This window comes from Erythrobacter sp. 'gip.4 top 5' (assembly GCF_056495765.1).
This window is the reverse complement of record NZ_CP200270.1, coordinates 2,967,357-3,023,508: the sequence shown is the minus strand read 5'-3', so window position 1 is coordinate 3,023,508 and position 56,152 is coordinate 2,967,357. Positions and strand designations below refer to the sequence as shown.

Below are 56,152 nucleotides of genomic sequence, written 5' to 3'. Positions count from 1 at the left end.
TGCAAACAGGCTGATCGAACCGATAAACTGCAGCGCCAGAACAGCAATCAGGATCGGCCAATTGGCGGCGTAGGCCGCGCTCATCTGATCAAGCATTGCCTGCATCACCAATTGCGGATCGGCGTCAGCAGGCGCGCTGGGCTGCGCCGGATTGGCCAATTCCGGTACAAACAGCGCGCTGGCCATCGCGGGAAGAAAGAAAAACAATCCGGCAATCGCGCTGATGGTATCGCGGTTTGTACCAATCAGCCCGGTCGCTTGGACCCACGCTTGACCCATATCGAATTTATGCTTTGCCATCGTTGCCTGTCCGATCCCTTGGGTAGCTGAGGCGCCTGCTCCACAATCGCCTCTTGATATCACCGCTCAATGCCTTCACCGCTGCGCCATGGCAAGCACTGCTCCGGCCTCTGGCCTTCCACACCCGATAGAGTGGCGGCGGGAGCGCGCGCCGGTGGGATACGCTGCCGCGCTCGCCGCGATGGAAGCGCGCAACGCGGCGGTTCATACGGGCGATGCAGCGGAACTGGTGTGGCTGCTTGAACACCCGCCGGTCTACACCGCAGGCACCAGCGCCGATCCGACCGAACTGGTCGACCCGCGTTTCGAAGTGGTCGAAGCCGGGCGAGGCGGGCGCTACACCTACCATGGGCCGGGCCAAAGGGTGGGCTATCTGGTTCTGGACCTGGCCAAGCGCGGCAAGGACGTGCGCTGTTTCGTCCATGCAATCGAAGGCTGGGTGATTGCCACTCTGGCAGGCTTTGGTGTGACAAGCTGGCGGGCAGAAGGCCGGGTTGGCATCTGGACCAGAGACATTGACGGGCGTGAAGCCAAGATCGGTGCGATCGGCGTGCGGGTGCGGCGATGGGTGACGATGCACGGCTTTTCCGTGAACCTTGATCCTAACCTGTCGCACTTTGGCGGGATCGTGCCTTGCGGCATTGCCGAATACGGCGTGACCAGTCTTGCTCGGCTGGGCCTTACTGTATCGTCCGCCGAATGGGACGAAGCCTTGATCGCGGGCAGCGATGATTTCCTTGACGCCCTGGACGCCGCCGCCAAAAGAGCGTGCCGATGACCCGCGCCTTTATTCTTGCCCTGTGCCTGATTGTCGCAGGCTGCTCCGACGATCCGACTTCCAGTACCGAGGAGGGCGCCGCCGCCTCGGGTGAGGTACTGCCTGGATCAATCAGCGACGCAATGATCCCGCTCGATCAATTGGAATCGCAAGCCCCGCTCGCGCCGCGCCAATCCGCGCCGGTGGGTGACATCGACGCCGAACAGCCTGATGTGACGACTGCGCCCGGGATCGACACCCCGGTTGCAAACGAAAGGGCCGGGGCAGCGTCCGCTGCCCCGGCCCCTGATGCCGAGGAATAGTCCCGCTTACTCGGCGGCTTCGGCCTGTTCCTGCTCCAGCGTCGGATAATCGACATACCCTTCGGGAATCGGGAAGTACCAGCTTTTGGGCACGTCCTTGTTCGGATTCCAATGCGCGCCGGCCGCGATCCGCTTTTCCAGATCGGGGTTGGAAATGTAGGGGCGGCCAAAGCTCACCGCATCGCACTTGCCCGCTTCGATGTCGGCCAAGGCTTCCTCGGCGGTGTAATCCGAATTGAGGATCAACGGGCCGGAGTAGATCTTGCGGATCAGCGGGCTTTGCTTGGGCACGTCGGTGCTGCCGAACGTGCCGTCCGGGCCGGGCTCACGCAGTTCGACGAAGGCGAGGCCGAGCTCTTCGCACACCTTGGCTGCTGCACCGAAGGTTGCTGCGGGATCGCTGTCATCGGTGCCTTGCGAATCGCCATTGGGTGACAGGCGAATACCGACGCGGTCCGCGCCCCACACGTCGATCAGCGCTTCGAGCACTTCGCGCATAAACCGGGTGCGGTTTTCCGGGTTGCCGCCATATTCGTCAGTTCGCAGGTTGGTCTTGTCGCGCAGGAACTGGTCGACAAGGTAGCCATTGGCGCCGTGCAACTGCACGCCGTCAAAGCCTGCGGCCTTGGCGTTCTCGGCGGCGCGGCGGTAATCGTGAACGGTGCGGCGGATGTCTTCCAGCGTCATGGCGCGCGCCTCGACATAGGGCTTCTTGCCTTCGGGCGTGTGCGCATCGCCCGGTGCAGTGGTAGCGCTGGCGGAAACGGGCGGCTGGCCATCAAGGAACACCGGATGGACGATCCGGCCCATGTGCCACAGCTGCATCACGATCAGCCCGCCTTCTTCATGCACGGCCTTGGTGATCGCCCGCCAGCCTTGAGCCTGTTCTTCGCTCCAGATGCCCGGTGCGCTCGGCCAGCCGAGGCCTTCGCGGCTGATGCCGGTGGCTTCGGTCAGGATCATGCCCGCGCCTGCGCGCTGCCGATAATAGGTCGCCATCATGTCGTTGGGCGTAAACATCGGGTCCGCCGCACGCCCGCGGGTCAGCGGGGCCATGTGGATGCGGTTCTTGGCGGTCATCGCGCCCATTTTGAGCGGCTGGAAAAGAGCTTCGTGCATATGTGGGTATTCCTTTGGAACCAGTTGCGATTGACTATCCAATTGGGCTTGCCGGGGCTAGGGCGCAAGCATGGAAAATGTTGGGGCCCGAGAAGAAAACGCCCAAGCAAATCGCGTCACACAAGCCCTAATGCCAGACCTTCGCCCGGCATCTTGGGTCCTGTTGGCGGCGTTGCTGGGGGGCAATATCGCGCTTGCGCTGGGGCCCTGGTTTGTGCGCGAGGCCGATACCGGTCCCGTGTCTGCGGGATTCTGGCGGCTGTTTCTGGCGCTGCCTTTTGTGGTCCTGCTCGCACGGGCTAACGGCCAGCGGCTTACCGGAATGGGCGCGAAGACGCTGGGGTTGGTGGCGCTGGGCGCTGTGACTTTCGCGCTTGATCTTGCCAGCTGGCACATCGGCATCGGCATGACGCGGCTGGGCAATGCCACCCTGTTCGGCAATGCCGGGTCGATCGTGCTGCTGTTCTGGGGCTTCATCGCGGCCCGCGTGTTGCCCAAGGGGTGGGAGTGGGCGGCAATTGTCTTTGCGCTTGCCGGCGCGGTGATCCTGATGGGGCGTAGCCTCGAAATCTCCAACGCCACGCTGATCGGCGATCTGTTCTGTCTGGCGGCGGGGCTGCTTTACGCGGTTTATCTGCTTACCCTGCAAGATGCGCGCGGCGCATTTGGTTCTTGGAGCCTGCTTGCGTGGGTCAGTCTGTTCGGTTGCCCGGTATTGCTGGGCATCGCGCTTGCGTTGGGTGAGCCGGTGTGGCCAACCAACTGGACGCCGGTCATCGGACTGTTCATTGTCAGCCAGCTGATCGGGCAGGGGCTGATGGTCTATTCACTTAAATACTTTCCGCCGCTGGTGGTGGGCCTTGCGCTGCTAACTCAGCCTGCTGTTGCATCGCTATACGGGTGGCTCGCGTTTGGTGAGGTGCTGTCCGCGCTGGATATTGCAGGTATGGTGCTGGTCGGCGCGGCGCTGGCGGTGAGCCGCGCGAAGGCTTAGATGGCCATTGCCACCACGCTGCGGTAGCGGGCTTCGACGACATCAAAGTCGGGGCCGGTGATCGCCTTTTGCGCCTGTTCGAACAGCAAATCAGCCTCCCGCATCAGTTCACGGCGGCGGGTTTCGTCGTCAAGAACCCGAGCGGTGTTGGCGATGCTTTCCAACGCCACACTAGCGGCCAGCGGACTTGTCGCCACGCCGCTGCGCATCGAACCAAAGCCGCGTCGGACATAATGGCTGAACGAAGTGTCACGCCGGATCACGCGAGCCTCACCCTCGTCTGCATGATCGGGCTGTTTGTGCACCAGGCAGCGATGCCCCAGCTCCGCCGTCGCCGCGCCCAGCCAGTGCAGCGCAGTGATTGCGGTGAAGGGATCATTGATACCTGGCGACAAGGCCCGCAGGCCGATCTCGACCAGTTCGTCGATCAAAAAGCGCAAATCCTGATCCGAGGTGCGCATCCCGCCTAGCGCAAAGGCCGAACGGATCTTGTCCTGATCGGGTGGTGCGCCGTCTGCCCCATCGGCCGACTGCCAATGCGCCAGCACCATGCCGGGGTGCAGGAAATCCCCGGTGCGACAAACCAGGCTGATCCGGCCACCGTCTGCGCGTGCCACCTCCTCCAATTGGTCGAAGGTGATCGATTGGACGTAACCGGCGACATGCGCGGTGATCGGTTCACCTGAAAAGGGCTGGTCGCTTACCGCCGTACTATCTTTATCAGGATAGATCGCATCAATATCGTGGATCAGGCGCCTGCCGATATTTTCCAACACCGTATTGATCCGGATCGATGCCGGAATGTGGTGCAGGAAATAGACCAGAGTGCCGACAGCCACCACGATCAGGATATACGATACGAAGAGCGAGAAATTGGGCACAAAGGACGTCAGCTCAATGGAATCGCCCGTGGCATCGGTAGTCACGGCGCCTTCATGGCGGATGGTGCGCAGCACGTTGATGCAAAACACGAAGGTGCCGATAAACACGGCAAGGCTAAGTTTGTTGCCGCGATCTTCCATGAAGTTGTTGAGCAAGCGCGGGCCGTAGGTGCCGCTGGCGTAGGCGACTGCGGCAATCGTGATCGAAAACACCGTCGAGGCTACGCCGAGCATGGCGCCTGCAACCAGCCCGAGGATGTCGGAGGCGCTGTCGGGTCCGGACAGTTCGATGATGCCGAGTTCGCCCAGCCAGGCGGTGTTGCTGTTGCGGTCTAGCGACAGCGTCGCGCTCGACAAGATGAATGCGCCAATCGCGAAAAGGGCCGGGTAGAACCAATAGCTGCCTTTGATGGCAAGCCACAAAACCCTGATGCGCGCCGTCATCTGATCGCCCCGTTCACGTTTCTGCGCAGCACCAACGTTTGCACGCTGCCGGTTGGCGTTATCACACCGCCAGATGATGTCTCAAGATTTCGGGTAGCGCGGTCAGTCGCCGCTGAAGTGGACCTTGCCCAGGTCGCCCAAGCCGACCGTCCCGCTCGCCATCTCCAGCATCCGGTCAAGGCTGCGCTTGGCGCGCAGGCGCATGCCTTCCTCGATTTCGATCTGCGGGGTCAGGTCGCGCAAGGCCACGTACAGCTTTTCCATCGTGTTCAGCGCCATGTAGGGACAGATGTTGCACGAACAGTTCCCGTCTGCGCCCGGCGCGCCGATGAAAGTCTTGTTGGTCAGCGCCTTTTCCATCTGGTGGATGATGTGCGGTTCGGTTGCCACGATCAGTGTGTCGCCTTCAAACTCGGCCGCGAACTTCAGGATGCCGCTGGTTGAGCCGACGTAATCGGCATGGTCGATGATTGTGGGCGGGCATTCGGGGTGCGCGGCCACCGGCGCGGTGGGATGCTTTTCCTTGAGCTTCAGAAGTTCGGTCTCGGAAAAGGCCTCGTGGACGATACACACGCCCGGCCACAGCAGCATTTCGCGGTTGAACTTGCGGCTAAGGTAACCGCCCAAGTGCCGATCCGGGCCGAAGATGATCTTCTGTTCGGGCGGTATCTGGGCAAGGATCGTCTCGGCGCTGGACGACGTGACGATCACGTCCGAAAGGGCTTTCACTTCGGTCGAGCAATTGATGTAGGTCAGTGCGATATGATCGGGGTGCGCTTCGCGAAACGCGCGGAATTTCTCCGGCGGGCAGGAATCTTCAAGCGAGCAACCAGCGTCCATATCGGGCAGGATCACTGTCTTTTGTGGCGACAGGATCTTGGCCGTGTCGGCCATGAACTTGACCCCGCAAAATGCGATCACGTCGGCATCGGTCGCTGCAGCTTTCCGCGACAATTCAAGGCTGTCACCCACGAAGTCGGCAATGTCCTGAATATCCGGCGTCTGGTAATAATGCGCCAGGATCACCGCGTTGCGTTCCTTACGCAGGCGATCGATCTCGGCGAGGAGATCGGTGCCGGTGGGGTTGCGGATCAGCAGGCTCATTGGTCAATTCCCGTTGTCTTGGTTGGGGCAGATATAGGGCGCGCCCTGCTTTTTTCGAGCGGATTCATTCTCCCGCAAAGCGAACCTCGATCCGCGCCGCATCATAGCCGATGACCTGCAAGGGCACGGCGAGATTCTGGCGCACAGCCTCGCGCGCGGCGGTGCGGGCAAGGCTGAGAACTTCCGGGTTTTTGGCAAAGGCAGTGGCCTTTTGCTCGGCAACCTGCGAGTTCTTTTCCGACAGCATCTGCTGCGATCCGCCGGTATTCAGCAGCCCCTCGGTGAACAGCCGTGCCTTGGCCTCATCGATATTGGGGCGCGAGGTCTGCAATTGCGGCAGCGTCACGGTAAGGGTCTGGCTCGCTTCGTCCCAGGCAAAATCATCGCGCTGCATGGCTGACAGGTCGAGCCGATAATCGATGCTGGCAGGCACGATCATCGCCTGGCGCACGCGCCGCACGGGCACCGTGGCGATGGTCTGTTCGTATTCACTTTCGGCGACGACCTCAAACCGGCTGGCGAAGACCACGAGGCTGTTTTGCTTTTCAAAGGCGAGCATGGCGCTGCCCACCGGATCGCCTTCCTCCTGATAATAGAATGCCCGCCACCCCAGCCATATCGACAGGGCTGCGAGCAGCGCGATCAGGATTATCAGCAAACGTTCGTTGCGCGCCGAAAGTGACCCGCCATCGGGCGCCACCGGCGGCAGCACCATGCCATGCGGCGCGGGCTGCGGAGGGACACTGGGGCGCAGCGCGGGGGGCTGGTTCAATTCGTCTGCCATGTCTCGGTCCCATGTGATCCGCTACGGCTGGCCAGTCCGCGCCGTTCCAGATCGAGCAAATGCGCGGTGACGCTCATTTCCGCAGCCCCGATCAGGCGCGGGTCGAGGCCTTTGTACATATCGGGGATGAACCCGCTGACGGGGCGCGGGCGTTCTGTCATCAACCGCATAATCTGAGCTTCGCGCTGGCGGCGATGGCCGATCATGCCGCGCACCAACTGGCGCGGCTTCTCGATCGCAGCCCCATGCGCAGAGTGATAGCGCACATCATCACGCGCCATCAGCTTTTCGAGGCTCGCCATGTAATCACCCATATCGCCATCGGGCGGGATGACGACGCTGGTGGACCACCCCATCACGTGATCCCCGGTGAACAGCGCGCCGCTTTCCTCCAGCGCAAAGCACAGGTGGTTCGACGTATGCCCCGGCGTGGCGACGGCCGTAAGCGTCCAGCCGGTGCCGCGCATTGCCTCGCCATCGGCCAGCACGCGATCTGGCGCATAGGTCGGATCAAAGGCCTCGTCCGAACGTGGCCCGGCGACTTGCAGCACCAGCGGCGCACAGCCGACGATGGGTGCGCCCGTCTGCGCGGCCAATGGCGCAGCAGCAGGCGAATGGTCGCGGTGGGTGTGGGTGCACATGATGGCAACGATCTTTCGCCCCGCGACGGCGGCCATGATCGCGTCGATATGCGCCGCTTCGTTCGGACCGGGATCGATCACTGCGCAGTCCGGCCCGTCAGCCACGCCGACCACATAAGTCTGCGTGCCGGTGAAGGTGTAGGGCGAGGGGTTAGGGGCCAGCACGCGGCGCACCAGCGGCTCGACATCTTCGGCAAGACCTGTGGGCCAGGGCTGGGGAGGGATCGTGACCATGGCCTTGCATATGGCGGGCGCCATGGCAGATGTCACCCCGGAGAGAGGGTTACGCCATGGCCGACTACATTCTGGTGCTCGACGAAGGCACCACCTCCACCCGCGCAATGCTATTCGCATCCGATGGCGTGCTGGTGGCGAGCGCGCAAGACGCGCTGACGCAGTGTTATCCGCAATCCGGCTGGGTCGAGCATGATCCGCGCGAAATATGGAACAAGACGCTCGCCTGCGCGCAAGCGGTGCTACCCAAGGCGGGCGGGGCGGCGATGATTGCCGCAATCGGTATCACCAACCAGCGCGAAACCGTGGTGGCGTGGGACCGCGCAACCGGCGAGCCGCTGACCAACGCAATCGTCTGGCAGGATCGCCGCACCGAACCTTTCTGTTCCGAATTGCGCAGCGCGGGCCATGAAGCAGGGGTGCAGGAGCGTACGGGCCTTCTGCTCGATCCTTACTTCTCCGGCACCAAGATGCGCTGGATGCTCGACAACGTGCCTGACGTGAAGGCAGCGGCGGACAAGGGCACGCTTGCGTTCGGGACGGTCGAAAGCTGGCTTGTTTACAAATTGACCGGCGGTGCAGCGCATATCTCGGACGCCAGCAACGCCAGCCGGACGTTGTTGATGGGGCTGGAGGATGCGCAATTCGACGAAGGGCTGTGCGATCTGTTCGGCGTACCGATTTCCGCGCTGCCGGGCGTAGTCGACATGGCAGGGCCGCTTGCCATGACCGATGCCGAATTGTTCGGGCGGAGCATTCCGATCACTGGGCTTGCGGGCGATCAGCAGGCGGCGACGATCGGGCAGGCGTGTCTGTCTCCGGGCCAGACAAAAGCGACCTACGGCACCGGGGCCTTTGTGCTGACCTGTCAGGGTCGCCGCATCCCGCGATCGACCAATCGCCTGCTCGGCACGGTGCTGACCCAGCTTGAAGGCCAGCGCACCTATGCCGTCGAAGGATCGGTGTTTGTGGCGGGCAGCCTTGTGCAATGGCTGCGGGATTCGCTCGGGATCGTGCAGGTGGCCGAGGAAACCGAAGCGCTGGCGCGCTCAATCCCGGATAGCGGCGGGGTGGTGATCGTGCCTGCGCTGTCAGGTCTCGGCGCGCCGCATTGGCGGGCCGAAGCGCGCGGGGTGATTGCGGGGCTGAGTTTCTCGAGTGGCAAGGCTGAATTGGCACGCGCAGCACTGGAGGCGATGGCGCACCAGACACATGACCTTTGCGCTGCCTTTACCGCCGACGGTGCGCCATGGCATAGATTGAGGATTGATGGCGGCATGGCGGCCAACGACTGGATGGCGCAGGATCTTGCCGATATGCTCGGCGTGACTGTGGAGCGTCCCAGAATTGTGGAGACGACCGCACTCGGCGCGGCGATGCTCGCAGCGTGCGGCGTGGGAATGTACCCCGATCTTGACGCCGCAACACAGGGGATGCGTGGCAGGCTTGTGACATTCGAACCGCAGATGGATGCTGACGTTCGCGATGCGCGGCTAGCATCGTGGCGTAAGGCCTTGGCGGCCACCTGATCTAGCCGAGGCGACCCAGTTCCCGCCCGAGCCGATCCTGAAATGCGCGTGCGGGCGAAGACATGTCGCAATGTTGGCGCCATGCCTCGTCAAGACGAGCGATCCGTTGATGCAGCTTTTCGGTGTCAGCGATCAACGCCTGCATTTCGGGTTCGAGCAGCGCTAGCTGCTTTTCGTCCGAGCCGCGATCAGGTGGCAGCGCGCCATGCAGGCGCACCTGATTTTCGCTGAGTTCTCCCTGAAACAGAGCGCGTTGGTTCAGCAGCCAAGCGAGCACATGCATCATCCGGGTGGTCGTCTTGAGCCCTTCGGTCGAGAGCGCCAAACGTGCAAAGGCATCTTCTCCCGCCAGCGGCTCGCGTGTCCCGGCGGCAAACACCGCACGCACATCGTCGGCAAGCACCAGTGCTTCGGTGTACAGCGCCTCAACAATCGGGCGGGACAAATTCGGAGGAGGGGTCATGTTGCGTCGCAGGTTACGCCCCGGCAGGCCGGTTCGCCATATGGCTATGGTTACTTTCCAAGCAATTTTTTGCTTTCGTCCCGACCGGACACACAAGGTGCCTTGCACTGACCACGCCGATCAGGTGGCCGGAATCAGGCGATGATATCTGGCAGCAGAGTATCCTCGATCATCGCGATCTGATCCCGCAGGCGCAGTTTGCGCTTTTTCAGACGGGCGATCTGGAGTTGATCGGCGGATGCGCTGCCCCGTGCCGCCTCGGTGAGCGCGGCAATCGCGGCGTCGAGATCGCGGTGCTCGGTCTTGAGCAACTCAAGATTTTTCCTGAGCTCGAGCTCGGTCATATTCGCCCCCGCTTCCTTTTCGCCAATCGCGTCCAACGCTGCAACCTGCGCCGTGCGCTACGCGTTCCTGCCGCGCTTGTGTAGATAGCAGATGGCAATTTCACCGCGCTTCAACGCAGATCCAGCGCTGCGGTTCGTCGTACGTGCAAGCAGATGCGACGATTTGCGGCTCGTAAGGGCTTTGCAACCGCCGTTGTGTGTGTTCTCAATGCAGGCAGCGGCCCGGTCGCTTCATGTGCCGAGTCGCCTTTTTCCGGGGGCGTACCCCCGCAAACAGGAGAACGCATAATGGCATCGACCGCAGTGTCTTCCCATCTCAATGCCCTGCAGAACAAGCACGCTGGCCTCGAAGCGCGGTTGCGCGATGAAATGACACGGCCAATCCCCGACACCGCGACGATTCAGGCTCTCAAAAAGCAGAAATTGCGTTTGAAGGAAGAGATCGCGTCCGCCTGAGAATTCAAGAAAGCGAGATCGCGCCCTTTCCGATGACCTGAACGGGCGGTGTGCTGCAAAGCCGGGTTTTGCATTTGGCGTGCGGAATGAATAGACCCGCAAGATTATGTCAGCCGCAGCCTCCGCCCGCCAGATTCTAACGCGCCTGACCGAGGTGATGGCGTCGCGCATGCACGCGCAAGGCAAGCTGGATCAAGTCGTTGAGATCATCGGCGAATGCCTGACGAGCGAGGTTTGCTCGATCTACCTGTTGCGCGAAGGCATGTTGGAGCTTTTCGCGACCCGCGGCCTCAATCAAAGTGCGGTTCACGTGACCCGTATGGCGATAGGCGAAGGCCTGACCGGCGCAATTGCACAAAAGGTCGAAACGCTGAATCTGGCCGAGGCCAAGGCGCACCCCGACTTCCAGTACCGGCCCGAAACTGGCGAAGAAAAATTTCACTCTTTTGCAGGCGTCCCAATTGTCTACCGCGAGCGTGCTGTGGGGATATTGTCGGTCCAGCATATCGAGCCGCGCCGCTATGAAGAGGTCGAGATCGAGGCGCTTCAGACCACCGCAATGGTACTAAGCGAATTGATTGCTAATGCCGAGCTGGTGGATGAGGAAGAAGCGCGAGGGCTAACGCAAGAGCAGACAGGCCCCATGACCCTCACCGGCCTCACGCTCGTCAAAGGGCTTGGCGCCGGCGCCGCCGTCTATCACCAGCCTCGAGTCGAAATCACACAGGTCATGGCCGAGGACACCGAGGCCGAACGGCAGCGCGTCTATCGCGCTTTTGACAAGATGCGTGAGCAGATCGATACGCTCGCCAGCCAAGCCGAATTCGGGGTCGGCGGTGAGCATGAGGAGGTGCTCGAAACCTACAAGATGTTTGCCTACGACGAAGGCTGGTCGCGGCGCATCAACGAAGCCATTGATAGTGGCCTGACCGCCGAAGCCGCGATCGAGCGAGTACAGCAGCACACCCGGATGCGAATGCGCGAGATCGACGATCCGTTGCTGGCCGACCGAATGCACGATCTGGAGGATTTAGCCAACCGGCTGATCAGGATCGTTGCGGGGCAGGTCGGCACAGCGGCCTCGCAAGGCCTCAGGCGGGACACGATCCTGATCGCGCGTAACTTGGGGCCAGCCGAATTGCTGGAATATGACAAGCGCCGGCTGAAGGGCGTGATACTGGAAGAAGGTTCATTGACCGCGCACGTCGTCATTGTTGCGAGGGCGATGAATGTGCCAGTGATCGGGCGCACCAAAAGTGTGCGCGCCACGATCCGCGAAGGCGACGAGATCCTGCTGGATGGGACCGCGGGCAGTGCCATCATCCGACCGCTGCCGCAGGTCGCGGACGCGTTCCAGGCGCGCTTCGCCAAGAGCCGCGAAAAGCAGGCTGCCTATGCCTCCTTGCGCGATGTCGAGCCCTTCACCCGCTGCGGCACGCGTATTCAGGTCATGATGAATGCCGGCCTGCGCGATGACATGAGCGCGCTTGCGATGACCGGCGCGGATGGTGTCGGGTTGTTCCGCACTGAATTCCAGTTTCTGGTTTCTGCCACCCTGCCACAGCGCGAACGCCAGACGCGGCTCTACCGTGACGTGCTTGAGGCCGCCGGCGACAAGCCGGTGATTTTTCGCACGGTTGATATCGGCGGGGACAAATCTGTGCCCTATCTCGCATCCGAAATCGCTGCGCAGGACGAAAACCCTGCAATGGGCTGGCGTGCGCTGCGGCTGGCGCTTGAGCGCGAGGGGCTGATGAAGGTGCAGGCGCGGTCCCTGATGGAAGCGGCGGGCGGACGGTCCTTGTATGTGATGTTCCCGATGGTCAGCGAACCTTGGGAGTTCGATGCGGCCAAGGCCGTGTTCGACGAACAGCTGATTTTCCTGCGCGCGCAAAAAAAGCTGCTGCCCGAACGCATTCATTTTGGCGCGATGTTGGAAGTGCCTGCGCTGGCCGAAGTGCTTGACATGCTGCTGCCGCGACTCAGCTTTTTGTCGATCGGCACCAACGACCTGACTCAATTCCTGTTTGCCGCTGATCGTGCCAATCCCAAGCTGGCCGAGCGATATGACTGGCTTAGCCCGTCGATCCTGCGATTCTTGCGCCGGGTGATGCAGAACAGTGTCGGCAGCGGGGTTGATATCGGTGTGTGCGGCGAGATGGGGGGCCGCCGGCTGGAGGCACTGGCCCTGATGGGCATCGGCTATCGCCGCCTTTCGATCACGCCGGCCGCGGTCGGCCCGATCAAGGAGTTGGTGCGCAAGATTGATCTGGCAGAGCTTACCGCGGCAATGACCGGATGGCTGGCTGTTCCAGAGCACAATCTGCGCGCTGAACTGTCGGCTTGGGCCGATGCTCGCGAGATCGAGTATGATTGATGCCAGCCTTGCGGAGAAACGTGCGCCGTGTGCGCCAGCGTGTTGCCGCGACGCTTGACACAAAGCTTGTCAGCGGGTGAGTCCCGTTCAAGGACAATTCACGCAATTTCACACATCAAAAGCCTCGTACAGAAGGGGCGGACTCGGGTCATGAACAGCGAAGACATCAACGGCGTCGATAACGCGCAGCACACACCTGTTTCCTTGGCGGGCGCAACCTTGCGTGCAGCGCGAGAGGAGCTTCGCTTCGAACTGGCCCATGTCGCCGCAGAGACACGCATTCCAGTGCGCCATCTCGAAGCCATCGAACACGGTGATTTCGAAAGCCTCCCAAGTCGCGCCTACGCGATCGGGTTTTCGCGCACGTTTGCCAAGGTGGTTGGCCTTGATCCGGCCGAGATTACCGATGCGGTGCGGGCCGAACTTGCTGACGGGTCGATGCGTCGCTCTGCACCGTCTTTGGCGATGGAGCCGGGCGATCCGGCGCGTCTTCCTTCTGCGGGCTTAGCCTGGGCGGCGGCGGCGGCGGTGCTGGTGCTTGGCGTGGGTACCTATGCCTTTTACAACGCCTATTTTGGCGCCGGGACAGAGCCGGGAGCCTTGAATGTGCCCGCACCTGTGGCCAGCAATGCGTCGGATGCAGCAGAGCCGGAGGCTGCGCCTTCCCCGGTCGTTAAGGGGCCGGTGGTGCTGACAGCACTGGAGGAGGGCATCTGGGTGCGGTTGTATGAAGACGGCGGAGAGCGCCTGTTTGAGCGCACGCTGGCGCTGGGCGAAACCGTGACAGTTCCTGCGACCGCAAGCGATCCGCGCATCAACACCGGACGTCCCGATGCGCTTTCGATAACGGTCGGCGGACAGCCTGTCGCCAAGATTTCGGATCGGGCCCAAACGATTTCGGGTGTACGTGTTTCAGCGTCCGCGCTGATAGCGCGGGCGGCAGCTTCGATCGATCAAACCGCCGCAGCGCCGCCCGAACCAGCTGCGAATGCGGCTACTGCCGGGCGCAGTTAACCTTTTTTCCGTTGATTAGGTCCTTTGCCCCACTCGACTTGGGTGCTGGCACAAGGCAGGAATTTGACACACGTTCACGTGGCCGCATTACGATCTGCGGTCATAGTTTGGGAGCTACACGCGCCATGATCCCCGTTTTGCGAAATCCCGCCTTGAAAATGCGGCCGCTACGTCTGGCTGGTGCCATGTTGATGGGCGCAGGTGTCGCTACGCTGATTGTAGCGCCTGTCCCCGCAGCCGCGCAGGACAGTTCTTCAGAAGCGCGCATCCGCAAAGTCGAAGCAGAAATTCGGGCCTTGCAGCGCAAGGTGTTTCCCGGCGGCGACGGACGCTTCTTCGAACCGCAGATCGCGCCGGACACGGCCGCGCAGCCGGTTACCATCCAGCCGGGCGCGCCAGCGACGACCGCCGTCACCGACATCCTCGTCCGCCTCGACGCGCTTGAAACGCAGCTGCGCGCGCTGACTGCGCGGTCGGAAGAGCAGACGAATGCGCTCTCGCAGATGGATATGAGGCTGACAGCGCTGGAGACGGCAGCCAATGCGCCGCTGACCGCACCGTCGGCAAATTTGCTTCCGTCGCAATCCGCCGCAACGATGCCCGCGCCCAGCACCGCAACGCCAGTTGTGCGGCAGCCGGCCCAGAGCGCGCCTTCGCCCACACCTACACAATTCGTTGCGGCGCCGAGCGCAACGCGTCTCGCCGCAGTTCAGGCCATCGCCAAGCCGCAGACCGCCGATGCAGGGGATGACGAATATTCGTATGGTTTCCGCCTGTGGAACGCCGGGTTTTTCCCTGAAGCACGCCAGCAGCTCACGCGCTTTGTCGAACAATATCCCAACCATGCGCGCATCAGCTTTGGCCGCAACCTGCTGGGCCGCGCCTTTCTTGATGACAATATGCCCGACGAAGCGGCGCGTTGGTTTTTGAAGAACTACCAGGCCAACAAGGCAGGCGACCGCGCATCAGATAGTCTGTTGTATCTGGGGGCATCGATGATCGCACTGAAGGACACGCGCAAGGCTTGCATCGCGCTCGCGGAGTTTGCTGAAACCTATCCGCTGGTTGCCACCGGAAGGCTGGCCGACGAATATCGCGTCAATCTCGCCAAGGTGAGATGCAACTGACCCAAGACCCGGCTGCGCGCTTTGCCGCTGATCTGGCGGCTTTGTGGCCTGAAGATGCACGCGATGGGCTACTGGGTTTGGCGGTGTCCGGCGGGCCAGATAGTCTGGCGCTATTGCTGCTCGCCCATGATGCCATGCCGGGCAGCATCGCAGTGTGCAGCATTGATCATGGCCTGCGCGCCGAAGCGGCAGGCGAGGTTGCGCTAGTCGAACGGATCGCAGGCGAACGCGGTATTCCTTTTACGCCGCTGACTGTGACGGTCGCGCCCGGCAATGTGCAGGCGCGGGCGCGCGAGGCGCGCTATGCGGCACTGGCGCAATGGGCGCAGGACCACCAGTTGGGCGCAGTCGCGACCGCGCACCACGCCGATGATCAGGCTGAGACACTGCTGATGCGGCTTAACCGGGGCAGCGGGTTGGCCGGATTGGCTGGCGTTCGCGCCAGCACACGGATCGAAGGGAGCGAGGTCACGCTGCTGCGCCCGCTGCTGGGGTGGCGCAAGGCCGAACTGGCGGCGGCGGTGACTGCGTCCAGCATTACGCCGGCCGAAGATCCCGCCAACACCAACCCCGCCTTCGACCGTGCCCGGCTGCGCGGCGCTCTGGCCAAGGCTGACTGGCTCGATCCCGTCGCGCTGGCGACCAGCGCGGCACATCTGGCTGAGGCGTGGCAGGCGCTCGATTGGTATGCCGAGGTGGACTGGCATGAAATGGTGATGCGCGATCAAGCGGAGCCAGACGGGCCGATCTATACTTACTGCGCCAACGTTCCCCGGGTGATCGCGATCGAGACGATCCTTAGGATTATCGCCGCCTTGGGTGGTCACGCCAGCCGTGGCGAGGCCGGACGGATGTGGGACCGGCTATGGGCGGGCAAAAACGCTTCCTTGGGCGGCGTCTTGGCGCAAGCTGGGGTTGAGCGGGTTGAGAAAGTCGGGGTGATGATGCGGGTCTGGCGCTTTCGCCCGGAGCCGGCGCGGGGATCGCTCAACTAGCCTGCGATCACAACACCTTGTCGCCAACGCCGATCATCTTGCCCCGCGTGATGATTACCCTATCCCCGCGCTTGGCGGCGGCGAATAGCTTGGCAGCGAAATCATCGGGCACGCCGATACAGCCATGGCTTGCATAGCCGTTCATCACGGGCGAACCATGGATTGCAATCCCGTCCCAGGTCAGCCGCAGCGTGTGGGGCATGGGAGCGTTGTTATACTTCTCGGAGACATTGTCCTTCTCCTTCGTCAGAATCGGGAAGTTGCCGAGCGGGGTGGGGTGGGCCTGTGTGCCCAGCAGCGCCACGGCTGTCCCGATTTCGTGACCATCGCGAAAGGCGCTGATCACGCGCGCTTCGAGATCCACCGTGATCACCAGCTTGCCTGCTTTGGGCGCGGCGCTTTCGTCCCAAAACCAGTCACCATAACGGATGGCACCTTCGACCGGCAGGATCGACCTGATGACGAAGGGATCATTGCTGGTCAGCGCCGCCGGGGTTGAGGCGGGAGTTGGTGCGGCGGCAGCCACTGGAAGCGGTTGAACCACCTCGCTTGCGATCATCCGCACTGCCGGGCCACGCGGAGCTGCGGGCTCGACATCCGTATCCAGCACGGGTGCGGGAGCCAGTTGGGGCGCATCCGCACTGACCAGGGGGGGCAGACCGGCATAGACTGCCACCGCATCGTCGCCGAAGGTCACTTCGGTGTCGGGATCGACCCGCTCAAATGCGCCGGTTGCTTCGGCTGCAACCGCCTCCGCCGCGTCGGCGGCGTTGGCTGCATTGGACTGCGCAGCCGCCGCATAGGGCAGGGTGTAAAGGGCAAGGCTAAGTGCAAGAGTGCGGATCATGAACGCCGTTATGCCGCGTTAGCCGAATTCTTGCCAGTGATTAACCATTGTGCGTCCCTAGGGGGGACGGCGATGGCGCGGGGATTAACGCGCAATCACACCGTACAGGTCATGCGCGTCGGCATCTTCGATGGTGGCTTTAACAATGTCTCCAGGCGCAAGCGTGTTGGGCACATTTCGCAGATAGACCGCACCGTCGATCTCCGGCGCGTCAGCCTGACTGCGTCCTGTTGCGCCGATATCGCCATCTTCGTCCGCTTCGCCGACCTCGTCGATGATGACCGGAAGCGTCCGGCCTACCTTGGCAGCAAGCTTGGCAGCACTGATGCGCTCGGTCACTTCCATGATCCGGGCGTAGCGTTCTTCCTTCAGGCCGTCCGGCACCTGATCGGGCAAGGCGTTGGCTGCCGCGCCTTCGACAGGTTCGAACCGGAACGCGCCGACGCGGTCGAGCTGGGCTTCCTCCAGCCAATCGAGCAGGTAACGGAAGTCCTCTTCCGTCTCGCCCGGAAAGCCGACTACGAAGGAACTGCGGATCGCGATATCGGGACAGATCGCACGCCATGATTTCAGCCGCTCGAGCACCTTGGCCTCGTTGGCGGGACGCTTCATCAGCTTCAGCACCTTGGGCGACGCGTGCTGGAACGGGATGTCGAGATAGGGGGTCAGCAGGCCATCGGCCATCAGCGGGATAACCTGATCGACATGAGGGTAGGGATAGACATAGTGTAGCCGCACCCACGGCGTCTGGCCACCTGGCGTGCGCAAGGCCCCCAATTCACGCGCCAGATCGGTCATGTGCGCGCGCACCTCGCGGCCCTTCCACACACGGCTCTCGTGGCGGATGTCCACGCCATAAGCGCTGGTATCCTGCGAGATAATAAGGAGTTCCTTCGTCCCCGCGGCCACCAGCTTTTCTGCTTCGCGCAAGCAAGCATCTATCCGGCGACTGGCGAGTTTGCCGCGCAAATCCGGGATGATGCAGAAGGCGCAGGAATGGTTGCAGCCTTCGGAAATCTTGAGGTAGCTGTAATGGCGCGGAGTGAGTTTGATATCGGCCAGATCGCCCATTTGCGGGATCAGGTCGATGAACGGGCCCTGTGATGGCGGTGCATGGGTGTGCACCGCTTCGACCACCTGCTCGTATTGATGTGCGCCCGTCACGGCCAGCAGCTGCGGGTGCGCGGCGCGGATCGCGTCGGCTTCTTCGCCCATGCAGCCGGTCACGATCACGCGGCCGTTTTCGGCGATGGCTTCACCGATCGCGGCGAGGCTTTCTTCCTTGGCGCTGTCGAGGAAGCCGCAGGTGTTCACCAGCACGATGTCCGCGCCGGTATAATCCGCAGCAAAGGCATAGCCATCGGCGCGCAGGCGGGTAAGGATTCGTTCGGAGTCGACCAGCGCCTTGGGACAGCCGAGGCTGACCATGCCGATCTTCTTTTGATCGGGCAAAACGGTGGGAGCGGTGGGGGACGTCGTGTGCATATGCGGCGCGCCCCTACACGAAGGCGCGGCGATGCGCTAGCAGGACGCAAGCGGCGAGGAGAATGTGTCGATGAATGATTTTGCCCTGTGGCCAGTGCTTGCGGGCAGCCTGGCGTTTTTCGCCGTCGGTGCGCTGTGGTACGGCGTGATTTTCGCCATGCCATGGCAGAGAGCGGCCGGGCTTTCCAACACCCAGCTCAAAAGCGGGAACATGGCGCTGATCTTCGCGCTGACATTTGCCTTCGAGATGCTCATCGCCATGGTGCTGTGGCACCTCGTGGCCCGCACCGACCCGCCGCAATTTGTGGTGATGATGATGGCGATAGGATTTGCGATCGGCGTGATGATCCCGGCCATCGGGATCAACTACCTGCATCTTCGCAAGCCCCTTTCGCTGTTCCTGATCGATGCCGGACATTTTTTGGTCGGCATGGCGGCGATGGGCGGCGTGTTCGTGTGGTTCAGAAGCTGACGCCGCGCTCGTCTGGGGCGGTCGGGATGATTTCGACCAGTACGTCGCCGGGCTGGAGTGTCTGGCATTCTTCCTCCCAGAACCCGATGGCGCGTCCATTGCGATAGACCCGCAGGCCTTGGCCACCGGTGCTGAGTTGGCTGATCGACTTGCCGCATTCCGCTTCGGTGACAACCCGCTCCACCAGCTGCACCCGGCCGCCGACGCTGGCGAGGTCTGCGAGATAATCCGCAATATGCGCGCCCTTGACGCTGCCAGCCAAGAGCAGTCCGGTAAAGCGCACCGGATTGATGACATTGTTGGCGCCCGCCTGCCGGGCCAGAGTTTCGTTATCGTCCGCGCGCACCACCACACTGATCGGCACATCGGGCGCAAGGTGGCGCACCGTTAGCACGATCAGGATCGAGGTATCGTCGCGCCCGGCCGAAACGAGCACGCTTTGCGCCTGATCGATCCTGACGGCCTTCAGCGTTTCGTCGCGGGTGGCATCAGCGGCCATCACATTGACGCCCAGCTTCTCGGCATCGATTAGCCGCTCCTCGGACGGGTCGATCACCACGATACAATGCGGATCGACCCCGCGTTCGATCAATTCGCCCACGCTTTGTGAACCGGACACGCCGTAGCCGAGCACCACGACATGATCGGTCAGCCCTTCCTGAATGCGAGCCATGCGCCAATTCTCCCAGCTGCGTTTGAGGACAAAATCATAGGCCGCGCCCACGAAGATAAACAGAACCGCGATCCGTACCGGGGTCACAATCAAGGATTCCACCAGCCGCGCACGGTCCGTTACCGGGGCAATATCGCCAAAGCCGGTGGTGGTGACGCTGATCATGGTGAAATAGACCACGTCGAGAAAACTGATGTCGCCGTCGACATTGTCGACCAGCCCGTCGCGGTCCCACCAGTGGACTGCAATGACAAGGCCAAGGAGCATCAGCGCCACCCCCAGCCGGATGCCAAGATCGCCCCAAACCGGAATCTTCACCTGCCGCCGCAGCGGCTGGAACTGATCGGCCAGCAGCTTTTTGCGCTTGCGCGGGTTGCGTCCGGACGTCCGATTCAAGCCCGGAACCATCAATCGCCGAACCGCTCGGCCAGGATGCCGATGGTTGAATAGTGGGTGAGATCAAGCTGCAGCGGCGTTACCGCGACATAGCCATCCTCGATCGCTTCCAGATCGGTGCCATGGTCGAGGGTATGCTCGATCTGGTCGAGCCCGAACCAGAAATAGCGATACCCACGCGGGTCGCGCCCTTCGATCAGTGTTCCGCGCGAATAGTCGTGGAAGCCTTGCCGCACCACGCGAATGCCTTTTACCGCGTCAGGCGCAAGAGCGGGGAAGTTGACATTGATCAGTGTACGGTCGGCCAGCGGCGCGTCGATCAGCTTTGCCAGCACCTTTGGTCCCCATTCCAGCGCCGCGCCGAAAGGCACTTCGTCGCCCATGCCTTCGCGGGCATAGACCTGGCTGAAGGCGATCGAGCGGATGCCCGCCAACGCGCCCTCGATCGCGGCGGAGACTGTGCCGGAATAGGTGATGTCATCGGCTAGGTTCGCCCCGCGGTTGACGCCGGACAGGATCAGGTCGGGCGCGTCGGGCATGACGGTGCGCAGCGCCATCATCACCGAATCGGTCGGCGTTCCGGTGACGGCAAAGCGCCGCTCGCCATAGGTGTTGAGCCGCACGGGCCGCGTCAGCGTAAGCGAGTGGCCCGCGCCCGACTGCTCCTCGGACGGCGCGCAGATCCAGATATCATCGGAGAACTGGCGGGCGATATCTTCCAGAACCTTGAGGCCTGGGGCGTGGATGCCGTCGTCATTGGTGAGGAGGATTCGCATCAGTCCATCCCCCCCTTTCGTTCATGCTGAGCTTGTCGAAGCACTGTATTTCCTTTGTCTCTTGAGAGGATGAAGAAAGTGCAGCCCTTCGATAAGCTCAGGGCGAACGGAGGCTATTGCGGCGTGATGACTTCAAGCCCGGCCATATAGGGCCGAAGCGCCTCGGGCACGGTGACACTGCCATCGGCGTTCTGATAATTCTCGATTACCGCGACCAACGTGCGCCCCACCGCAAGGCCGGAGCCGTTGAGAGTGTGGACGAACTCGGTGCGCTTTTCGCCTGTAACCCGGTAGCGGGTGTTCATGCGCCGCGCCTGAAAGTCGCCGGTGTTCGAACACGAACTGATCTCGCGGTAAGCGCCTTGGCCAGGCAGCCAGACTTCCAGGTCATAGGTCTTGCGCGCCCCAAAGCCCATGTCGCCAGTGCACAGCAGCAGCTTGCGATAGGGCAGGGCGAGGCGTTCGAGGATGGTTTCGGCGGCGCGGACCATGCGGTCGTGCTCGGCTTCGGAGTCTTCAGACCGCACGATGCTGACCAGCTCGCATTTTTCGAACTGGTGCTGCCGGATGAACCCCCGCGTGTCGCGCCCCGCCGCGCCGGCTTCCGAGCGGAAGCACAAGGTGAGCGCAGTAAGGCGCATGGGGAGCGCGGCTTCGTCGAGCAATTCGCCCATGATGCTGGCGGTGAGGCTGACTTCGCTGGTGGGAATGAGCCAGCGGTCGTCGGTGGTGCGAAAGCTATCTTCAGCGAATTTGGGCAGCTTGTCCGTGCCGTACATCGCCTCGTCTTTGACAAGAACGGGCGGATTACACTCCGCATAGCCATGCTCGCCCGTCTGTACATCCAGCATAAACTGGCCGAGCGCCCTGTGCAGGCGAGCCATCCCGCCGCGCAGGAAAGTGAAGCGCGCACCGGAGAGCCGCGTGCCGGTCTCGAAATCCATGCCCAGCGCAGGGGCGATGTCGGCGTGTTCCTTGGGCGCGAGGTCAAAGTCCCGCAGCGTGCCCCAGCGCGCCACTTCGACGTTGTCCTCCTCGCCCGCGCCGTCGGGCACATCGTCAGCGGGAAGGTTGGGGATGATTTCGAGCATGGCCTTCAACTGGCCAGCCAATTCGTCGGCACGGGCCTCCAGCGCGGGCATTTCGTCTTTCAGTGCCGCGACTTCGGCCTTCAGCGCCTCGGCGGCGGCCTTGTCGCCCTTGCCCATCGCCGCGCCGATCAGCTTGCTGGCTTCGTTGCGGCGGCTTTGCGCGACCTGCACTTGCGTGGTGACAGCGCGGCGCTCTTCGTCGAGCGCGATCAGAGCGGCAGCCTGCTGCGGCAGCCCGCGCCGGGCCAGGCCAGCATCAAACGCCGCGGCATTTTCTCGGATAAAGCGGATATCGTGCATGGGGCCGAGCCTATGCCCGCTCACTCGGCGCAAGGGAAGGGGGAGAAAGGGGCGGCGGCACTATGGGAAAGGCCGCCGCCCCTTGGGAGTGCCAAGCGTCAGAAATTGACCTGTGCAGTCACGAACACGCGGCGCGGATCGCCGTAGAAGCCGGTCAGCGTGCCTTCGCGGCCCAGCGTCGGCACAAACGGAGTCCCCGGCGGGAAGCCGCCTGCGACGAAGTTGTAGCCTGCGACGATATATTCCTTGTCGAACAGGTTCTTGCCGTGGACCCCGATCGAGAACAGTCCGCTGTCCACGGTGTAGACGATGCTGGCGTCGACCAGCACAAAGCCATCCTGATCGAGGAACGGGTTGGGCACTTCAAACTGGCTCGCATCTGACCGCAGTGAGGCGAGGCCGATGAAATCCATCATGCCGCCGCCCACGGGCAGGCCCATGTTGAAGCCCATGTGCGCCGTGATATCGGGCGTGTTCTGAAACACGCGGCTGTCCGCCACGTCGCGCCCGAAATTGTCAATGAAGGTGTTAAACTTGGCATCCAGTACGCCCAGCGACCAGTTGACGCTGAAGCGGCTGCCTGCGCCCGCGAAGTCCGTGCCGACCAGCGCGTTGCCTTCAAACTCGATGCCGTTGACGTCGGCTGATGCGGCGTTGGAGGTGATGCCGATGAAGGCATCATTGGTGCCATCGCCATTGCTGTCGAACCCGACCGATCCGGGAATCTGGACGTTGTCATACTGGCCCAGGAACCCTGCAAGGCTGATGTTCAGGCGATTGTCCAGCAGCGAGGCCTTCCAGCCCAGTTCGAAGCTGTCGACCGTTTCGGGCTCGAAGCTCATGAAATCGAACACTTCGTCGGCGGTGCAGGTTCCGCCGGTGGGGTTGCGGCACGCGGTGGTCAGTCCGCGGGGGTCAAACCCGCCGCCCTTGAACCCCTGCGAATAGGTGAAATACAGGTTGTGGTCGCGGTTGGGCTGCCAGCTGATCGAGGCGCGGGGATTGAAATCCTTGAAGGTCGCGCTGCCGTTGAAATTGCTGGTCACGGCCAGTGGAACGCCAGCCCCGCCAAAAATGTCGGAATAGCCGCCGATGAAGGTGGTGCGCAGCACACGGCTGGTCCGCTTGTCGTTGGTGTAACGCCCACCGACAGAAACAGCGATGGTATCGGTAAGATCATAAGTGAAGTCCCCGAAGACCGACCATGTCTTGGTGTTGACGTCTCCCAGCGTCTGGGCGTTCAGCCCCGCCACTGTAGTGAACAATGCCACGTCGAAGGCCGTGAAGGCGTTGGCATCAAGGTAATAGAAGCCGAATACGCCCGAAAGTCGGTCGCCTTCGTAAAGCAGCTGAAATTCCTGGCTGAGCTGATCGTTTTCGTAGATCGCGGGAACGTCGAGATCGACGGCCGGAAGGCTGTCAAAATCGATTGGCGAGGTTGACGCATCCTCGCGGTAGCCGGTGATCGACTTGAAGGTCAGCGTGTCCGAAAGCTCGATGGCGACATTCAAGGCGCCGCCATAGGCTTCGACCTCCTGATCGACGATATTGAGCCCTGCGCGGGTGTCGAACACATTGTCGAGCACCGGGGCGCCGCTGACGAGGCTGGTGATGAAGCGGTGGCCCTGGCGCGCTTCGGAATCGTCCTTCACGTAATCGCCCGACAGACGGACAAACACCGGACCATTGTCAAATTCGATGGTGCCGCGCGCGGCCCATACGTCCTTGTTGTAGTTCTCAGTGCCTAGCGTCAGATTATCGCCAAAACCGCCGCGTGAAAGCCGCGCGCCGCTGGCGCCGATCTTGAGGTTGTCAGTGATCGGAGTGGATGCGGTGACGATCAGATCGGCCTGATCGTAGGAGCCATAGGTGCCGCGGATCTTGACGCTGGTTTCGTCCGGCAGCTCGGCCGTCACATACTTGATCGCGCCGCCAATCGTGTTGCGGCCATAAAGCGTGCCCTGCGGCCCGCGCAGCACTTCGATCCGCTCGACATCATAGACATCGAGCACGGCGGCTTGCGGACGGTTGAGATAGACATCGTCAACATACAGCCCGACGCCCGCTTCAAAGCCTGCGACCGGATCCTGTTGGCCAACGCCGCGGATAAAGGCGGAGAGGGTGGTGTTGGTGCCACGGCTGACTTCGAGCGTGATGTTGGGAATCTGCTGCGCAATCTGCGTGAGATCCTGGATGCCCTGCTTGACCAAAGCCTCGCCCGAAAGAGCGGTGACCGAAAGCGGCACGTCAATCAGGCGTTCCTCGCGGCGGCGGGCCGTGACGAAGATGACGTTCTCGTCGGCTTGGGCGGTAGCAGCGGCCTCGTCGGCTGCGTCTGGGGCGCTGTCCTGCGCGGCCAACGGTGTAGCAAAGGTGGCGAGTCCAGCGCATCCGGCAAGCAGCACGGCGCGCGTGCAAAGCGAAGTGTTCATCGGGTATCCCTCTCCTGTTTTTATGAACGGGATAATATTGAAAGTTGAACCACCTTTCAAGTTCAGTCTTGTATGGCTATCATGAGCCGCCTACCGAAAGCGTGGAGGGAGTAGCAGATGGGCAACACTCGAGGGAGTGCCACGCAACGCGCAGAAGCGGCCTGCGGTGAGACGAAGGTGCCGCGCACCGAGCGGGGACGGCGCACGTTGCGCAAGCTGCTCGACGCGGCGGCCGAGGAGTTTGGTGAAAAGGGATTTCACGAAGCTTCGGTCAGCTCGATCACGCGGCGCGCTGGCGTGGCGCTGGGCAGCTTTTACACCTATTTCGACAGCAAGGACGCGTTGTTCCGCGCGCTGGTCGCAGACATGAGCGAAAAGGTGCGCACCAGCGCACGATCAGCGCTGACTGACGGGATGAGCGCACTCGAAATTGAGCGAGCGGCGCTAACAGCCTTCCTGCGCTTCGCGGCTGAACACAAAGAAGTCTACCGGATCATCGACGAGGCAGAATTCGTCGATCCGGCCAGCTACCGCACGCATTACGAAACCATCGCTGCACGAATCGCGGACCGCCTGCGCGCTGGGGCTGCGCAAGGCGAGTTTCGCGAGGGCTTGGGCGAGATCGAAGCTTGGGCCCTGATGGGTATGAATGTGTTCGTGGGGCTGCGTTACGCGGTGTGGGGCGGCGAGGAGGTGGCGCCGGAAGACTTGGCGGCCGGGATCAATCGTTTGCTTGCCGAGGGGGTAATGAAGCGCTGAAGGGCGAGCAAGAGATGGCTTATCCATGCGATTATGAATTGCGAACGATTATTATTTGCAATCCTTATTGACTCTCATTCGCAATAAGCACATCAGGCTGGCGTTCCATACGATCACCAGCAGGAAGCGCCACGCGTGTACGTCATCACCCAACTTACCCTTTCCACTGCCGCTCTCGCTTTGCTCGCCTTTCCGGCCGCAGCGGCGAGTTTATCCGCCGAATCCGAGATTGAGGCCCAGCAGCAGACCAGCCGGATAACCGTCACTGCGACCCGTACCCCGGTGTTGCAGGAGGAGGCCCCGGCGACAGTCACGGTCATTACAGATCAGGAAATTGCCGATCAGCTCGCTACGGATATCAAGGACCTGGTTCGATTCGAGCCGGGCGTTTCGGTCCGTCGCGCTCCGGCCCGCTTTGGTGCAGCCATCGGGGCGACAGGACGTGCCCGCAACGAAGGTTTCACTGTGCGTGGTATCGGCGGCAACCGTGTCCTGGTGCAGGTCGACGGCATCCGCGCGCCCCAAGGTTTCAGCTTTGGCCCGCAAGACGCGGGGCGAGGTGGTTTTGCCGATGTGAGCCTGGTAAAGCAGGTCGAAATCCTGCGTGGCCCCGCCTCGGCACTTTATGGATCGGACGGGCTGGCAGGCGCGATCAGCTTTGTGACCGCCGATCCGGTCGATTTGATCGCAGGCGCCGGCCTTGGTGGCTTCGTCACTTCCCAGTATTCGAGCGACGACAACGAATTCGCCCAGACCGCGACCCTTGCCGGGCAGACCGGCAACGTGTCAGCGATGCTGGCCTACACTCGGCGCGACTTCAACGAACTTGATAATCAAGGGACGATCGAAGGCTCCGGTCCCGCCCGCACCGCGCCCAATCCACAGGACGGGCACAGCGATGCGGTGCTCGGCAAGCTGGTATGGGATAACGGGCTGCACCGCATCCGGCTGACCGGAGAATACCTCGATAGTGCAGTCGAAACCGAAGTTCTCACGGGGGTGGGCCCGGCTTTCACCTTTGGTCCGAACCCGGTCTGGACCGTTGACGGTCTGAACGCACGCGACACCACTAAACGCGTGCGTGCCTCGGTTGACTGGACGTATGACGGCGCAGCCGAGGACGCGATCGAATATGCCTTTCTTTCAGCCTATTGGCAGAACACCGAAGATCGCCAATTCGCGTTTGAGGAGCGCACCACGCTCACTGCGACCCCTGCGCCCGATCGCGAGCGGCTCAACACCTTTGAAAACCGTGTCTACGGGCTGGCGGGCGAGGCGCGTTCGGGCTTTGACCTTGGCGCGATGCGTCACCGGATTGCCATCGGCGGTGATGTCAGCTGGACCCGCCAGGAAGGTCTGCGCGGCGGCACCGTGCCCGGACGCGGAGAGAGCTTTCCGACCAGCGCCTTTCCGGCAACCGACTTTACCTTGGGCGGACTGTTTGTGGCCGACGAGATTGCCTTGCTGGACGGCGCGCTGACGCTGTTTCCGGCGCTCAGGTTCGATTTCTACGACCTCAACCCGACCGATGATCCGCTGCTGCCGACCTTCACTGCTTCGGGCCAGAGCGACAGCCGCCTTTCTCCCAAATTGGGGGTTACCGTGAAACTTGCGCCGGACGTGATCCTGTTCGGAAATTACGCCCAGGGCTTCCTTGCACCCACGCCGAGCCAGGTGAACAACTTTTTCGAATTCATCGCAGGCGGCTACACCTCGATCCCCAACCCCGATTTGCGTCCCGAGACGAGCGAAAGCTGGGAAGTGGGCGCGCGTTATGTGACCGATGTATTTTCGCTTCAGCTCACCGGCTTTAAGGGCGATTACGACAGCTTCATCAGCCAGCAAGTAGTGGGCGGCAGCTTCACGCCGCAGGACCCGGCGATTTTCCAATTCGTCAATTTTGATGCGGTGGAAATCGAAGGACTGGAAGCCCGCGGCGAGGTGAAGCTGGACAGCGGCTGGAACGCCCGGATCGCGATGGCCTATGCCGATGGAGATGTTATCGCACCGGATGGCGGCCGGACGCCGCTCGACACGATCGACCCTTTCAACATGGTTGCAGGTGTCGGCTACCGCGCGCCTTCAGGGCGGTTTGGGGGCGAACTGATCCTGACTCACAATGCCCGCAAGGGCGCAGACGAGCTGGAGCGTGCAGCTGATGGCAGCGATCTTTTGGTGCGGCCTGCGTCTTCAACCATCCTCGATCTGACGGCGTTTGCCGCCGTGACCGAGCAGCTGAAGCTGCGCGCCGGTCTCTTCAATCTGACCGACGAAACCTATGCCCTGTGGTCCGACGTGCGCGGCCTCAGCGTCAATGATGCCGGCATCGCTGATGCCTTCACCCGCCCCGGCCGCAACCTCAGCGTCTCGGCCAGCTACCGTTTCTAAACCCATGGAGGACACCATGAACCGACTACCCAAGACTTTGACACGCACCCTGTTCGCTTCCGGCTTCGCTGCTCTGGCGCTGGCTGCCGCGCCTGCCCCCGCGCTGGCCGATGGCCCGATTGTCCAGACCGCCGAAGTGGCCAAAGCGGCCTTTGAGGAGGACCGCCAGACCATCCTTGCGATGGCCGGCGATTTCAAAGTCACCTTCGACATGCAGGAATCGACCCCCTGGATGGCAGGCTACACCCCGCTCGATCGCAAGATTTCCGGTGGATACGAAAGCGTGCGCGTGATCGAGGATACCGGCACCCGCATCGTGCTCCAACATCTGCTTGTGACGGGCGACGACGCGAACCCCTATGTCGTCAAACATTGGCGGCAGGATTGGGAATATCAGCCGGAAAAGATCCTCGCCTTCACGGGCGGTGACAGCTGGGAACTGACCGCCGTGCCCGAAAAGATGCGCGCCGGGCGCTGGTCGCAGACCGTCTATCAGGTCGATGACAGCCCGCGCTATGCAGGGTGGGGCGAGTGGGAGACGACACAGGGGATCCGCCGTTGGCGCTCGAACTGGACCGCGCGGCCGCTGGCCCGCCGCGATGCGATCCGCAATCCGGTTTATGATCATTACATGGGCATCAATCGCCACCAGTTGACGCCGACGGGCTGGATCCACTGGCAGGACAACACCAAGATGATCGCGCCCAAGGACGGGGCCGGCGATGCGCAACCCGTCGTGCAGGAATATGTGCTCAACACCTACGAGCGTTTCAATGGCTACAACGTAGCGGCCGCCGAAACCTATTGGGACAAGACCAAGGGTTACTGGGACGCCGTAAGGGCCAAGTGGGATGCGGTTGCCGAAGCGAACGGCGGCATCCGCATTGCACAGGAACCGAGCGCGGGAACGACCATCGCCAGCGAGCTCATGCTGCTTGCCGATGCGATCAAAGACGGCAAACAAACCCCTGAATCCGCCCGTGACACAGCGCTGGCGCTAATTGCGGACACCACCTCGGGCAAGGGCGGCTAGACAGCGCCGTTTGCTATGCCGGCGGGGAGCCATGTCCCACTCCCCGCCGGCCCTCCCCGCCGGCTGCCTTGTGGGGCGCAGGCCCGGACGCTAGAGCGGGACTCATGATCCTTGTCATCAATGCCCTCGACGATGCCGAGCACTTGGCGGCTATCCGCGAACGGATCGCGCTGCTCGACTGGCGCGACGGGCGCGAGACAGCTGGCAAGGTCGCGCGCGAGGTCAAGCGTAACGAACAGGCCGCGATGGACAGTGTCGCAGGGCGGGCGTTGCAGGACGAGCTGTTTCGTGTGGTTAGCGACAATGACGTGCTGACCGCCGCTGCACAGCCGCGCCGTTTTTCGCCGGTCATCATCAGCCGGACGGGCGTGGACGGCAAGTATGGCGCGCATGTCGATAATGCGCTGATGGGGCGCGGCAACCGGCGGCTGCGCACCGATCTGTCGTTCACGCTCTTCCTGACCCCGCCGAGCGAATACGAGGGCGGCGAATTGGTGATCCATGCGGCGGGCATGACGCAGGCGTTGAAAGAGGAGGCAGGATACCTGGTGCTCTACCCTTCGGGCAGTATTCACGAGGTCAAGCCGGTCACGCGCGGCACCCGCACCGTATGTGTGGGCTGGATCGAAAGCACGGTGGCCGATCAGGCCCAGCGCGAGATGCTGTTCGATCTGGAAAACCTGCGCACGGCGCTACGCCAGACCTTGCCCAGCCAATCAGCCGAGTTGCTCACGCTCGACAAGACCATCGCCAACCTTTTGCGGATGTGGGCGCGATCCTGAGGCTTTGCGGACAGCGGGCTTTTTGGCCTTCACGGTGAAGTAGAGGATCAGGCTTACGCCGATCACGCTCGGCCCGGCCCAGATTGCGGGGTTGAACACCTGTTCGGGCACCATCCGGATCAGCCCGACCGATAGAAACGCGGTGTAGGCTGAAATTCCCATGCCTATCAATGCACGAAAATGCTCGCCCACGTAGGTTCCCTTGGGCGGATCATTCTTGCGCCAGATGTAGCGTTGCTGGATCAACATGGCGACAATTCCGATGAACGCGACCAGCATCATCAGCGGGTGACCGACCATGCCGCCGTAAAACCCGCACCATGCCCCCGAGATCACCACGGCTGCGATCAAGGCCTGATGGCGCGCGCGCCGCAGCTTTTGCCGGGCGCGGGAATGACGCACCACCGCCAGCCCGTAGTCGACAAAACCGATGGTCAGGATGCCCAGATACAGCATCATCCATCCGAACAGCCCATCGAACAGGGCGCGATCCGTGACCTCGGGGTGCCGCAGTTCTGACCCGTAAAGCGAAAGCAACGCCATGGCGATTGCCAGCGCGCCCGCCCCCAGAAAGCCGTAACAGGTCGCTTTACCCCACTTGCGGTGATTGGCTGCGCCCTTGCGGGTCACGATCGGCCCCCAGAACGCCGCCAGCCCCACCGCACCGGTGACGACATGCACAACAACAAGGGCTTCAAACAGCGCCATGCCCGTCAGGATGACACAAACGTGCCTTCGGGCCTAGTGCCTGTCACCGCACCCGCGACGGTGCGATCAGCACGGCGTTTGCGATCATCAGGTCCAGCCCTTCGAGATAGGCGCGGGCCGAGGGGTCATGCGCGAAGCCAATCACCAGCCCGCGTCCCTGCGGCTGCGCCATCAGGTAGGGCTTGTACGCAAGTTGGCGCCGGTTCTCGTCCCAGACATAGCCACTGGCGATGAGGTTGCCCGGCGCGGCGAAGCGCAGCACGTTGATCCCTTTCGCCCGGTCGAGCGGGGTAAAGATCTGCGTGCCCGTTGCCAGCACCACGGCGCCGTTATCATAGCCCGCGGAAAGGAAATGATCGGGCTCACCCACCACATTAAGCAGCGCGCCTGGCAGCGTGTCGGGCAGGGCGGCCTGGTCCTTGATCGTGTCGCGGTATTCGGCGTCGCTGGTGATCGCCAGCCCTTCGGCCAGGTCGCCCGTTTGTTCGTCCGTTTCGGCAGGCTCACGGCCCAGCGCGGCTTCGCGCTTCACCGCCAGCAGGGGATTGTCGCCCCCGCTGAAGGTCTCAAGGCTTTCGCCAATCGCCACCAGCACCCCGCCGCGCTGGACGAAGCTGCGCATGGCGCGCAGGCCAGCGTCACCCAGAACGGCTACTGGATTGCCCTCTGGCACCAGCACGACATCATAATCGGACAGGTCGGCGCGGCCCAGCCGGCTGGTGCGGATCGGCGTCACTGGGAGGCCGAGGCGCTGTTCGAGAACATAGCGCAAGGCCCCGGCGCTCAATTGCGAGACGCCATCGTCCCACGCCACGGCGACCCGCGGCAACGTCAGCCGCACAAAATGCTCACTGCCAAGATTCGGCCCATTGTCCACCCAGCCGCTATCCAAAGCGACTGTATGCGCGCCGACCTCACGCGCGAGCGCGGCCAGTCGAGCCATTTTCTCCGGCGTGTTTGAACCCGCCGGGAACACCACTGTGCCGCGCGGGAAATCGCGTCCGCCGGTGGTGAAGGCCCGGTCTGTCGCCCGCCCGTCGATGCCATCACGCAGCGCCAGCGCAACAAGGCGGGCCTGCCCGCTATCGCTCCACGGCACGGCGATGGCAAAGTCGCCGGAGCCTTCGACCTTGGCTGTGATCGGCGCATCGGCGCTCATCGCGTCGCCGCTGACAGCGCTGTTGCAAAGCGCGACTTCGACACCCGCCATCGGGCCGACTGACCAGGCGGTGACATCGTAAAGCTCGTGCGGCAGATCGACCGACCGGCGGCGCTCCTGCTCGGCGAGGAAATCGGGCGGCAGCGGCGTGTCGCGGTCAAGCAGGCTGCGCACCAGCCGCGCGGCGGGCTGGGCCTGCGGAACAGCGAGGTAGCCTGCCGGATAGGACTTGCCGCACACGCTCGCGCTGCCTTCGCGCCGCAACACGGTAATGCCTTGATGAGCCAGCCGCCGTCCGAGCCGCTCGGCATTCCAGCGGCGCTTCGCCAGGTCGATCACATAAGTTGCGCGCCCGGCGCTGCCGCTGGCATTGCCGCTGCGATAGGCGGCATAATCGCTCAGGAACCGTGCCGGATTGTCCGCCACGGCTGCGGCAGTGGCGAGGCTGGCGGTGAAGTGGTTTTCGATCCCGTCGGCATAGGTCAACTTGGTCCCGTCACGCCGTTCGAAGACAAGGCCGCGCGCCGAGCCCTGTTCGTAGGTGCTGCCGATCGCGCCCTGATGCGCGTTCCAGGTGTCGCCGTAACCGGGGTAAAACAGGTCGTAGACCTCGCGAGTGAAATAGGGCTCACCACGCGCATCGAAAGCGGCGGCGTTGTAACGCCCGATCAACTCGTAGGCGCGGATCTGTGCGGGCGAGAGGTTAGGATTGAAAGGCTGGGCGGCGGGGGAGAAAAAGTAGGTCTCGTCCCCGCCCATTTCATGCAGGTCGACCACCACGACCGGGTTCCACTGTCCGATGGCGGCGACCTTGCCGCGGGTCTCGGGCTGGGACAGCGTGAACCAGTCCCGGTTCAGGTCAAACATGTAGTGGTTGACCCGCCCGCTCGGCCAAGGCTCGTCATGCTCGGCCGCCTGACGGTCGGCGGCGGGCACGATGCCGGTCGACGCGAGAAAATTGTTCGCGAACCGCGCGCGCCCATCGGGGTTCTGCATCGGGTCGATCACCACGATGGTATTGGCCATGATCTTGGCCGCCCGCGGATCGCCATCGGCGGCGAGCAGGTGATAGGCGGTCATCAACGCCGCATCGGTCGAGGAAATCTCATTGCCGTGGACACCGTATGCCAGCCATGTCACCGGCAGGGCCGATCCGTTTCCTGCGCGCCCGGCAGCGATGTTCGCCATGTCGGCGCGGATCGCTTCGAGGCGGCTGATGTTGGCGGGCGCGGACAGGACCAGGTAATATAGCGGACGTCCCTCCCAACTGACTGCATATTGCACCAATCGCGCACGATCCGGCGCGGCGTCGGCCAGCGCCTTGAGATAGGCGTAGGTCTGATCGGGCGAGGTGATGCGTGTGCCCGGCGCGTGGCCGGCGGTCTGCGTGAGCGTGGGGATTGCGGCATCGAATTGGGCTTCGATGAAGGACTGCGCTGCGGCCGGCTGGCCCGCACCGATCAGAGCCGCCATCAGGACAAGGCACCGACCCCGAATATTCTTGTGCATCACAAACCTCGCTTGATCGCCCGAAAGCGTGAGCCATGAGCCTTGCCGCGAAGATCGCAGCCCGGTCAAGACAGGAGGGGCAAATGACGCAAAAGCCGTAATCAGCACGGTTGGCAGTCAGACCATTTCCGCAACCAGCGAAGGAAGGAAATGGTGGGCGCGACAGGGATTGAACCTGTGACCCCACCCGTGTGAAGGGTGTGCTCTACCGCTGAGCTACGCGCCCGTCTCGGGGGCCTTGCGGTCCGGACAGGGGGGCGCCTTTAATCGGGCCTTGCACGCTTGGCAAGCGTTGGCCGTGTATCGATGCGCGATTTCGCCACTGTCTAGCGCCCGGCAAGCCACGCAAGCAGCGCGAACATTCCATCGGGCCGTGTTGCGGCGGCGGCCGGTGTTGCAGAGCCTGCGGGGCATTCGGCGCAGTATGCCTGTACGCCGCGTGTCCCCAGCAAGCGTTCCACATCGCGCGCGACGCGTGCGCCAAGGTGTTCGCTGCGGGCCGCGGTCATGGCGAAAAGATCGCCATTGTGCACGGCAGGTGCGCGGGCGGTCTGGCTGGTCACGAGTTGACGGATCAGCGAATCGTAATTTGCATCCTCAGCGCCAAGGTAGACTGCGTGCCAGCCGCCGTCCTTGAGATCGGCTTTGCCGGCCGCCCAGGTGAGCGCCGCATCAAGCCCGCCAAATTCGTCCACAAGACCGTTCTGGCGCGCCGTGCCGCCATCCCAGACGCGGCCTTGCGCGATCCCGTCAACCTGTTCGACCGACATCTTGCGCCCCTTGGCAACAAGGGTGAGGAAGTCTGTATAGGTGCCACTGATCGAGGTCTGTAGCAGCGAATCGATTGCCGGCGTGAAACCACCGATCAGGTCCGGCTGCCCCGATAGCGGGGTCGTACTGTAGCCATCGGAATTCACGCCCAGGCGCGCTGCGGCCTGTTCGAAGGTGGGGATCACTGCAAAAACGCCGATCGAGCCGGTGATGGTCTCGGGTTCTGCAAAAATGCGATCGCTCGACATGGCGACCCAATAGCCACCGCTGGCGGCAACATTGGCGAAGGATACCGCGATCGGGATCTTGCGATCACGGTGGCGCTGAATGGCGCGCCGGATTTCTTCGGACGCGGTGGCCGAACCACCCGGCGAATCGACCCGCACCACCAGCGCGGCGAGATCATCATCAAGTGCTTCATCAAGCAGGTCGGCGATACGCCGCCCTCCGGCCGTTCCGGGCCCAGCTTCGCCGTCAACGATTTCACCCGCTATGGTGACCACACCGATGGCCTTGCCGGGGCGATCCTTGCCCAGTCCGGCAAGGAAGGCATCGAATTCGCTTGACGCATAGCTTCCGGGCAGTTTGCTCCACGGGTCCTTCCCGGCCAGTTCCGCGACGCGCGCGCCGAACTGCGTCCGGTCACCAAGCTTGTCGACCAGACCGGCTGTCACAGCGGCCTGCGCCATGTCCCCGCCTGAGCTTTCGATCCAGGCGACCGGATCGCGGGTCACGCGCGCCAGTGCAAGCTTGGGGCGGGCCTTGGCCACATTCGCCTGCCATTCCTCCCACAGCGCGCCGTAAAGCCCGCGGATGTTCTCGCGCGCTTCGTCCGACATCGACGTACGCGAGAAAGGCTCGACCGCTGACTTGAACGTGCCCACGCGGTAAACCCGCGCATTGATGCTCAGCTTCTCCAGCAAGCCTGCGTAATAAAGGCGGTTGCCGCCGGGGCCGGAAATCACGGCCAGTCCCTGCGGGTCCAGCCATACTTCGCTGGCGTGGGCCGCCAGCAGCATGTGATCATCGGCATAGCCCACTGCGTAGGTCAGTACCGGCTTTTTCGCTGCGCGCAGGCGGTCCATCGCTGCGCCGATATCCTTGAGATGCACCTGTCCGCCGCCCAGGAAGGTCGTCAGGTCGATCACAACCGCCTTGATCCGATCATCGGTGGCGGCCGCGTCCAGGGCGCGGACCACGTCACGAGCGCGGTATTCGCTGACCGGCGCCGTGCCCGATAGCAGCGTCGCGATCGGATTGATCGTCGATTTTTCCTCGACCACGGTGCCGTCGAGCTCAATTAGCAAAGCGCCTTCACGCACCTGACCCGGATTGGGCCGGGCCGAGAGCGCCGCAAACAGGCCGATGAAAAACAGCAGCATGAACATGAGCACAAGCCCGTCCTTGATCCCCACCAGGACCTTCCAGACTTTGCCGACAAAACTCATGCTTACGTCCCTTTTTTCGCGTCTTCGTTGATCTAGGGGCTTTGAATGGCGACCGCCATCGGAATCCTTACGCGATGGGTTGAGCGACGGATGTGGCTCGACTAGGGGCGTTGGCTGGATGGATGCGCGCCAAACCTCACCGGCCTCGGGCCGATTTCCAGCCGGGCGACTGGCCTTTCCGCATCGCGACCTCACCGGCATCGGTCATCTGCAGCGGCACGAAATTCTTTATCTGCTGCACGAGGCGGACCAGTGGGTTACGCTGAACCGCCAGCGCACCAAGCACAGTGATTTGCTGGCGGGTCTGACGATCATCAACGCCTTCTTTGAAAACTCCACCCGCACGCTGCTGAGTTTCGAGATTGCGGGCAAGCGGTTGGGCGCGGATGTCGTGAACATGCATGCGGCCACGTCGAGCGTGAAGAAGGGCGAAACGCTGATCGACACTGCGATCACGCTGAACGCCATGCGCGCCGATGCGATTGTGATCCGGCACGGCTCCTCAGGGGCAACCGGGTTGATTGCCGACAAGGTTGATTGTCCAGTTTTGAACGCAGGCGATGGCAGCCATGAACACCCGACCCAAGGCCTGCTTGATGCGCTGACCTTGCGCCACGCCTTGGCCGAACGGGGCGAGGGGGCGGAAGATTTCACCGGGCTGAATGTCGTGATTTGCGGCGATATTCTGCACAGCAGGGTGGCGCGATCGAACATCCTGTGTCTGACCGCGATGGGCGCCAATGTCCGCGTTTGCGCGCCGCCTGCGCTGATGCCGGTCGGGATCGAAGCGATGGGCGTGGAGGTATTCCACCACTTCGACGCGGCCTTGGCAGGCGCAGAGGTGGTGATGATGCTGCGCCTGCAATCCGAGCGGATGAGCGGGCAATTCGTCCCTTCGGCCCGCGAATATCACCACCTTTATGGCCTGACAGCCCGGCGGCTGGCGCTGGCGGCGCCGAACGCCTTGGTGATGCATCCGGGGCCGATGAACCGCGGGGTCGAAATTGACAGCGAGGTCGCCGATCTTGTGGGGCGATCGCTCATTACCCGTCAGGTCGAGATGGGCGTGGCAATCCGCATGGCGTGCCTTGAGATCCTGACCCGCGAGGCGCGCGGCGTTGAGGGGTGGGGGGCATGAAGCAGGCACGGCCGCTCACCATTATCAATGCGCAAGTGGTCGCCCCCGGCGGCGTGACAGCCGGCGCCCTGCGCTGCGCCGATGGCATTATCCTTGCGGTTGGTCCGCAGGTGGCGGCCGAGAGCGATGATGAGGTTATCAATGCACGCGGGAAACTGCTCGCGCCCGGTATCGTCGATCTCGGTGTCTTTGCGGTCGACAAGCCCGCGTTCCACTTTGGCGGGATCACCCGCGCGGCCTTGATGCCCGATCAATCCCCGCCGCTCGATCTGCCGAGCCGGGTGAACTTCATCGCCAAAAGCGGCAAGCCGGATCTGTGGGTGCACCCGCTCGCTGCGGCAACGCGAGGGCTTGAAGGGCGCGAGCTGGCCGAGATCGCGCTGATGCAGGATGCGGGCGCGCGCGGGATTGCCACCGGGCGGCGCTGGATTGCGGATAGCGGCGTGATGCTGCGGCTGCTGCAATATGCCGCGATGCTCGACCTGGTGGTTGTCGCCCATGCCGAGGATGGCGGGCTGGCCGCCGAGGCGGCTGCGACCGCGGGCGAAATCGCGACCCGGCTGGGCCTCCCCGCTGCGCCGGCCGAGGCCGAGGCGCTGGCCATTGCGCGGGACATTGCGCTGGCGCAGATGGCCGGGGCGCGGCTGCATATTCGTCAGGTCACAACGGCCCGAGGCTTCGATCTGGTACGGGACGCCAAGGCGCGCAGGGTAGCGGTTACCTGCGGGATCACGCCGGCCCATTTCATGCTGTCCGATCTGGCGACGGCGGATTTTCGCACCTTTACCCGGATCGCGCCGCCCTTGCGCAGCGAGGCTGACCGTCAGGCGGCGCTGGTGGCGATTGGCGATGGCACGGTCGACGTCATCGCCAGCGGTCACGACCCGCGCGGGGCCGAAGACAAGCGCCTGCCTTTTGCCGATGCGGCGCCCGGAATGGCAGGGGCCGAGACGCTGCTGGCAATGGTGCTGGGGCTGGTGCGCGACGGTGTGATGGACACCGCCCGCGCCTTCGATTGTCTGGCGCGCAATCCCGCCCGCCTGCTTGGCGTTACGGCGGGCGAACTGGCGGCGGGAATGGAGGCGGATCTGGCCCTGATCGACCCGGACGCCCCGTGGATCATCGACCGCCGCAAGATGGAGGCGACCGCCGATAACACCCCGTTCGATCGGCAGGGCGCACAAGGCCGGGTGATCGGGCTATGGAAGGGCGGGGTGCGGATCGGGCTTTAGGCCCGGTCCTACATTCGGGCCTTGGGCAAGGCTCTGTCTGGCGGCGTGAAACATGGCCCACGAAGGGGTCTAGACGGGGTCTAGCAGGGGTCTAACCATGGTCTGGACGGGGCTGTAACCGCTTGGCGCTGCAGGAATCCCGTGCGATTTTCCGCAGATTTCCGCCACTTTTGATCGCGCAGGCAATGTTTCACGAGGTAGACTTGCGCCAGAGTGCGTTTAACGTGCCAGAACGCCCTATCGCGGCTGCCTTCCTGTAGGAAAGCCCATCCACTTGGCTTGTGCGCATACGAAAATCTCCCGGGCAGCGTGACGCCATCCGGGAGCATAATTCGTAAATTTCCGAGAATCAGGGACGTTACCGGATGCGCGACGCCACCTGCACGTCGCGCTTCAGCGCGCCCGCGGGCGGAGTGGTTGCCGCATAGGCAAAGCAGCCGCGTCCAGCGGACTTCACCGTGCCGCACATCGACTTTGCGCTTCTGGGGCCAAAGCCCGCTGCGGCGATCCGCCAGAACGTGCGTCCATTGACCACGGCCTGCGTGATGACAGGATCGTGATCCTTGAGCTGCGGGAACTTGCCCTTGAGCACGTTCCAGCCGCGCTCGGCTTCGATCTTGCTGTCGTAGGCGCCAAGCTGGACGAGGTGCGAGGCGGCGGCCTTATCGCTCTGCACGTCGCTCTGCACGTCGCTCTTCACAGGCGCCGGAACGGTGGCGGGTGCCGTACGGCGCTGCGGCGAAGCGGCGGCAACCCGCGAGGCGGCAGGCGCTGCGCGGACAGGAAGTTCCTGAATGACGGGGTTCGACACGTAGCGCACACCGCCATTCGATGCTGCGGCCATGCGAGGCGCCGGTTGCGGCGCAGGTTGTGGGGCGGCAAAGGCCTGCGCAACCGTGGCGGGCTTGGCCACCGGCTCAGCAACGGCAAGAGCCGCAGCGGGCGGGGCGGGCATCTCGGCTTGGGCCATCAGCGTGCCGTTGTCCGAAGGCTTGGCCAGCGCCAGTTGCAGCGGCTGGCCACTGTCGGCGCGGGGGCTGACATTGAGCAAGGTTGCGATGCGTTGCGCGTACATTTCCGGTGCGGACATCGTGGCCCATTCGCCCAGTCGGGCTTCAAGCTGGTCGGCCGGCACATCTTCGGCGGCCATCACCCGCGCCGCGCGCCAATTGCCTGCCAGCGCGTAGGTGTAGGCCAGGTTCTGGCGCAATTTGGGCGTGGTCGATTCGGCTGAACGCACTGCGTTGACCAGCACATGCATTCCGCGTTCGGGCTGCCCGGCTAGCGCCAGCGCAAGCCCAAGATCGGTCGGGTCGATGGCTTGCGCATAGTCATCAAGCGCGGACACAGCGGTCCGGGCATCGCCCAGCGCGATCTTGGCCAGCGCAAAGCTCAACACCGTGCGCGGGTTTTCGTCCCCCAGATCGAGCGCATCGCCAAAGCTGGTGGCGGCCGAACTGAACCGCCCGGCTTCGAGATAGGCTGCGCCCAGCAGCGCACGGTAACTGGGATTGCGCGGCTCGGCGAGGACGGCGGCTTCGGCATGGTCGATGGCCTTGGCCACCTGCCCCTTTTGCAACGCGGTTTGCGCGCGGCTGAACGATTCTGCGGCCTGCGGCGCGGCGTTGGCGGCCATGCCAGCCAAGGTCAGGCCTGCGATGGCAGTGGTAATGGCGAGCGCGAGGCGCGGCGCCTGGTGAGGCTTGGAGCGGCTGCCGGTGATGATGCTGCGGTCCATAGTCAATTCCCCTGGTGGTGGTCTTCAGCGTGTGTGGGTCGAAGCACCGATCAATGGCGCTTCATGTGGTTGGCGATGACATCGAGATCGTCATATTCGGCCAGCAGCCGGTCCAGCGCCTCGGTGACGAGCGCCTGGGCGCTGATGCCCTGCATGGTTGCGGCAAGGCGCAGCTTGAGATGGCGGTCGGCGTCAAGCCGCAGCGTAAAGGCGGCGCGGCGACCCGTCTGGACTGACGCGACGCGGGGCGCGAAGGCCGGTTTTGCGGCGCGTGCCGGAGCCGGGGCCTCGACTTGTGCAACAGGTTCGGGCTCAGGCGCCGGGACGAGCGGCGCGTACTGAACGCCTGTCTCCTCGCCGTTGTCGTTGTAATCCTCGTCGTCGAAGGCTTCGCCGTAGACCGGCTCGTCGTCTTCGTCGTAATCGGGTTCGTGATCTTCGGGGCCGGTCATCACCGCGTCGGCCAGCACGCGTTCTTCGAGGCGGCGTTGCTGACGGCGGACGATCGGGCCGCCTTCTGCAAAGGCGCCGGCTACGAAATCATCGGCAGACAGGTCGGCGTTGATCGGAACGATGTCCGCGCCGGACAGGCGACCGTCTGCTGCATCCGAATCGCCCATGTCGTTCCAGCCGAGGTCTTCAAGCTGTTCGTCGGCCAATTTGGCGATGGTCGATTCGTCGGCCACCAGCGGCGCGACCTGCGGGCGCATGGCGGGCTTGGCGCCGCCCTTGCGGGCCAGCAGCGATGGGCCGAGTGAGGCAAATCCGGGTTCGGACATGGTCGTGTGGCCCCCGCGCGCTTACTGCGCCACCCGGCGACCGAAGCCCCCGGCCGGACGCGGCACACCACCCAGTTGCTGGCCCACGCCATTGGGGGCAGGCGCAAACACGGTGCGGCGGAAATTCTTTTCGAGCCGGTCGGCAATGTAGCGCCACAGGGCGGCGATCTCGGCGGCCGAGCGGCTTTCGGCATCCACCTCCATCACGGTGCGGCCATCGATCATCGAAGCGGCAAAATCCGTGCGATGGTGCAGCGTGATCGGCGCGACGGTGCCATGCTGCGACAGCGCGACTGCAGCTTCCGAGGTGATCTTGGCCTTGGGCGTGGCGCCATTGACGACAAACACCAGCGGCTTTCCGGCGCGCTCGCACAGATCGACGGTCGCGCCGACAGCGCGCAGATCATGCGGGGAAGGCCGGGTCGGCACTACGATCAGTTCGGCGACCGAAATCACCGATTGAATCGCCATGGTGATGGCAGGCGGTGTGTCGATCACAGCGAGCTTGAAGCCCTGCTGGCGCAGCACGGCCAGATCATTGGCGAGCCGGGCCACAGTGGTCTGCGCAAAGGCGGGATATTCCGCCTCACGCTCGTTCCACCAGTCCGCCAGCGAGCCTTGCGGATCAATGTCGATAAGCACGACCGGGCCAGCGCCTGCGCGCTGGGCCTGGACGGCGAGATGGCCGGACAAGGTGGTTTTGCCCGATCCACCTTTTTGCGATGCCAAAGCGAGTACACGCAACGCTTGGGTCCCCCTGAATTGTTCCGCGTCCGGGCCGCCCTATTGCGACGCCTGACAACGGCTGGATGGACACGGGATCGCAGGATACCCCTAATTTAGGGTTAAAGCCTTAGATCTTAAGGGAAGGGCGTGCGGGGCCATCGACACCGGCTTGGGGCCCAAGTTAGTCTGCGGCAGGCGCAGGCAACGATTTGCTAACCAAGTTTCAGCTAAAATCCGGTATGGGTGAGTTCCTCTGACACACCGCGAGGCAGGACAGCAATGGCAAGGATCACGACAACAAACGGGGCGGCCGCCGCCTTTCGCATGGCGGCCATAGGTTTGGGCGCGGCGGCGCTCGCGCTGGGATCGGTGCCCGCGCTGGCAGACGTCAAGGCCGGCGTTGACGCCTGGAGCGCTGGCGATTTTGCCCGCGCCGTTGCGGAGTGGGAAGGCCCGGCGGCAGCGGGCGATCCCGATGCGCTGTTCAACCTTGCGCAAGCCTATCGGTTGGGCCGCGGCGTGGAGGTCAACAATGCGCGTGCCCGCACGTTTTACGAACAGGCCGCCAGCCTTGGCCATGTGAAAGCCGCCGACAATTACGGGCTGATGCTGTTTCAGGAAGGCGAGCAGGAAAGGGCGATGCCGATGATTCGCGCCGCCTCCGATCGCGGCGATCCGCGCGCGCAATATGTGCTGGGTCTGTCGCACTTCAACGCCGATTACGCCCCGCGTGACTGGGTACGCGCCTATGCGCTGATGACACTGGCGAATGGCGCAGGCCTGCCGCAGGCGAGCGATGCGTTGGCGCAGATGGACCGCTTTGTGCCGCAAGGCCAGCGCAGTGAGGCCCAGACGCTGGCCCGCGAGCTGGAAAGCGGGGCGCGCTCGCAACGCTCGGCCGAACTTGCTGCCGTGGAACTTGCGATGCAGCCGGTATCGGCGGCAGCGGTGACGCAGCCGGTCACGACCGCATCGGCGCAGCCGGCCACACGCACTCCAGCGACGGCGACGGCGACGGCGACGGTAATGGCTGCGGCGACCACTGCGCCCAAACCGGCAAATCCCGCCTTGGCGCCCCGCAAGCAAGGCACCTGGCAGGTGCAGCTCGGTGCGTTCGGGGTGGCGGGCAATGCTGACAGGCTGTGGAACCAGATTGGCGGCAACGCCGCGCTGGCCGGAACCACCAAGACGCTGGTGCCCAGCGGCAAGCTTACCCGCTTGCTGGCAACCGGCTTTGCCAGCCAGGCCGAAGCGCAGCGCGCCTGCGCGGCGCTGAAGCGCGAAGGCACAGCCTGCGTGGTGGCGGGACAGAGTTAGGCGCGAGACATGGGTTGGCTGGGGCAGGAGCGGTCTTCCCAAGCGCGTGAGACTTGCTAATCTGCGCCCGGTCACAGGCCGGGGGACAGCCATGAACGATACGCTTGCGCCGCATGCTGCCGACGCGATTGTCGGCGATCCGCAACCAGCAATCGCTCCGGTTGCCGCGGGCGAGCGCATCGACACGCTCGATTTCATTCGCGGGTTGGCCGTGATGGGCATTCTGGCTGCCAACATCGTCGGCTTTGGGCAGCCGTTCGAGGCCTATATGTACCCGTCTGCGTTTCTGACCGATCCGGGTGACCCCGGCGGATGGATGTGGATCGCGCAATTCGTCCTCATCGATGGCAAGATGCGGGGCCTGTTCACTCTGTTGTTCGGCGCGGGCATGTACCTGTTCATGGAGAAAGCCTGGGCCCGCGGCGCCACGCGCGGTCTTCAGGCGTGGCGGCTGGCGATCCTGATGGCGTTCGGGCTGATCCACTTCTTCTTCATCTGGACCGGCGACATCCTGTTCTACTACGCCTTGTTCGGCTTTCTTGCGCTTGCCTGCCTCAAGTGGAGCGTGAAAGCGCAGTTGGTGGTGGGACTGGGCGGCTACATGCTGGGCGTGCTGGTGATCGGCGCGGCGCTCACCATGCCTTGGCTGATGACCGAAACTGCGTTTGGCACATCGACCCCGGAAATGGCGGAAGGGCGCGCCGAAGTTCTCGCCAGTGTCGAACCGGCGCTGGCGCGGGGCGAGGTGACCAGTGCTGCGATCGCTTCGGGCGATTATGGCGCGCTGATCCGCTATCGTTTTTCCGAGCAATGGTCCGAACCGCTGTCCAATGCCGCGCTTTTCGGACTTGAAACGTTACCGCTGATGCTGATCGGCATCGCGCTTTACCGGCTTGGCTTTTTCAGTGGCGCTTTTGCGCGGGCCAAGCTGCTGCGCTGGGGGTGGACCGGATTGATTGCGGGCGGCCTTGCGCATCTTGGTATCGGGCTGTCCATGAAGGCCGGGGGCTTTACCTATTTTGGCACGCTGGCCGGATTTGCCGGATGGAGCATATTGCCGCGGCTGTGGATGGTGATGGGGCTGGCGGCGGTGCTGGTGGCCTATGCGCCCGGCGCCAGTGGCTGGCTGGGGGACCGGGTGCGTGCGGCGGGCCGGGCGGCGTTCACCAATTATCTTGGCACATCGATCCTGATGATGTTCGTCTTTCACGGCTGGGCGCTGGGTCTGTTTGGAGAGCTCAACCGGCCGCAACTCTACGTCGTCGTGGTGCTGACGTGGGCGGTGATGCTGGCATGGTCCAAGCCGTGGCTTGACCGCTTCCGCTATGGACCGCTGGAATGGTTGTGGCGGTGCCTGACCTATCGGACGGTGTTTCCGTTGCGTCGGTGAATTTCCCACTTGTTATTAAGAACAATTCGCATATCTTGCATCCTGCAAACGCTTCGCAGGAAAGATTCGCGCCACCATGTACATCTGCATCTGCAATGCCATTCGTGAGACTGATTTGCGCAACGCCGCGCTGAGTTGCGAAGGCGACGCTGAAGCGACCTATGCCTGCCTGGGCAAGCGCCCCAATTGCGGCCAGTGCCTTGATGATGCGCAAGAAATCATCGAGCAGGAACGTGCTGCGGCATCGTGCGATTTGTTCGCAGTAGAGGCGGCCTGACCCGCGATTGCGAACGTCTCGCAAGCGACTGATTCGCAAAGATAAATTCCGCACACCCCTTGCGGACAAGCCTCTTCCGCGTGTATCTGTACTGCAACGCCGCATCCCGGCTTTGATACATCGCAAAGGATAATCCCATGAAGGGCGACCCCAAGGTCATCGACTATCTCAACCAGGCGCTCACCAACGAGCTGACCGCGATCAACCAGTACTGGTTGCATTACCGCGTGCTCGACAACTGGGGCATGAAGAAGCTGGCGGCTTACGAACGCCACGAATCAATCGAGGAAATGGAGCACGCCGACAAGCTGGCGGAACGGATCCTGTTCCTCGAAGCGTTGCCCAATTTTCAGGCAATCCACAAGCTGAAGGTCGGCGAGAACGTAGAGGAAGTGCTGCGCGCCGATCTTGCGCTGGAGCACGAGGCGATCCCGCTGCTCAAGGATGCAACAGCCTATGCGCGCAGCGTCAATGACCACACCTCGGCCGGGCTGTTTGAATGGATCCTCAAGAATGAGGAAGAGCATGTCGACTTCCTCGAAACCCAGTTCGAAATGATCGAGCGCATGGGCCTGCACAATTACTGCCAGCTGCAAAGCCAGCCTGCCGGCGAAAAGTAGGGCTAAGGCCGGGACTAAGGCCAAAACTAGGGGTCGCCCGCAAGGGCTGCACAAAAAAAGGGCAGGGCCGCAACCGGCGCCTGCCTTTTTTGCGTTGCGGCGGGCTACTCCTTGGGCGGCTGCGCGCCGATGGCTGCCAGCCGGGTTTCCAGCAGGAAGAACCCCAGTCCGATCACCAGCAGCGCCATGGTCAGCACCCACAGCAACGCGATAGCCGTGCCGATCTGCGCGATGATATAGGCGGAGATGAACAGCATCATGATGACGGCGCTGATCATCACCGCCGATGCGGTGGAGAACATGATCGCGCCTTGCGCCAGTTTGCGCCGCCGCATCAGCCAGCCCAGTTCGCGCGCCTGACGCGAGGTGCGCTGTTCTTCCATCTTGTCTTCGATCTTGTCGATTCGCTGCGCGATCCAGATCATCCGGCTCATGATGACATTCATCACCGCGCCGATCCCGGAGAGCAGGAACGCAGGCGCAAGGCTCAACTGCACCACCTGCTGCACCCGCGGGGTGGAGGCTGTGCGCTCAAAAATTTCGAAGACGAAGGGCGCGCGCGCCGCATCTGCGGCATCTGCGGCGGCGGCGAGCAGATCGAGAACCATGCCTGCTTAATCCTTGGCGTAGGGGTTCTTGTTGGTCTTCAGCGTGACGCGCACCGGCACGGCGTCAAAGCCGAGCTTGGCGCGGATGCCGTTGACGAGGTAGCGTTCGTAGCTGGTCGGCAGCATGTCGAGGCGGCTGCCGAAGATCACGAAACGCGGCGGGCGGGTGCCGGCCTGCGTGATGTAGCGCAGCTTGATCCGCTTGCCACCGGGTGCGGGCGGCGGATTGGCCTCCAGCGCATCATCAAACCAGCGGTTGAGCGCGGCGGTGGATACGCGCTTGGACCACGCATCGCGGATCTCGAACGCGCCAGACAGCATTTGATCCAGCCCCTTGCCGGTCTTGGCGCTGACCGCAAACAAGGGAAGCCCGCGCACCTGCGCCAAGCCATCGTCCAGCGCGCCGCGAATGCCGTTGAACAGACTGCTCGCACCTTCGGCCACGTCCCACTTATTGATCGCGATCATCAGCGCGCGCCCTTCTTCGAGCACGTGGGCGGCGATTTTCAGATCCTGATGCTCAAGGCCTTGGGTCGCATCGAGCAGCAACACCACCACCTCGGCAAAGTCCACCGCGCGGCGGGCGTCCGCCACGGACAGCTTTTCCAGCTTTTCAGTGACATTCTTGCGCTTGCGCATTCCGGCGGTGTCGATCAGCCGGATCTCGCGGGTCTCGCCGGTCTTGGGGTCGGTCCAGTCCCAATCGACCGCAATCGAATCGCGGGTGATCCCGGCTTCGGGGCCGGTCAGCAGGCGATCTTCGCCCAGCAGCCAGTTGATGAGGGTGGATTTGCCCGCGTTCGGACGCCCCACGATGGCCAGCTTCAACGGGCCGGTGGGGCGATCATCTTCGTCCATTGCCGCGATTTCGGCGCGGTTGATGTCGTCGCGTTCTTCCCATTCGTCCGACGCCGCGCCGATGATAGGCCACAAACCGCCGAACAGATCGGCAATGCCTTCGCCGTGTTCGGCCGACATCGCCAGCGGTTCGCCAAGCCCCAGCGCATAGGCTTCCATCGCGCCGCTTTCGCCCGCACGCCCTTCGGCCTTGTTGGCCACGACGACGACGGGCACTTCCTGTTCGCGCAGGTAGCGAGCAATTTCCTCGTCCAGCGGGGTCAGGCCTGCGCGGGCATCCACCACGAAGACTGCGGCGTCCGCGCCAGCAAGGCTGGCTTCGGTCTGCTTGCGCATCCGTCCGGGCAGGCTGAGTTCATTCTCATCCTCCCATCCGGCGGTGTCGACGATGGTGAACTGCAAGCCAGCGATCTCGGCATCGCCCATCCGGCGATCGCGGGTGACGCCGGGCTGATCGTCCACCAGGGCGAGTTTCTTGCCCACCAGCCGGTTGAACAGCGTGGACTTGCCCACATTGGGGCGGCCGATGATGACGACTTCAGGCTTTTTGGGGAGGGACATAAGCGCGTCAGTTGCGCGCAAATGCCGGATTTGGCAAGTTTGCCGCGATGCCCCCTCGATCCTGCGCCTGCCGATCAGCCTTTTTTGGCGACTGGCGGGTTTTCCCCCAGGTCTTCGTACCACGCTTCGACCGGGCCGGTTAGTTTCAGCGTAAGCGGCTGGCCCTTGCGGTCCATGGCCTTGCCCGCCTGCACCCGCACCCAACCTTCGGAGATGCAATATTCTTCGATATCGGTACGCACGCGGTCCTTGAAGCGGATGCCGACTCCGCGCTGGAGCTTTTCCCCATCGAAGAACGCGCTCCGCGGATTGACCGAGAGATGATCGGGCGGCACGTCGGCGCTGGTGGTTGCCGGGACGATTTCAGGAGTTTCTTCGGTCATGGCCGCGCCCTTAATCGCCAATGTGCAAGGCTTCAAGCGTGTTGCACTTGCCCTTTTGGCTTGGGGGCGATAATGGCGGCGGCTAATACGCGCGGGCGGCTTGCAGCTTCCCGCGCGGCTTCGTTCGGGGATGCGGGCGTGGCGAAATTGGTAGACGCGCCAGATTTAGGTTCTGGTATCGCAAGATGTGGGGGTTCGAGTCCCTTCGCCCGCACCAACTTCGCCCCGAGCCGGCCCGACTTACCGGAATTTTTGGCAAGAAGGCTTCAACCAGTCACCATGCACACCAAGCAGACCGTCAACGAAGGGCTCAAGCGCGCCTATCTCATCACGATCCCTGCCGCTGATCTCACCAAGAAGATCGACGCCGAGATCAAGAAGGTTGCGCCGCAAGTGCGCATGCCCGGCTTCCGTCCGGGCAAGGTGCCCGCCAATCTCGTCAAGAAAATGCACGGCGAGGCCCTGCACAGCCAGGTCGTGAACGATACGATCCGCGAATCGGTCGATACGCTGCTGCGCGACGAGGCCTTGCGCCCCGCGATGCAGCCCGAAATTGGCCTTAACGATGGCTACGAGCAGGGCAAGGACGCCGAAATCACCGTCAGCCTCGAAGTGCTGCCGACGATCGAGGCTCCCAGCACCGATGGGCTCAAGCTTGAAAAGCTCACCGTGCCGGTTACTGATGCGCAGATCGACGAAGCGCTTGGCAACATTGCCGGCCAGAACAAAAGCTACAAGGACGCTGCCAAGACCAAGAAGGCGGCTGACGGCGATCAGCTTATCATCGATTTCGTCGGCAAGCTCGACGGTGTGGAATTCGAAGGCGGCAAGGCCGAAGACGCCGCCTTGGTGCTGGGTTCGGGCACCTTCATCCCCGGCTTTGAAGACCAGTTGGTCGGCGTGAAGACCGGCGCGGAAAAGACCATCACCGTGACCTTCCCGGCCGAATACCAGGCCGAGCACCTGGCGGGCAAGGACGCCACCTTCGACATCACCGTGAAGGCGGTGAAGGTCGAAACCGAAACCACGCTTGACGAAGAGTTTGCCAAGAGTCTCGGCCTCGACAGCATGGACAAGCTGCGCGAGATCATGAAGGCGCAGTTGGAACAGCAGACCGCTGGCCTGACCCGCACGCAGATGAAGCGCGCGCTGCTCGATCAGTTGGCCGCAGGGCACAGCTTTGAAGTGCCCGGCACCATGGTTGACGCGGAATTCGCGCAGATCTGGCAGCAGCTTCAGCAGGAAGCCGCCAACGAGGAAGATCCGGCCGCTGCCCTGAAGCAGATCGAAGACGAGAAGGACGAGTACAAGTCCATCGCCGAGCGCCGCGTGCGTCTGGGCCTGCTGCTTTCGGAAATCGGCCAGGCCAACGGCGTGGAAGTGTCCCAGCAGGAAATGAGCATGCTGATCCAGCAGGCCGCCCAGCAATATCGCCCGGAAGACCGCCAGCGTTTCCTCGAATATGTTCAGTCTGAACCGATGGCCGCCGCCCAGCTGCGCGCACCGTTGTATGAAGACAAGGTCGTCGACTTCCTGTTCGACAAGGCCGAAGTGACCGAACGCGAAGTGACCCTTGAAGAACTTCAGGCCGCGATCGAAGCCGAAGACACCGCAGACGCCGCGCCTGCGCCCAAGAAGGCACCGGCCAAGAAGAAAGCCCCGGCGAAGAAGGCCGCCGGCGCCGAAGCGGACGCTGACGAAGCCCCGGCTGCTGAAGAAAAGCCCGCCAAGAAGGCGCCTGCCAAAAAAGCATCGGCCAAAAAGGCTGACGACAGCGAGGCCGAAGCCAAGCCTGCCGCCAAGAAGGCTCCGGCGAAGAAGGCAGCTGATGCCGGCGACGAAAAGCCTGCGGCGAAGAAGGCACCCGCCAAGAAGGCCGCTGCCAAGAAGTAATCCGGCGCTGGCGGGGGATTATTCCCCCGCCGGTTGCCACGGGCCGAATGTGGGCGCGGGCAGCTTGGCTGTCCGCGCTTTTTCGTAGGCCGCGCCAGCCTTTAGCACCCCGTGGTCGTCCCACTTGGCGCCCATGATGCTGAGGCCCACCGGCAGGCCTTCCACCGCGCCCATCGGCACGGTCAGATGCGGATAGCCTGCGATCGCCGAAGGGCTGCCGAAGCCAATCGAGCCGTTGAAATTGTCGCCGTTGACCAGATCGCTCACCCAGGTCGGCCCGCGCGTGGGGGCGACGAGAAAGGCGACCTGGTTGTCTGCCAGTAGTGTGTCGAGCGTTTCTGGCCCGGCGATTCGCAGCGCATTGGCGCGCGCCTTTTCGTAGGCGGCGCGGTCAGTGGTCGCTTCGGCCTGAACAAACAGCTCCTGCCCGAACCAGCGCATTTCGGTGTCGGCATGGGCGGTGTTGAAAGCGATCAGATCAGCGAGACTGCGCGGCAGCGTATCGCGGCCCGCCACACGCGGCAGGCTTTCGAGATATTTGCCCATCTCCTCGCGCAGTTCGAACATCAGCACGGTGAAACTGTCCGCATACATCTGCCGGTCGGGTTCAAACGTGATGTCGACCAGCACCGCGCCCGCCCGCGCCAGATCGGCCAGCGCGGCCTCGAACACGGCGGTCAGATCGGCGCGGTCGCCCATCTGACCGCGCATCACCCCGATCCGCACGCCCTGAAGCGAGGCCGTGTCCAGCCCGGCGGTGTAATCCTTGACCCGCGTGGCCGTCAGCGTCACCGGATCGGCCGGGTCCTCGCCCGCAATTGCGGTCAGCAGCAAGGCTGCATCCATCACGGTGCGGGTCATTGGCCCGGCGGTGTCCTGTGTCGACGAAATCGGCACCACATGGGTGCGGCTGACGATCCCGACGCTGGGCTTGAACCCGACGATGCCGTTGATGCTGGCAGGGCACGTGATCGAGCCGTTGGTTTCGGTGCCAATCGCGCCCCAGGCAAAGCCCGCCGCAATTGCCGCGCCGCTGCCCGCCGATGAGCCGCACGTATTGCGGTCAGTGGCATGGGGGTTGCGCGTCAGCCCGCCAACCGCGCTCCACCCGCTAGTCGAATTGTTGGAGCGGATATTGGCCCATTCGGACAGGTTGGTCTTGCCCAGCACCACGCCGCCGTTCTGGCGCAGCAACGCAATCAGCGGCGCATCGCGGCCCGTCGCGTTGGCCGCGAGGGCCAGCGATCCGGCGGTCGTGGGCAATTCGCGCGTTTCGACATTGTCCTTGACCAGCACGGTGCGCCCGCGAAGCGGCAGGCGCTGCGCGGCACGAACCTGCGCGGTAATGTCGGGCGCCAAAGCGATGACGGCATTCAGCCCGTCAGGCCCATCGTCGTACCGCATTATTCGATACACATGGCCGACCGCCGCACCTTCGGCAGCGCCGCTTTGCGGGCCAAGTTTTTCGACGCCGGGCGGCAGGTCCACCTTTGGTATCTCGAGTCGCATCTGCGGGGTGGTTCCGCCTGCAGAAGTCTGCTGTGCCAATGCGGGGACGGCGGCGGAGGCGAGGAGCGCGGTGAGCGTCGCGCGCGCAATGTTGCTGATTGTCATGCGATAAGGGTTTGCCACGGTTGCGCGGAACGGCAAGGGACAAAACACGCCGCTGCAATCGGCTCTGTCCGCGGTTTGTATGGTTTCAATTCACAAGGACACGGTAAACACCCTTGAAATTGCCCCCCTGCGTCCGACATAGCTTTATCGACACCTACAAAGGAAACGCAGCTCCTATGATCGATCTGTTCGGCAACTCTGGCGACACTTATGGCACTCAGGGCCAGTTCACGCGCGATCCGTACACCGGCGCTTTGGTGCCCGTGGTGGTCGAACAAACCAGCCGCGGGGAACGCAGCTTCGACATCTTCAGCCGCCTGCTGCGCGAACGCATCGTGTTTGTGACCGGGCAAATCGAAGACGGCATGGCCAGCCTCGTCACGGCGCAGCTGCTGTTTCTGGAAAGCGAAAACCCGTCCAAGCCGATCAGCATGTACATCAATTCGCCCGGCGGCGTGGTGACCGCGGGTCTCCAGATCTATGACACCATGCAATACATCAAGCCGCGCGTATCGACCGTGTGCATGGGGCAGGCCGCATCCATGGGCAGCTTCCTGCTGGCAGCGGGCGAACCGGGGATGCGAATTGCACTGCCCAATGCGCGAATCATGGTGCACCAGCCTTCGGGCGGGGCACGCGGCATGGCATCGGACATCGAGATCCAGGCCCGCGAGATCCTGCGCATCCGCAGCCGCATGAACGATCTTTACGTGAAGTTCACCGGCCGCAGCCTTGAAGAGATTGAAAAGGCGATGGATCGTGACACCTTCCTCGAAGCCGAGGAGGCCAAGGCTTTCGGCATTGTGGACAAGGTGTTTGAGACGCGGCCTGAAAACGACGAAACCGGCGACGAAAGCGGTTCGGGCGGGGCGCCTGAGTAAGGCCTGCCCCAAGGCCCCGTCCGCTATCTGCACCGGGGCGGGACAGCCCACCGGGCAAACGGCCTTACCCGCAGCTTTGCGGACGCCAACGCTATGGTAATGGCACGAAATAGCGCGCCATGTGTTGATTCATACGGTGCGGGCAATACACTTGACGAATCCGTGCACGGCGCATTGCCGCCTGCGCCGATGGATTCGAGGACACAGGAATGACCAAATTGAGCGGATCCGACAGCAAGAGCACCCTTTACTGCAGCTTCTGCGGGAAGTCGCAGCATGAGGTTCGCAAGCTTATCGCCGGCCCGACCGTGTTCATCTGCGATGAATGCGTCGAGCTGTGCAACGACATCATTCGTGAAGAGACCAAGGCAGGGATCGCAGGCAAGAAAGATGGCGAGATCCCCACGCCGATGGATATCTTCACCACGCTGAACGATTACGTGATCGGGCAGGACCGCGCCAAGCGCGTGCTTTCAGTCGCAGTGCACAATCACTACAAGCGGCTGAAATATTCCGGCAAATCGAGCGATGTTGAGCTGGCCAAGTCGAACATCCTGCTGGTCGGGCCGACGGGATCGGGCAAGACTCTGCTCGCGCAGACGCTGGCGCGCACGTTCGATGTGCCCTTCACCATGGCCGACGCCACCACGCTGACCGAAGCGGGTTATGTGGGTGAGGATGTCGAGAATATCATCCTCAAGCTGCTGCAGGCTTCGGACTACAACGTCGAAAAGGCGCAGCACGGGATCGTTTACATCGACGAGATCGACAAGATCACGCGCAAGGCCGAAAACCCCTCGATCACGCGCGATGTTTCGGGCGAAGGCGTGCAGCAGGCGCTGCTCAAGCTGATGGAGGGCACCACGGCTTCGGTGCCGCCGCAGGGCGGGCGCAAGCATCCGCAGCAGGAGTTTCTGCAGGTGGACACGACGAACATCCTGTTCATCTGCGGCGGGGCTTTTGCGGGCCTCGACAAGATCATCGCTGATCGCTTGCAGAAGCGTTCCATCGGGTTCGGCGCGCATGTTGCCGATCCGGACAAGCGCCGGGTGGGCGAGTTGCTGGAGAAGTCCGAGCCCGAGGATTTGCTCAAGTTCGGTCTGATCCCCGAATTCGTCGGCCGTCTGCCGGTGATCGCCACGCTGCACGATCTCGACGTGCCGGCGCTGGTGACGATCCTTAATGAGCCCAAGAACGCTCTGGTGAAGCAGTATCGCAGGCTGTTCGAGCTTGAGGACGTGGAATTGACGTTCACTCCCGATGCGCTCCAGGCGATTGCCGAGCGTGCGATCAAGCGCAAGACCGGTGCCCGCGGGCTTCGCTCGATTGTGGAAGGCCTGCTGCTCGACACGATGTTCGATCTGCCTGATCTGGAAGGCGTGACCGAGATCGTGATCGACAAGGACGTGGTCGAAGGCAAAAAAGAACCGATCCGCGTGATCGGCGTCGAAAAGAAGAAGGAAGAAGCGGCGTAAATCGCCGCCTTCTAACGCCGGAACAACAAAAAAATTGCCGCCAGCCTCAAACGGGATTGGCGGCAATTTTTTGTTACTCGGGGTGATCCCGCCCGTCCTTCAAAAAGGCCGGACGGGATCGGTAGGGCGCTGCCCCGACAGGAGGGGATGGGGGGTTTCGGAACAGCGCCGACCTGCGTGGGTTAGCCCGGCATCGACACCGTGTCGGTCACGTGGATCACGCCGTTCGACTGGAACACATCGGCCTGCGTCACGGTGGCGCGGCCGCCCTTGGCATCGGTCAGCACGACCTTGCCGCCCATGAGCATGGCGGTCAGCTTACCGCCGCTCAGCGTGGTCAGTTCAGCTTTGCCGCCGCCCTGCTCGATCATGCCGATCAGCTGGGTGGCTGACACATTGCCGGCAACCACGTGATAGGTGAGGATGCTGGTCAAAGTGGCCTTGTTTTCCGGCTTCACCAGGGTCTCCACCGTGCCGGCCGGCAGCTTGGCAAAGGCGGCATTGGTGGGCGCAAAGACGGTGAAGGGACCGGGGCTGGACAACGCGCCCACAAGGTCAGCGGCCTTGACGGCAGCGACCAACGTGGTGTGATCCTTGGAATTGACCGCATTTTCCACAATGTTCATGGTGGGATACATGGGCGCGCCGCCAACCATCGGGACGTCGCTGGCCGTGGCCGAAGCCATGCCACCATCTGCGGAAGGGGTTGCGCAGGCGGACAGCGACAGAGTAGTTGCCGCAGCGACAGCGATCGCCGCCGCCTTGAACGTCAGTTTCGGGGTGATAGACATGAAAATCTCCTTTGGACGCGCAACCAAACGGCTGCTCACATGGACTACGTGTGCGCAGGCGTTACGGATGGGAGTTTCTTCGGCTTACAGGGGCGAGGCGACGATATCGCGCGTTGAAGCGAATGCCACTTACCGCGGGTGGTCAGACGCGGCTGAAAGCGCCCTGCGCCACGACCGGGCCAGCATCCGCGCCTTCAGGCGAGCCGCCAACCGGCTCGCGCGTGAGCACGAGGCTTGCCCCGTCGCCCAGCTTGGCCGTGACGGTATCGGGCAGCGCCATGCTGCGCACCTCGCCGGGCACAACCACGCCGAGCGATTGCAGGGCGGTGCCATCGGCGGGGACCAGCCACAATTCGTGATCATGCATCCCGTCAGGCGTAAGGCCGATCGCAGCGACCAGCATTTTCTCGCTTTCGGGAATGTAGGTCACATCCAGCCGCAGGCCGGTGTCCCCGATCGGCACGGTCGCAACCATCGGTGCCGCGGCAGCAATCTGCGGCGGGGAGTCTACCGGCGAGCGGCCGGGCGCGAAGGCAAACAGCGCGAGCGCGACAGCCGCCGCAGCCGAAGTCAGCCCGGCCACCCAGCGCCAGCGCCGGACCTGCGCTTCAAGAGCAACCACATTGGACACGGGCGCATCACCGGAAGACGGCGCAGCGGCGTGATGTTGTGCGGCCAGGCGTGCGGCAATGCCGTCCCACACCTGCGCGCTCGGCTCCGCGCCGGGCATGGTATCGGTCAATGGGGCGAACCAATCGTCCCACCACTGCTTGCGCCAGGCAAAGTCGGGATCGGTGGCGGCCTTGCCGCGCGCGGCGAGCAATTCCTCGCCTTCGAGCAGGCCCAGTGCCCATTCCGCCGCAATCATCGGATCGTCACGGGTGACTCCATCCTTGGGGGTCTGTTCTGCGCCGCTCATGCCGTTTCGCTCGCTTCAAGACAGGCGCGCAGGCGTTGCAACCCGCGGCGGATCCAGCTTTTCATGGTGCCAAGCGGCACGTCCGCAGCCTCGGCAAGCTGGGCATAGGTATAGCCTTCAAAGAAGGCCGCGCGGATATGGCCCTGCGTGCGCGCATCAAGCGCGCCCAAGCACTTGTGAATCTGGGCAGCCTGCTGCGCATCAACCAGCAGCATATCGGCCAGCGGCGTTTCATCGGGAAGCGGCGCGGCTTCCTCGATCGGCACAGCGCCGCCGCGCACCTTGCCGGTGCGCAGCCGGTCAATCGCGCGATTGCGTGCGAACGCCGCCAGCCACGCGATCGGGCTCGCACGGGTCGGGTCATAGCGGTCAGCCCGCTGCCACAAATTGATATAGACGTCTTGCAACGCGTCCTCGGCTTCCTTCTGGTCTCCCAAGATACGCAGGCATATTCCGTACAGTTTCACCCGTGTAGCGCGATAGATGTCTTCCAGCGCCGATTGATCGCCCGCCGCCAGCCGCGCCATGGCATCGCGCAGCGCTTCGCGTGCTTCGTCACTTGATGAACGGGGCCGAGATGCCATCAGCAACAGCCTCCGCACGGGTTGTCGCCGCTTTCAACCTGGAGGGTTGCATGACCAACCCCGAAGCGCACCTCCAGCGATGCTGCGATGTCGCGCAGAAAGCTGTCGGAGGCCGGGCGGCCGGGCATCACAAGATGTGCGGTCAGCGCAGCTTCGGTGGTGGACATTGGCCAGACATGCAGATCGTGGACGGCAGTGACGCCTTCGAAGCTGGCCAGATGCTGCTTTACCTGCACCAGATCAATCCCCGCAGGCGCGGCCAGCAGGCCCATGGTCAGACTGTCGCGCGCGAGGCCCCAGGCGCCCCACGCGATCACCGCGACGATCACAAGGCTGACCAGCGGGTCAATCCAGCTGAAGCCCGTGACAAGAATCGCGGCCCCCGCCACCACGACACCCAGTGAAACGAGGGCATCGGCTGCCATGTGCAGATAGGCGCCGCGAATATTGATGTCGTTTTGCCCCTTTCGAAACAGCATGGCTGTGAACGCATTGATCGCAATACCGATCCCGGCGACGATTACCATCGCCATGCCTTGAGGCTCTTGCGGGGTGCCGATCCGGCTGAGCGTTTCGAACAAAATCGCGCCGATCGCAACCGCCAGCAACAGCGCATTGGCCAGCGCAGCAAGAATGGTCGAGCTTTTGTAGCCATAGGTGAAGCGGCCCGAGGGCGGGCGTTTGGCCGCGATGCTGGCAACCCATGCGAGCGCGAGCGCCAGCACATCGGACAGATTGTGCCCGGCATCCGCCACCAGCGCCATCGATCCGTAGAAAAGGCCCGCGCTTGCCTCGATTACGACGAAGACGACGTTGAGGGCGATCCCGATCAGGAACGCGTTGCCGAAATCCTGCGGGCCGTGGTGATGCCCGTGCGCGTCATGCAGCCCGTGACAATCGGAGGCGGCGACGCCGTGAGCGTGTGGGGGATGGGCGTGGGCCATTGCGGATCAGTTGTAGACGCAAGCATCAAGGCCGTCACGCCTGACGATGCCGATGCGGCGTTCAATGCTGTTACCGTGGCGCAGCAGCCACCCGCCGGGGTTCTTGACCGAGCGTTTCTTGGGGCTGGGTAGCGCTGCGGCCATGCGGCTTGCTTCATCGGCGGACAGGCGCGTGGCCGAGTGGCCGAAATATCGCTGCGCGCCTGCTTCGGCGCCGTAGGTGCCAATCCCGGTTTCCGCGACGTTGAGATAGACTTCCATGATCCGCCGCTTGCCCCAGATTGTTTCGATCCAGAAGGTGAACCACGCCTCCAGCCCCTTGCGGAAAAACCCGCCGCCCTGCCACAGAAACACGTTCTTGGCGGTCTGCTGGCTGATGGTGGAGCCGCCCCTGATGCGGCCTGCCGTCTCTCTGGCCTCCATGTTTTCGCGCAGCGCCTGCTCGATCGCTTCGGCATCGAAGCCGTAATGCTCGCAGAAGCGCGAATCCTCGGCCGCGATGACAGCGC

At 63.1% G+C, this 56,152-nt stretch carries 52 protein-coding genes and 2 tRNA genes (2 of these 54 only partly in view); 24 read left to right on the top strand and 30 right to left on the bottom strand.

What is annotated here, in order from left to right; genetic code table 11:
- Positions 1–300, bottom strand: partial view of a DUF7847 domain-containing protein gene (locus ACRANW_RS14705; RefSeq protein WP_479432496.1) — the beginning only. It extends 552 nt beyond the left edge of the window; 300 of the gene's 852 nt are visible here — the first part of the coding sequence; its start codon is at positions 298–300; its stop codon lies off the left edge, out of view.
- A gap of 88 nt (positions 301–388) precedes the next feature.
- Between ACRANW_RS14705 and lipB the strand changes: the two genes are divergently transcribed.
- Positions 389–1,078, top strand: a complete 690-nt coding sequence (gene lipB, locus ACRANW_RS14700; RefSeq protein WP_479432495.1) for a lipoyl(octanoyl) transferase LipB — start codon at positions 389–391, stop codon at positions 1,076–1,078.
- Positions 1,075–1,380 carry a hypothetical protein gene (locus ACRANW_RS14695; protein WP_479432494.1) on the top strand — a complete coding sequence of 102 codons (306 nt, stop codon included), beginning with the start codon at positions 1,075–1,077 and terminating at the stop codon, positions 1,378–1,380. Before lipB ends, ACRANW_RS14695 begins: the two co-directional genes overlap by 4 nt.
- Positions 1,381–1,386: 6 nt before the next feature.
- Here the strand turns inward: ACRANW_RS14695 and ACRANW_RS14690 are convergent, their stop codons facing one another.
- Positions 1,387–2,499 carry an alkene reductase gene (locus ACRANW_RS14690; RefSeq protein WP_479432493.1) on the bottom strand — a complete coding sequence of 371 codons (1,113 nt, stop codon included), beginning with the start codon at positions 2,497–2,499 and terminating at the stop codon, positions 1,387–1,389.
- Positions 2,500–2,629: 130 nt separating this feature from the next.
- Here ACRANW_RS14690 and ACRANW_RS14685 point away from each other — a divergent pair, with 130 nt between their 5' ends.
- Positions 2,630–3,493 carry a DMT family transporter gene (locus ACRANW_RS14685; protein WP_479432492.1) on the top strand — a complete coding sequence of 288 codons (864 nt, stop codon included), beginning with the start codon at positions 2,630–2,632 and terminating at the stop codon, positions 3,491–3,493.
- Here ACRANW_RS14685 and ACRANW_RS14680 read toward each other — a convergent pair.
- The 4 genes from ACRANW_RS14680 to ACRANW_RS14665 all read right to left on the bottom strand — a co-directional run bounded on the left by ACRANW_RS14680 (position 3,490) and on the right by ACRANW_RS14665 (position 7,581).
- Entirely contained in the window at positions 3,490–4,818 is a 1,329-nt protein-coding gene (locus ACRANW_RS14680) for a DUF2254 domain-containing protein (protein WP_479432491.1), read from the bottom strand. The genes ACRANW_RS14685 and ACRANW_RS14680 overlap by 4 nt on opposite strands.
- Before the next feature lie 102 nt (positions 4,819–4,920).
- Entirely contained in the window at positions 4,921–5,922 is a 1,002-nt protein-coding gene (gene nadA, locus ACRANW_RS14675; protein WP_479432490.1) for a quinolinate synthase NadA, read from the bottom strand.
- A gap of 64 nt (positions 5,923–5,986) precedes the next feature.
- On the bottom strand, positions 5,987–6,706 hold the full coding sequence (locus tag ACRANW_RS14670; protein ID WP_479432489.1) for a DUF4230 domain-containing protein: 720 nt from the start codon (positions 6,704–6,706) through the stop codon (positions 5,987–5,989).
- A complete protein-coding gene (locus ACRANW_RS14665; RefSeq protein WP_479432488.1) occupies positions 6,691–7,581 on the bottom strand; it encodes an MBL fold metallo-hydrolase in 891 nt (296 codons plus the stop codon). The genes ACRANW_RS14670 and ACRANW_RS14665 overlap by 16 nt, the downstream gene beginning before the upstream one ends.
- A gap of 56 nt (positions 7,582–7,637) precedes the next feature.
- On the opposite strand from ACRANW_RS14665, the gene glpK reads away from it, so the two are divergent.
- On the top strand, positions 7,638–9,110 hold the full coding sequence (gene glpK / locus ACRANW_RS14660) for a glycerol kinase GlpK (protein WP_479432487.1): 1,473 nt from the start codon (positions 7,638–7,640) through the stop codon (positions 9,108–9,110).
- A gap of 1 nt (position 9,111) precedes the next feature.
- On the opposite strand, the gene ACRANW_RS14655 is transcribed toward glpK, so the two are convergent.
- Both ACRANW_RS14655 and ACRANW_RS14650 read right to left on the bottom strand, forming a co-directional pair.
- Positions 9,112–9,573 carry a DUF1465 family protein gene (locus ACRANW_RS14655; protein WP_479432486.1) on the bottom strand — a complete coding sequence of 154 codons (462 nt, stop codon included), beginning with the start codon at positions 9,571–9,573 and terminating at the stop codon, positions 9,112–9,114.
- Positions 9,574–9,707: 134 nt separating this feature from the next.
- Entirely contained in the window at positions 9,708–9,917 is a 210-nt protein-coding gene (locus tag ACRANW_RS14650; protein ID WP_479433963.1) for a DUF465 domain-containing protein, read from the bottom strand.
- 288 nt (positions 9,918–10,205) lie between these two features.
- Between ACRANW_RS14650 and ACRANW_RS14645 the strand changes: the two genes are divergently transcribed.
- The 5 genes from ACRANW_RS14645 (at position 10,206) to tilS (ending at position 15,886) form a co-directional block, all read left to right on the top strand.
- Positions 10,206–10,373, top strand: a complete 168-nt coding sequence (locus ACRANW_RS14645) for a YdcH family protein (protein ID WP_479432485.1) — start codon at positions 10,206–10,208, stop codon at positions 10,371–10,373.
- A 106-nt stretch (positions 10,374–10,479) separates the two neighbouring features.
- On the top strand, positions 10,480–12,750 hold the full coding sequence (gene ptsP, locus ACRANW_RS14640) for a phosphoenolpyruvate--protein phosphotransferase (protein ID WP_479432484.1): 2,271 nt from the start codon (positions 10,480–10,482) through the stop codon (positions 12,748–12,750).
- Positions 12,751–12,900: 150 nt separating this feature from the next.
- Entirely contained in the window at positions 12,901–13,764 is an 864-nt protein-coding gene (locus ACRANW_RS14635) for a helix-turn-helix domain-containing protein (RefSeq protein WP_479432483.1), read from the top strand.
- A gap of 158 nt (positions 13,765–13,922) precedes the next feature.
- A complete protein-coding gene (locus ACRANW_RS14630; protein ID WP_479432482.1) occupies positions 13,923–14,891 on the top strand; it encodes a tetratricopeptide repeat protein in 969 nt (322 codons plus the stop codon).
- Entirely contained in the window at positions 14,882–15,886 is a 1,005-nt protein-coding gene (tilS, locus tag ACRANW_RS14625; RefSeq protein WP_479432481.1) for a tRNA lysidine(34) synthetase TilS, read from the top strand. Before ACRANW_RS14630 ends, tilS begins: the two co-directional genes overlap by 10 nt.
- 7 nt (positions 15,887–15,893) lie before the next feature.
- On the opposite strand, the gene ACRANW_RS14620 is transcribed toward tilS, so the two are convergent.
- Both ACRANW_RS14620 and rimO read right to left on the bottom strand, forming a co-directional pair.
- Entirely contained in the window at positions 15,894–16,733 is an 840-nt protein-coding gene (locus tag ACRANW_RS14620) for a L,D-transpeptidase family protein (protein WP_479432480.1), read from the bottom strand.
- Between the two features lie 84 nt (positions 16,734–16,817).
- Positions 16,818–18,218 (bottom strand): 30S ribosomal protein S12 methylthiotransferase RimO, encoded by a 1,401-nt coding sequence (rimO, locus tag ACRANW_RS14615; RefSeq protein WP_479432479.1) that lies wholly within the window; start codon positions 18,216–18,218, stop codon positions 16,818–16,820.
- Positions 18,219–18,288: 70 nt separating this feature from the next.
- Here rimO and ACRANW_RS14610 point away from each other — a divergent pair, with 70 nt between their 5' ends.
- Positions 18,289–18,690, top strand: a complete 402-nt coding sequence (locus tag ACRANW_RS14610) for a DUF1761 domain-containing protein (RefSeq protein WP_479432478.1) — start codon at positions 18,289–18,291, stop codon at positions 18,688–18,690.
- Here ACRANW_RS14610 and ACRANW_RS14605 read toward each other — a convergent pair.
- From ACRANW_RS14605 to ACRANW_RS14590, 4 genes are all read right to left on the bottom strand, one after another.
- A complete protein-coding gene (locus tag ACRANW_RS14605) occupies positions 18,680–19,759 on the bottom strand; it encodes a potassium channel family protein (protein ID WP_479432477.1) in 1,080 nt (359 codons plus the stop codon). The two genes, ACRANW_RS14610 and ACRANW_RS14605, sit on opposite strands and share 11 nt — an antisense overlap.
- Before the next feature lie 11 nt (positions 19,760–19,770).
- Positions 19,771–20,535, bottom strand: a complete 765-nt coding sequence (surE, locus tag ACRANW_RS14600) for a 5'/3'-nucleotidase SurE (RefSeq protein ID WP_479432476.1) — start codon at positions 20,533–20,535, stop codon at positions 19,771–19,773.
- 113 nt (positions 20,536–20,648) lie between these two features.
- Positions 20,649–21,926: a serine--tRNA ligase gene (gene serS, locus ACRANW_RS14595; RefSeq protein WP_479432475.1), complete on the bottom strand. Its 1,278-nt coding sequence runs from the start codon at positions 21,924–21,926 to the stop codon at positions 20,649–20,651.
- A 98-nt stretch (positions 21,927–22,024) separates the two neighbouring features.
- Entirely contained in the window at positions 22,025–24,358 is a 2,334-nt protein-coding gene (locus ACRANW_RS14590) for a TonB-dependent receptor (RefSeq protein WP_479432474.1), read from the bottom strand.
- A gap of 117 nt (positions 24,359–24,475) precedes the next feature.
- Between ACRANW_RS14590 and ACRANW_RS14585 the strand changes: the two genes are divergently transcribed.
- The 4 genes from ACRANW_RS14585 to ACRANW_RS14570 all read left to right on the top strand — a co-directional run bounded on the left by ACRANW_RS14585 (position 24,476) and on the right by ACRANW_RS14570 (position 29,320).
- The gene (locus ACRANW_RS14585) at positions 24,476–25,117 is read left to right on the top strand and encodes a TetR/AcrR family transcriptional regulator (RefSeq protein WP_479432473.1); all 642 of its coding nucleotides are present in this window, start codon (positions 24,476–24,478) and stop codon (positions 25,115–25,117) included.
- Positions 25,118–25,252: 135 nt separating this feature from the next.
- Positions 25,253–27,505, top strand: a complete 2,253-nt coding sequence (locus ACRANW_RS14580) for a TonB-dependent hemoglobin/transferrin/lactoferrin family receptor (RefSeq protein WP_479432472.1) — start codon at positions 25,253–25,255, stop codon at positions 27,503–27,505.
- Positions 27,506–27,521: 16 nt separating this feature from the next.
- Positions 27,522–28,538, top strand: coding sequence for a DUF6607 family protein (locus ACRANW_RS14575; protein WP_479432471.1), 1,017 nt, complete (start codon positions 27,522–27,524; stop codon positions 28,536–28,538).
- A 104-nt stretch (positions 28,539–28,642) separates the two neighbouring features.
- Positions 28,643–29,320, top strand: a complete 678-nt coding sequence (locus tag ACRANW_RS14570) for a Fe2+-dependent dioxygenase (protein ID WP_479432470.1) — start codon at positions 28,643–28,645, stop codon at positions 29,318–29,320.
- Here ACRANW_RS14570 and ACRANW_RS14565 read toward each other — a convergent pair.
- From ACRANW_RS14565 to sppA, 4 genes are all read right to left on the bottom strand, one after another.
- Positions 29,255–30,028 carry a hypothetical protein gene (locus tag ACRANW_RS14565; RefSeq protein ID WP_479432469.1) on the bottom strand — a complete coding sequence of 258 codons (774 nt, stop codon included), beginning with the start codon at positions 30,026–30,028 and terminating at the stop codon, positions 29,255–29,257. The two genes, ACRANW_RS14570 and ACRANW_RS14565, sit on opposite strands and share 66 nt — an antisense overlap.
- Before the next feature lie 43 nt (positions 30,029–30,071).
- Positions 30,072–32,660: a M14 family zinc carboxypeptidase gene (locus tag ACRANW_RS14560; RefSeq protein ID WP_479432468.1), complete on the bottom strand. Its 2,589-nt coding sequence runs from the start codon at positions 32,658–32,660 to the stop codon at positions 30,072–30,074.
- A gap of 187 nt (positions 32,661–32,847) precedes the next feature.
- Positions 32,848–32,922, bottom strand: a tRNA-Val gene (locus ACRANW_RS14555).
- 100 nt (positions 32,923–33,022) lie between these two features.
- On the bottom strand, positions 33,023–34,915 hold the full coding sequence (sppA, locus tag ACRANW_RS14550; protein ID WP_479432467.1) for a signal peptide peptidase SppA: 1,893 nt from the start codon (positions 34,913–34,915) through the stop codon (positions 33,023–33,025).
- A 118-nt stretch (positions 34,916–35,033) separates the two neighbouring features.
- Between sppA and ACRANW_RS14545 the strand changes: the two genes are divergently transcribed.
- Both ACRANW_RS14545 and ACRANW_RS14540 read left to right on the top strand, forming a co-directional pair.
- Complete coding sequence (locus ACRANW_RS14545; RefSeq protein ID WP_479432466.1) at positions 35,034–36,053, top strand: aspartate carbamoyltransferase catalytic subunit; 1,020 nt, start codon at positions 35,034–35,036, stop codon at positions 36,051–36,053.
- Positions 36,050–37,285: a dihydroorotase gene (locus tag ACRANW_RS14540; protein WP_479432465.1), complete on the top strand. Its 1,236-nt coding sequence runs from the start codon at positions 36,050–36,052 to the stop codon at positions 37,283–37,285. Before ACRANW_RS14545 ends, ACRANW_RS14540 begins: the two co-directional genes overlap by 4 nt.
- A 358-nt stretch (positions 37,286–37,643) precedes the next feature.
- On the opposite strand, the gene ACRANW_RS14535 is transcribed toward ACRANW_RS14540, so the two are convergent.
- The 3 genes from ACRANW_RS14535 to ACRANW_RS14525 are packed head-to-tail and all read right to left on the bottom strand — an operon-like array spanning position 37,644 to position 40,546.
- Entirely contained in the window at positions 37,644–39,023 is a 1,380-nt protein-coding gene (locus ACRANW_RS14535) for a tetratricopeptide repeat protein (RefSeq protein ID WP_479432464.1), read from the bottom strand.
- 50 nt (positions 39,024–39,073) lie between these two features.
- Complete coding sequence (locus ACRANW_RS14530; RefSeq protein WP_479432463.1) at positions 39,074–39,802, bottom strand: type II toxin-antitoxin system HicB family antitoxin; 729 nt, start codon at positions 39,800–39,802, stop codon at positions 39,074–39,076.
- A 21-nt stretch (positions 39,803–39,823) separates the two neighbouring features.
- Positions 39,824–40,546 carry an AAA family ATPase gene (locus ACRANW_RS14525; RefSeq protein WP_479432462.1) on the bottom strand — a complete coding sequence of 241 codons (723 nt, stop codon included), beginning with the start codon at positions 40,544–40,546 and terminating at the stop codon, positions 39,824–39,826.
- Positions 40,547–40,807: 261 nt separating this feature from the next.
- On the opposite strand from ACRANW_RS14525, the gene ACRANW_RS14520 reads away from it, so the two are divergent.
- The 4 genes from ACRANW_RS14520 (at position 40,808) to bfr (ending at position 44,132) form a co-directional block, all read left to right on the top strand.
- Positions 40,808–41,845, top strand: a complete 1,038-nt coding sequence (locus ACRANW_RS14520; protein WP_479432461.1) for an SPOR domain-containing protein — start codon at positions 40,808–40,810, stop codon at positions 41,843–41,845.
- A 91-nt stretch (positions 41,846–41,936) separates the two neighbouring features.
- Complete coding sequence (locus tag ACRANW_RS14515; RefSeq protein ID WP_479432460.1) at positions 41,937–43,235, top strand: DUF418 domain-containing protein; 1,299 nt, start codon at positions 41,937–41,939, stop codon at positions 43,233–43,235.
- Positions 43,236–43,311: 76 nt separating this feature from the next.
- Entirely contained in the window at positions 43,312–43,512 is a 201-nt protein-coding gene (locus tag ACRANW_RS14510) for a (2Fe-2S)-binding protein (RefSeq protein ID WP_479432459.1), read from the top strand.
- 137 nt (positions 43,513–43,649) lie between these two features.
- Complete coding sequence (bfr, locus tag ACRANW_RS14505; protein WP_479432458.1) at positions 43,650–44,132, top strand: bacterioferritin; 483 nt, start codon at positions 43,650–43,652, stop codon at positions 44,130–44,132.
- A 104-nt stretch (positions 44,133–44,236) separates the two neighbouring features.
- On the opposite strand, the gene ACRANW_RS14500 is transcribed toward bfr, so the two are convergent.
- From ACRANW_RS14500 to ACRANW_RS14490, 3 genes are all read right to left on the bottom strand, one after another.
- Positions 44,237–44,740 carry a DUF2721 domain-containing protein gene (locus tag ACRANW_RS14500; protein WP_479432457.1) on the bottom strand — a complete coding sequence of 168 codons (504 nt, stop codon included), beginning with the start codon at positions 44,738–44,740 and terminating at the stop codon, positions 44,237–44,239.
- A gap of 6 nt (positions 44,741–44,746) precedes the next feature.
- Positions 44,747–46,159: a ribosome biogenesis GTPase Der gene (der, locus tag ACRANW_RS14495; protein ID WP_479432456.1), complete on the bottom strand. Its 1,413-nt coding sequence runs from the start codon at positions 46,157–46,159 to the stop codon at positions 44,747–44,749.
- A gap of 74 nt (positions 46,160–46,233) precedes the next feature.
- Positions 46,234–46,542: a DUF3297 family protein gene (locus ACRANW_RS14490; protein ID WP_479432455.1), complete on the bottom strand. Its 309-nt coding sequence runs from the start codon at positions 46,540–46,542 to the stop codon at positions 46,234–46,236.
- Between the two features lie 132 nt (positions 46,543–46,674).
- Here ACRANW_RS14490 and ACRANW_RS14485 point away from each other — a divergent pair.
- Both ACRANW_RS14485 and tig read left to right on the top strand, forming a co-directional pair.
- Positions 46,675–46,759 (top strand) — tRNA-Leu (locus ACRANW_RS14485).
- Between the two features lie 62 nt (positions 46,760–46,821).
- Positions 46,822–48,435, top strand: coding sequence for a trigger factor (gene tig, locus ACRANW_RS14480; RefSeq protein ID WP_479432454.1), 1,614 nt, complete (start codon positions 46,822–46,824; stop codon positions 48,433–48,435).
- Positions 48,436–48,453: 18 nt separating this feature from the next.
- Here tig and ACRANW_RS14475 read toward each other — a convergent pair whose 3' ends face one another.
- Entirely contained in the window at positions 48,454–50,049 is a 1,596-nt protein-coding gene (locus tag ACRANW_RS14475) for an amidase (protein WP_479432453.1), read from the bottom strand.
- 176 nt (positions 50,050–50,225) lie between these two features.
- On the opposite strand from ACRANW_RS14475, the gene ACRANW_RS14470 reads away from it, so the two are divergent.
- Positions 50,226–50,930, top strand: a complete 705-nt coding sequence (locus ACRANW_RS14470; protein ID WP_479432452.1) for an ATP-dependent Clp protease proteolytic subunit — start codon at positions 50,226–50,228, stop codon at positions 50,928–50,930.
- A 209-nt stretch (positions 50,931–51,139) separates the two neighbouring features.
- Positions 51,140–52,405 (top strand): ATP-dependent Clp protease ATP-binding subunit ClpX, encoded by a 1,266-nt coding sequence (clpX, locus tag ACRANW_RS14465; RefSeq protein WP_479432451.1) that lies wholly within the window; start codon positions 51,140–51,142, stop codon positions 52,403–52,405.
- A 182-nt stretch (positions 52,406–52,587) separates the two neighbouring features.
- Here clpX and ACRANW_RS14460 read toward each other — a convergent pair whose 3' ends face one another.
- The 5 genes from ACRANW_RS14460 to mtgA all read right to left on the bottom strand — a co-directional run.
- On the bottom strand, positions 52,588–53,196 hold the full coding sequence (locus tag ACRANW_RS14460) for a fasciclin domain-containing protein (RefSeq protein ID WP_479432450.1): 609 nt from the start codon (positions 53,194–53,196) through the stop codon (positions 52,588–52,590).
- Positions 53,197–53,338: 142 nt separating this feature from the next.
- Positions 53,339–54,115 (bottom strand): anti-sigma factor, encoded by a 777-nt coding sequence (locus ACRANW_RS14455; protein WP_479432449.1) that lies wholly within the window; start codon positions 54,113–54,115, stop codon positions 53,339–53,341.
- Entirely contained in the window at positions 54,112–54,699 is a 588-nt protein-coding gene (locus tag ACRANW_RS14450) for a sigma-70 family RNA polymerase sigma factor (RefSeq protein ID WP_479432448.1), read from the bottom strand. Before ACRANW_RS14450 ends, ACRANW_RS14455 begins: the two co-directional genes overlap by 4 nt.
- Complete coding sequence (locus ACRANW_RS14445; RefSeq protein WP_479432447.1) at positions 54,699–55,643, bottom strand: cation diffusion facilitator family transporter; 945 nt, start codon at positions 55,641–55,643, stop codon at positions 54,699–54,701. Before ACRANW_RS14445 ends, ACRANW_RS14450 begins: the two co-directional genes overlap by 1 nt.
- A 6-nt stretch (positions 55,644–55,649) precedes the next feature.
- On the bottom strand, positions 55,650–56,152 hold the 3' portion of the coding sequence (gene mtgA / locus ACRANW_RS14440; protein WP_479432446.1) for a monofunctional biosynthetic peptidoglycan transglycosylase. Its footprint extends 178 nt past the window's final position; only the last 503 of its 681 coding nucleotides appear in the window; its start codon lies off the right edge, out of view; its stop codon occupies positions 55,650–55,652.

Excerpts from the sequence above, each read along its gene's own strand:
- ACRANW_RS14635 (WP_479432483.1), top strand. The coding sequence starts at position 12,901 with ATGAACAGCGAAGACATCAACGGCGTCGATAACGCGCAGCACACACCT.
- ACRANW_RS14680 (WP_479432491.1), bottom strand. The coding sequence starts at position 4,818 with ATGACGGCGCGCATCAGGGTTTTGTGGCTTGCCATCAAAGGCAGCTAT.
- ACRANW_RS14670 (WP_479432489.1), bottom strand. The coding sequence starts at position 6,706 with ATGGCAGACGAATTGAACCAGCCCCCCGCGCTGCGCCCCAGTGTCCCT.
- serS (WP_479432475.1), bottom strand. The coding sequence starts at position 21,926 with ATGCACGATATCCGCTTTATCCGAGAAAATGCCGCGGCGTTTGATGCT.
- ACRANW_RS14655 (WP_479432486.1), bottom strand. The coding sequence starts at position 9,573 with ATGACCCCTCCTCCGAATTTGTCCCGCCCGATTGTTGAGGCGCTGTAC.
- ACRANW_RS14515 (WP_479432460.1), top strand. The coding sequence starts at position 41,937 with ATGAACGATACGCTTGCGCCGCATGCTGCCGACGCGATTGTCGGCGAT.
- ACRANW_RS14455 (WP_479432449.1), bottom strand. The coding sequence starts at position 54,115 with ATGAGCGGCGCAGAACAGACCCCCAAGGATGGAGTCACCCGTGACGAT.
- ACRANW_RS14445 (WP_479432447.1), bottom strand. The coding sequence starts at position 55,643 with ATGGCCCACGCCCATCCCCCACACGCTCACGGCGTCGCCGCCTCCGAT.
- ACRANW_RS14565 (WP_479432469.1), bottom strand. The coding sequence starts at position 30,028 with ATGGCGCTGTTTGAAGCCCTTGTTGTTGTGCATGTCGTCACCGGTGCG.
- ACRANW_RS14490 (WP_479432455.1), bottom strand. The coding sequence starts at position 46,542 with ATGACCGAAGAAACTCCTGAAATCGTCCCGGCAACCACCAGCGCCGAC.
- ACRANW_RS14620 (WP_479432480.1), bottom strand. The coding sequence starts at position 16,733 with ATGATCCGCACTCTTGCACTTAGCCTTGCCCTTTACACCCTGCCCTAT.
- ACRANW_RS14645 (WP_479432485.1), top strand. The coding sequence starts at position 10,206 with ATGGCATCGACCGCAGTGTCTTCCCATCTCAATGCCCTGCAGAACAAG.
- ACRANW_RS14585 (WP_479432473.1), top strand. The coding sequence starts at position 24,476 with ATGGGCAACACTCGAGGGAGTGCCACGCAACGCGCAGAAGCGGCCTGC.
- ACRANW_RS14610 (WP_479432478.1), top strand. The coding sequence starts at position 18,289 with ATGAATGATTTTGCCCTGTGGCCAGTGCTTGCGGGCAGCCTGGCGTTT.
- ACRANW_RS14590 (WP_479432474.1), bottom strand. The coding sequence starts at position 24,358 with ATGAACACTTCGCTTTGCACGCGCGCCGTGCTGCTTGCCGGATGCGCT.
- nadA (WP_479432490.1), bottom strand. The coding sequence starts at position 5,922 with ATGAGCCTGCTGATCCGCAACCCCACCGGCACCGATCTCCTCGCCGAG.
- ACRANW_RS14475 (WP_479432453.1), bottom strand. The coding sequence starts at position 50,049 with ATGACAATCAGCAACATTGCGCGCGCGACGCTCACCGCGCTCCTCGCC.
- bfr (WP_479432458.1), top strand. The coding sequence starts at position 43,650 with ATGAAGGGCGACCCCAAGGTCATCGACTATCTCAACCAGGCGCTCACC.
- glpK (WP_479432487.1), top strand. The coding sequence starts at position 7,638 with ATGGCCGACTACATTCTGGTGCTCGACGAAGGCACCACCTCCACCCGC.
- ACRANW_RS14470 (WP_479432452.1), top strand. The coding sequence starts at position 50,226 with ATGATCGATCTGTTCGGCAACTCTGGCGACACTTATGGCACTCAGGGC.
- ACRANW_RS14630 (WP_479432482.1), top strand. The coding sequence starts at position 13,923 with ATGCGGCCGCTACGTCTGGCTGGTGCCATGTTGATGGGCGCAGGTGTC.
- ACRANW_RS14460 (WP_479432450.1), bottom strand. The coding sequence starts at position 53,196 with ATGTCTATCACCCCGAAACTGACGTTCAAGGCGGCGGCGATCGCTGTC.
- ACRANW_RS14570 (WP_479432470.1), top strand. The coding sequence starts at position 28,643 with ATGATCCTTGTCATCAATGCCCTCGACGATGCCGAGCACTTGGCGGCT.
- ACRANW_RS14450 (WP_479432448.1), bottom strand. The coding sequence starts at position 54,699 with ATGGCATCTCGGCCCCGTTCATCAAGTGACGAAGCACGCGAAGCGCTG.
- ACRANW_RS14575 (WP_479432471.1), top strand. The coding sequence starts at position 27,522 with ATGAACCGACTACCCAAGACTTTGACACGCACCCTGTTCGCTTCCGGC.
- sppA (WP_479432467.1), bottom strand. The coding sequence starts at position 34,915 with ATGAGTTTTGTCGGCAAAGTCTGGAAGGTCCTGGTGGGGATCAAGGAC.
- ACRANW_RS14560 (WP_479432468.1), bottom strand. The coding sequence starts at position 32,660 with ATGGCGGCTCTGATCGGTGCGGGCCAGCCGGCCGCAGCGCAGTCCTTC.
- clpX (WP_479432451.1), top strand. The coding sequence starts at position 51,140 with ATGACCAAATTGAGCGGATCCGACAGCAAGAGCACCCTTTACTGCAGC.
- ACRANW_RS14650 (WP_479433963.1), bottom strand. The coding sequence starts at position 9,917 with ATGACCGAGCTCGAGCTCAGGAAAAATCTTGAGTTGCTCAAGACCGAG.
- tig (WP_479432454.1), top strand. The coding sequence starts at position 46,822 with ATGCACACCAAGCAGACCGTCAACGAAGGGCTCAAGCGCGCCTATCTC.
- ACRANW_RS14500 (WP_479432457.1), bottom strand. The coding sequence starts at position 44,740 with ATGGTTCTCGATCTGCTCGCCGCCGCCGCAGATGCCGCAGATGCGGCG.
- ACRANW_RS14510 (WP_479432459.1), top strand. The coding sequence starts at position 43,312 with ATGTACATCTGCATCTGCAATGCCATTCGTGAGACTGATTTGCGCAAC.
- ACRANW_RS14685 (WP_479432492.1), top strand. The coding sequence starts at position 2,630 with ATGCCAGACCTTCGCCCGGCATCTTGGGTCCTGTTGGCGGCGTTGCTG.
- ACRANW_RS14690 (WP_479432493.1), bottom strand. The coding sequence starts at position 2,499 with ATGCACGAAGCTCTTTTCCAGCCGCTCAAAATGGGCGCGATGACCGCC.
- surE (WP_479432476.1), bottom strand. The coding sequence starts at position 20,535 with ATGCGAATCCTCCTCACCAATGACGACGGCATCCACGCCCCAGGCCTC.
- tilS (WP_479432481.1), top strand. The coding sequence starts at position 14,882 with ATGCAACTGACCCAAGACCCGGCTGCGCGCTTTGCCGCTGATCTGGCG.
- rimO (WP_479432479.1), bottom strand. The coding sequence starts at position 18,218 with ATGCACACGACGTCCCCCACCGCTCCCACCGTTTTGCCCGATCAAAAG.
- ACRANW_RS14540 (WP_479432465.1), top strand. The coding sequence starts at position 36,050 with ATGAAGCAGGCACGGCCGCTCACCATTATCAATGCGCAAGTGGTCGCC.
- ACRANW_RS14545 (WP_479432466.1), top strand. The coding sequence starts at position 35,034 with ATGGATGCGCGCCAAACCTCACCGGCCTCGGGCCGATTTCCAGCCGGG.
- ACRANW_RS14530 (WP_479432463.1), bottom strand. The coding sequence starts at position 39,802 with ATGTCCGAACCCGGATTTGCCTCACTCGGCCCATCGCTGCTGGCCCGC.
- ACRANW_RS14665 (WP_479432488.1), bottom strand. The coding sequence starts at position 7,581 with ATGGTCACGATCCCTCCCCAGCCCTGGCCCACAGGTCTTGCCGAAGAT.
- der (WP_479432456.1), bottom strand. The coding sequence starts at position 46,159 with ATGTCCCTCCCCAAAAAGCCTGAAGTCGTCATCATCGGCCGCCCCAAT.
- ptsP (WP_479432484.1), top strand. The coding sequence starts at position 10,480 with ATGTCAGCCGCAGCCTCCGCCCGCCAGATTCTAACGCGCCTGACCGAG.
- ACRANW_RS14535 (WP_479432464.1), bottom strand. The coding sequence starts at position 39,023 with ATGGACCGCAGCATCATCACCGGCAGCCGCTCCAAGCCTCACCAGGCG.
- ACRANW_RS14520 (WP_479432461.1), top strand. The coding sequence starts at position 40,808 with ATGGCAAGGATCACGACAACAAACGGGGCGGCCGCCGCCTTTCGCATG.
- ACRANW_RS14695 (WP_479432494.1), top strand. The coding sequence starts at position 1,075 with ATGACCCGCGCCTTTATTCTTGCCCTGTGCCTGATTGTCGCAGGCTGC.
- lipB (WP_479432495.1), top strand. The coding sequence starts at position 389 with ATGGCAAGCACTGCTCCGGCCTCTGGCCTTCCACACCCGATAGAGTGG.